At 63.9% G+C, this 57,199-nt stretch carries 50 protein-coding genes and 1 pseudogene (1 of these 51 cut by a window edge); 17 read left to right on the top strand and 34 right to left on the bottom strand.

The window, feature by feature from the left end:
* The 3 genes in view from ATC00_RS14215 to ATC00_RS14205 are tightly spaced (at most 22 nt apart) and all read left to right on the top strand, a layout consistent with a single transcriptional unit that may run on beyond the window.
* Positions 1–541, top strand: the 3' portion of a protein-coding gene (locus tag ATC00_RS14215) for a carbohydrate ABC transporter permease (protein WP_037383696.1). Its footprint begins 371 nt before the window's first position; only the last 541 of its 912 coding nucleotides appear in the window; the start codon falls outside the window, past its left edge; the stop codon is at positions 539–541.
* Positions 538–1,368: a carbohydrate ABC transporter permease gene (locus tag ATC00_RS14210; protein ID WP_037383694.1), complete on the top strand. Its 831-nt coding sequence runs from the start codon at positions 538–540 to the stop codon at positions 1,366–1,368. Before ATC00_RS14215 ends, ATC00_RS14210 begins: the two co-directional genes overlap by 4 nt.
* 22 nt (positions 1,369–1,390) lie before the next feature.
* Positions 1,391–2,656 carry an ABC transporter substrate-binding protein gene (locus ATC00_RS14205; RefSeq protein WP_064253274.1) on the top strand — a complete coding sequence of 422 codons (1,266 nt, stop codon included), beginning with the start codon at positions 1,391–1,393 and terminating at the stop codon, positions 2,654–2,656.
* A gap of 107 nt (positions 2,657–2,763) precedes the next feature.
* On the opposite strand, the gene ATC00_RS14200 is transcribed toward ATC00_RS14205, so the two are convergent.
* The 14 genes from ATC00_RS14200 to ATC00_RS14135 all read right to left on the bottom strand — a co-directional run bounded on the left by ATC00_RS14200 (position 2,764) and on the right by ATC00_RS14135 (position 17,209).
* On the bottom strand, positions 2,764–3,753 hold the full coding sequence (locus ATC00_RS14200) for a substrate-binding domain-containing protein (RefSeq protein WP_064253273.1): 990 nt from the start codon (positions 3,751–3,753) through the stop codon (positions 2,764–2,766).
* A gap of 86 nt (positions 3,754–3,839) precedes the next feature.
* On the bottom strand, positions 3,840–4,832 hold the full coding sequence (locus ATC00_RS14195; RefSeq protein WP_064253272.1) for an ABC transporter permease: 993 nt from the start codon (positions 4,830–4,832) through the stop codon (positions 3,840–3,842).
* Complete coding sequence (locus ATC00_RS14190) at positions 4,829–5,809, bottom strand: ABC transporter permease (protein ID WP_064253271.1); 981 nt, start codon at positions 5,807–5,809, stop codon at positions 4,829–4,831. Before ATC00_RS14190 ends, ATC00_RS14195 begins: the two co-directional genes overlap by 4 nt.
* Positions 5,806–7,350, bottom strand: a complete 1,545-nt coding sequence (locus ATC00_RS14185; protein WP_064253270.1) for a sugar ABC transporter ATP-binding protein — start codon at positions 7,348–7,350, stop codon at positions 5,806–5,808. Before ATC00_RS14185 ends, ATC00_RS14190 begins: the two co-directional genes overlap by 4 nt.
* A gap of 79 nt (positions 7,351–7,429) precedes the next feature.
* Positions 7,430–8,554 carry a sugar ABC transporter substrate-binding protein gene (locus ATC00_RS14180; RefSeq protein WP_064253269.1) on the bottom strand — a complete coding sequence of 375 codons (1,125 nt, stop codon included), beginning with the start codon at positions 8,552–8,554 and terminating at the stop codon, positions 7,430–7,432.
* A 355-nt stretch (positions 8,555–8,909) separates the two neighbouring features.
* Complete coding sequence (locus tag ATC00_RS14175) at positions 8,910–9,302, bottom strand: BRA0787 family protein (protein ID WP_037383675.1); 393 nt, start codon at positions 9,300–9,302, stop codon at positions 8,910–8,912.
* 491 nt (positions 9,303–9,793) lie between these two features.
* Complete coding sequence (urtE, locus tag ATC00_RS14170) at positions 9,794–10,489, bottom strand: urea ABC transporter ATP-binding subunit UrtE (RefSeq protein WP_064253268.1); 696 nt, start codon at positions 10,487–10,489, stop codon at positions 9,794–9,796.
* Positions 10,490–10,506: 17 nt separating this feature from the next.
* A complete protein-coding gene (gene urtD, locus ATC00_RS14165; protein WP_037383669.1) occupies positions 10,507–11,259 on the bottom strand; it encodes an urea ABC transporter ATP-binding protein UrtD in 753 nt (250 codons plus the stop codon).
* 5 nt (positions 11,260–11,264) lie between these two features.
* Positions 11,265–12,422, bottom strand: a complete 1,158-nt coding sequence (gene urtC / locus ATC00_RS14160) for an urea ABC transporter permease subunit UrtC (RefSeq protein ID WP_064253267.1) — start codon at positions 12,420–12,422, stop codon at positions 11,265–11,267.
* Positions 12,419–14,035, bottom strand: a complete 1,617-nt coding sequence (urtB, locus tag ATC00_RS14155) for an urea ABC transporter permease subunit UrtB (protein ID WP_161951909.1) — start codon at positions 14,033–14,035, stop codon at positions 12,419–12,421. Before urtB ends, urtC begins: the two co-directional genes overlap by 4 nt.
* A gap of 88 nt (positions 14,036–14,123) precedes the next feature.
* Positions 14,124–15,416 (bottom strand): urea ABC transporter substrate-binding protein, encoded by a 1,293-nt coding sequence (gene urtA, locus ATC00_RS14150; RefSeq protein WP_064253266.1) that lies wholly within the window; start codon positions 15,414–15,416, stop codon positions 14,124–14,126.
* Positions 15,417–15,636: 220 nt separating this feature from the next.
* A complete protein-coding gene (locus ATC00_RS14145) occupies positions 15,637–16,326 on the bottom strand; it encodes an MIP/aquaporin family protein (protein ID WP_064253265.1) in 690 nt (229 codons plus the stop codon).
* Positions 16,326–16,856 carry an arsenate reductase ArsC gene (locus tag ATC00_RS14140; protein ID WP_064253264.1) on the bottom strand — a complete coding sequence of 177 codons (531 nt, stop codon included), beginning with the start codon at positions 16,854–16,856 and terminating at the stop codon, positions 16,326–16,328. Before ATC00_RS14140 ends, ATC00_RS14145 begins: the two co-directional genes overlap by 1 nt.
* Positions 16,853–17,209 (bottom strand): ArsR/SmtB family transcription factor, encoded by a 357-nt coding sequence (locus ATC00_RS14135; protein WP_064253263.1) that lies wholly within the window; start codon positions 17,207–17,209, stop codon positions 16,853–16,855. The genes ATC00_RS14140 and ATC00_RS14135 overlap by 4 nt, the downstream gene beginning before the upstream one ends.
* Positions 17,210–17,251: 42 nt before the next feature.
* On the opposite strand from ATC00_RS14135, the gene ATC00_RS14130 reads away from it, so the two are divergent.
* Entirely contained in the window at positions 17,252–17,779 is a 528-nt protein-coding gene (locus tag ATC00_RS14130) for a DUF6428 family protein (RefSeq protein ID WP_064253262.1), read from the top strand.
* A 9-nt stretch (positions 17,780–17,788) separates the two neighbouring features.
* Here the strand turns inward: ATC00_RS14130 and ATC00_RS14125 are convergent.
* From ATC00_RS14125 to ATC00_RS14115, 3 genes and pseudogenes are all read right to left on the bottom strand, one after another.
* Positions 17,789–18,237 (bottom strand): annotated as a pseudogene (locus ATC00_RS14125) (GFA family protein).
* Positions 18,234–18,698: an SRPBCC family protein gene (locus ATC00_RS14120; RefSeq protein WP_064253261.1), complete on the bottom strand. Its 465-nt coding sequence runs from the start codon at positions 18,696–18,698 to the stop codon at positions 18,234–18,236. Before ATC00_RS14120 ends, ATC00_RS14125 begins: the two are co-directional and overlap by 4 nt.
* Before the next feature lie 29 nt (positions 18,699–18,727).
* A complete protein-coding gene (locus ATC00_RS14115; RefSeq protein ID WP_037383650.1) occupies positions 18,728–19,066 on the bottom strand; it encodes an ArsR/SmtB family transcription factor in 339 nt (112 codons plus the stop codon).
* A 215-nt stretch (positions 19,067–19,281) separates the two neighbouring features.
* Here ATC00_RS14115 and ATC00_RS14110 point away from each other — a divergent pair, with 215 nt between their 5' ends.
* Both ATC00_RS14110 and ATC00_RS14105 read left to right on the top strand, forming a co-directional pair.
* Complete coding sequence (locus ATC00_RS14110; protein WP_064253260.1) at positions 19,282–22,659, top strand: hybrid sensor histidine kinase/response regulator; 3,378 nt, start codon at positions 19,282–19,284, stop codon at positions 22,657–22,659.
* Positions 22,652–23,575 (top strand): response regulator, encoded by a 924-nt coding sequence (locus ATC00_RS14105; RefSeq protein ID WP_064253259.1) that lies wholly within the window; start codon positions 22,652–22,654, stop codon positions 23,573–23,575. Before ATC00_RS14110 ends, ATC00_RS14105 begins: the two co-directional genes overlap by 8 nt.
* Positions 23,576–23,926: 351 nt before the next feature.
* Here ATC00_RS14105 and ATC00_RS14100 read toward each other — a convergent pair whose 3' ends face one another.
* A complete protein-coding gene (locus tag ATC00_RS14100; RefSeq protein WP_064253258.1) occupies positions 23,927–25,255 on the bottom strand; it encodes a dicarboxylate/amino acid:cation symporter in 1,329 nt (442 codons plus the stop codon).
* Positions 25,256–25,492: 237 nt separating this feature from the next.
* Here ATC00_RS14100 and ATC00_RS14095 point away from each other — a divergent pair, with 237 nt between their 5' ends.
* The 3 genes from ATC00_RS14095 to ATC00_RS14085 all read left to right on the top strand — a co-directional run bounded on the left by ATC00_RS14095 (position 25,493) and on the right by ATC00_RS14085 (position 29,605).
* Positions 25,493–27,367: a sensor histidine kinase gene (locus ATC00_RS14095; RefSeq protein ID WP_064253257.1), complete on the top strand. Its 1,875-nt coding sequence runs from the start codon at positions 25,493–25,495 to the stop codon at positions 27,365–27,367.
* Positions 27,364–28,731, top strand: coding sequence for a sigma-54-dependent transcriptional regulator (locus tag ATC00_RS14090; RefSeq protein ID WP_064253256.1), 1,368 nt, complete (start codon positions 27,364–27,366; stop codon positions 28,729–28,731). The genes ATC00_RS14095 and ATC00_RS14090 overlap by 4 nt, the downstream gene beginning before the upstream one ends.
* Before the next feature lie 73 nt (positions 28,732–28,804).
* Complete coding sequence (locus ATC00_RS14085) at positions 28,805–29,605, top strand: potassium channel family protein (RefSeq protein WP_064253255.1); 801 nt, start codon at positions 28,805–28,807, stop codon at positions 29,603–29,605.
* Between the two features lie 4 nt (positions 29,606–29,609).
* On the opposite strand, the gene ATC00_RS14080 is transcribed toward ATC00_RS14085, so the two are convergent.
* The gene (locus ATC00_RS14080; RefSeq protein WP_064253254.1) at positions 29,610–30,341 is read right to left on the bottom strand and encodes a GntR family transcriptional regulator; all 732 of its coding nucleotides are present in this window, start codon (positions 30,339–30,341) and stop codon (positions 29,610–29,612) included.
* Positions 30,342–30,551: 210 nt separating this feature from the next.
* Between ATC00_RS14080 and ATC00_RS14075 the strand changes: the two genes are divergently transcribed.
* Together ATC00_RS14075 and ATC00_RS14070 are read left to right on the top strand one after the other, a co-directional pair.
* The gene (locus tag ATC00_RS14075; RefSeq protein WP_064253253.1) at positions 30,552–31,565 is read left to right on the top strand and encodes an SIS domain-containing protein; all 1,014 of its coding nucleotides are present in this window, start codon (positions 30,552–30,554) and stop codon (positions 31,563–31,565) included.
* A gap of 73 nt (positions 31,566–31,638) precedes the next feature.
* Entirely contained in the window at positions 31,639–32,451 is an 813-nt protein-coding gene (locus tag ATC00_RS14070; RefSeq protein ID WP_064253252.1) for a PfkB family carbohydrate kinase, read from the top strand.
* A gap of 44 nt (positions 32,452–32,495) precedes the next feature.
* Here the strand turns inward: ATC00_RS14070 and ATC00_RS14065 are convergent, their stop codons facing one another.
* The 5 genes from ATC00_RS14065 to oiaX all read right to left on the bottom strand — a co-directional run bounded on the left by ATC00_RS14065 (position 32,496) and on the right by oiaX (position 38,474).
* A complete protein-coding gene (locus tag ATC00_RS14065; protein WP_064253452.1) occupies positions 32,496–33,467 on the bottom strand; it encodes an amino acid ABC transporter permease in 972 nt (323 codons plus the stop codon).
* A 17-nt stretch (positions 33,468–33,484) separates the two neighbouring features.
* Positions 33,485–34,765: an NAD(P)/FAD-dependent oxidoreductase gene (locus tag ATC00_RS14060; protein ID WP_064253251.1), complete on the bottom strand. Its 1,281-nt coding sequence runs from the start codon at positions 34,763–34,765 to the stop codon at positions 33,485–33,487.
* Positions 34,766–34,828: 63 nt separating this feature from the next.
* Positions 34,829–35,656, bottom strand: a complete 828-nt coding sequence (locus ATC00_RS14055) for a transporter substrate-binding domain-containing protein (protein ID WP_064253250.1) — start codon at positions 35,654–35,656, stop codon at positions 34,829–34,831.
* A 195-nt stretch (positions 35,657–35,851) separates the two neighbouring features.
* Positions 35,852–37,189, bottom strand: coding sequence for a four-carbon acid sugar kinase family protein (locus ATC00_RS14050; RefSeq protein WP_064253249.1), 1,338 nt, complete (start codon positions 37,187–37,189; stop codon positions 35,852–35,854).
* Between the two features lie 28 nt (positions 37,190–37,217).
* Entirely contained in the window at positions 37,218–38,474 is a 1,257-nt protein-coding gene (oiaX, locus tag ATC00_RS14045) for a 3-oxo-isoapionate-4-phosphate decarboxylase OiaX (RefSeq protein ID WP_082912332.1), read from the bottom strand.
* A gap of 166 nt (positions 38,475–38,640) precedes the next feature.
* Here oiaX and ATC00_RS14040 point away from each other — a divergent pair, with 166 nt between their 5' ends.
* Positions 38,641–39,372 carry a transcriptional regulator NanR gene (locus ATC00_RS14040; RefSeq protein ID WP_064253247.1) on the top strand — a complete coding sequence of 244 codons (732 nt, stop codon included), beginning with the start codon at positions 38,641–38,643 and terminating at the stop codon, positions 39,370–39,372.
* Positions 39,373–39,984: 612 nt separating this feature from the next.
* On the opposite strand, the gene apnL is transcribed toward ATC00_RS14040, so the two are convergent.
* The 7 genes from apnL to ATC00_RS14000 all read right to left on the bottom strand — a co-directional run bounded on the left by apnL (position 39,985) and on the right by ATC00_RS14000 (position 48,319).
* Positions 39,985–41,901, bottom strand: coding sequence for a D-apionate lactonase (gene apnL, locus ATC00_RS14030; protein WP_064253246.1), 1,917 nt, complete (start codon positions 41,899–41,901; stop codon positions 39,985–39,987).
* Positions 41,898–42,932 (bottom strand): Gfo/Idh/MocA family protein, encoded by a 1,035-nt coding sequence (locus tag ATC00_RS14025; protein ID WP_064253245.1) that lies wholly within the window; start codon positions 42,930–42,932, stop codon positions 41,898–41,900. Before ATC00_RS14025 ends, apnL begins: the two co-directional genes overlap by 4 nt.
* Positions 42,933–43,168: 236 nt before the next feature.
* On the bottom strand, positions 43,169–44,233 hold the full coding sequence (locus tag ATC00_RS14020; RefSeq protein ID WP_064253244.1) for an ABC transporter permease: 1,065 nt from the start codon (positions 44,231–44,233) through the stop codon (positions 43,169–43,171).
* Complete coding sequence (locus tag ATC00_RS14015) at positions 44,233–45,783, bottom strand: sugar ABC transporter ATP-binding protein (protein ID WP_064253243.1); 1,551 nt, start codon at positions 45,781–45,783, stop codon at positions 44,233–44,235. Before ATC00_RS14015 ends, ATC00_RS14020 begins: the two co-directional genes overlap by 1 nt.
* Positions 45,780–46,424, bottom strand: a complete 645-nt coding sequence (locus ATC00_RS14010; protein WP_037388068.1) for a DUF2291 family protein — start codon at positions 46,422–46,424, stop codon at positions 45,780–45,782. The genes ATC00_RS14015 and ATC00_RS14010 overlap by 4 nt, the downstream gene beginning before the upstream one ends.
* 63 nt (positions 46,425–46,487) lie before the next feature.
* Entirely contained in the window at positions 46,488–47,429 is a 942-nt protein-coding gene (locus ATC00_RS14005; protein ID WP_037388070.1) for a D-ribose ABC transporter substrate-binding protein, read from the bottom strand.
* A gap of 62 nt (positions 47,430–47,491) precedes the next feature.
* The gene (locus ATC00_RS14000; RefSeq protein ID WP_064253242.1) at positions 47,492–48,319 is read right to left on the bottom strand and encodes a phosphogluconate dehydrogenase C-terminal domain-containing protein; all 828 of its coding nucleotides are present in this window, start codon (positions 48,317–48,319) and stop codon (positions 47,492–47,494) included.
* Positions 48,320–48,496: 177 nt separating this feature from the next.
* Between ATC00_RS14000 and ATC00_RS13995 the strand changes: the two genes are divergently transcribed.
* From ATC00_RS13995 to ATC00_RS13985, 3 genes are all read left to right on the top strand, one after another.
* The gene (locus ATC00_RS13995; RefSeq protein ID WP_064253241.1) at positions 48,497–49,456 is read left to right on the top strand and encodes an AraC family transcriptional regulator; all 960 of its coding nucleotides are present in this window, start codon (positions 48,497–48,499) and stop codon (positions 49,454–49,456) included.
* Between the two features lie 194 nt (positions 49,457–49,650).
* Positions 49,651–50,109, top strand: a complete 459-nt coding sequence (locus tag ATC00_RS13990) for a (2Fe-2S)-binding protein (RefSeq protein WP_037388073.1) — start codon at positions 49,651–49,653, stop codon at positions 50,107–50,109.
* Between the two features lie 3 nt (positions 50,110–50,112).
* On the top strand, positions 50,113–52,326 hold the full coding sequence (locus tag ATC00_RS13985) for a xanthine dehydrogenase family protein molybdopterin-binding subunit (protein WP_064253240.1): 2,214 nt from the start codon (positions 50,113–50,115) through the stop codon (positions 52,324–52,326).
* Between the two features lie 959 nt (positions 52,327–53,285).
* On the opposite strand, the gene ATC00_RS13975 is transcribed toward ATC00_RS13985, so the two are convergent.
* On the bottom strand, positions 53,286–55,331 hold the full coding sequence (locus tag ATC00_RS13975; protein ID WP_234782311.1) for a polysaccharide biosynthesis/export family protein: 2,046 nt from the start codon (positions 55,329–55,331) through the stop codon (positions 53,286–53,288).
* Positions 55,332–55,587: 256 nt separating this feature from the next.
* Positions 55,588–55,944: a helix-turn-helix domain-containing protein gene (locus ATC00_RS33945; protein ID WP_327290156.1), complete on the bottom strand. Its 357-nt coding sequence runs from the start codon at positions 55,942–55,944 to the stop codon at positions 55,588–55,590.
* 18 nt (positions 55,945–55,962) lie between these two features.
* Here ATC00_RS33945 and ATC00_RS33940 point away from each other — a divergent pair, with 18 nt between their 5' ends.
* Complete coding sequence (locus tag ATC00_RS33940) at positions 55,963–56,181, top strand: hypothetical protein (RefSeq protein ID WP_327290154.1); 219 nt, start codon at positions 55,963–55,965, stop codon at positions 56,179–56,181.
* A gap of 101 nt (positions 56,182–56,282) precedes the next feature.
* Here the strand turns inward: ATC00_RS33940 and ATC00_RS33935 are convergent, their stop codons facing one another.
* On the bottom strand, positions 56,283–56,669 hold the full coding sequence (locus ATC00_RS33935; RefSeq protein ID WP_327290152.1) for a hypothetical protein: 387 nt from the start codon (positions 56,667–56,669) through the stop codon (positions 56,283–56,285).
* A 142-nt stretch (positions 56,670–56,811) separates the two neighbouring features.
* Here ATC00_RS33935 and ATC00_RS13965 point away from each other — a divergent pair, with 142 nt between their 5' ends.
* The gene (locus tag ATC00_RS13965) at positions 56,812–57,138 is read left to right on the top strand and encodes a hypothetical protein (RefSeq protein WP_234782310.1); all 327 of its coding nucleotides are present in this window, start codon (positions 56,812–56,814) and stop codon (positions 57,136–57,138) included.
* Positions 57,139–57,199 lie beyond the last annotated feature (61 nt).

The following is a 57,199-nucleotide window of genomic DNA, read 5'->3' as shown; positions in this document are numbered from 1 at the left end:
GCTTCTGGTCGCCATGGCAACGGTCTGGCAGTTCCTGTTTCACCCGACTATCGGGCCGATCAACACCTTCCTCGCTTCCTTCGGCATTGCCGGCCCGAATTGGCTCGGCGCCTCCGGCACCGTACTCTACGGGCTTGCGATCATCGGCATCTGGCAGTCGGTCGGCTTCAACATGGTGCTGTTCCTCGCCGGACTCACGGCAATTCCGCGCGAGCTCTATGCGGCGGCCGAGGTGGATGGCGCCAGGTCCTGGCTGGACCGCTTCCGGCTCGTCACCTGGCCGATGCTCGGACCGACGACGCTCTTCGTCACGACGATCAGCATCATCAATTCCGTCAAGGTGTTCGAGACGGTGAAGACGCTCACCGAAGGCGGGCCGAACAAGGCCTCCGAAGTGCTGCTCTTCACGATCTACCAGGAGGGCTTCGTCTATCTCCGGGTCGGCTATGCCTCGGCGATGACCGTCGTCTTCCTCGCGATCCTCGTCGTCCTGATGTTCCTCCAGTACCGCATCGTCGATAGGAAGGTCCATTACGCATGACCCGCCTTTCTCTCGGCCGCGTCCTGCGGCTCAGCCTCCTGTCGCTCGGCGCACTGATCTTTCTCGCGCCCTACCTCTTCATGATCTCCACCGCGGGCAAGGCACAGAGCGAAATCTTTTCCTCCTCGCTCGCGCTGATCCCTGAGCAATGGTCCTATGTCGAGAACTTCACCAAGGCGCTGTCGCGCGTCTCGATGCCGACGCTGCTTTGGAACGGCGTCGTCGTCTGCGCACTGATCTTCATTGTCCAGGTCGTCGTCGCCATCCCCTGCGCCTATGCCATGGCGAAGCTCAAGTTCCGCGCCGCGCGGCTGATGATGGTGCTGGTGATGCTGGGGCTGCTGGTGCCGATCCACGCGACCGCGCTGCCGCTCTATGTCGCCTTCGACCGGCTTTCCGTGCTCAACAGCTACATGGCGCTCGTCGCACCCTTCTCGATCTCGGTCTTCGCGATCTTCCTGTTCCTGCAATTCTTCCGGGCGCTTCCCGACGACCTGATCCACGCGGCGCGCCTCGACGGCATGTCGGAGACGGGCATCGTCGCGCGCGTCGTCGTGCCGAATGCCTGGCCGGCGATCACCGCCTTCGCGATCTTTTCGGTGGTCGCCCACTGGAACGACCTGTTCTGGCCGCTGGTGGTCGTCACTAACCAGGAATACGCCACCCCGCCGCTCGGCCTTCTCTACTTCCGCGCCGCCGAAGCCGGCGACGACTACGGCGCACTGATGGCCGCCACGCTGATCATCACCCTTCCCCTCGTCGCCGCCTTCCTGATTGCACAGAAGCGCTTCGTCGAGGGCATCACCATGACCGGTCTCAAGGGCTGACCGGTTAAACCAGGAGAGCGTCATGAAACATTTCAGGCAACTTCTCGCCGCCGCGGCGGTGTCGATGACCTTTGCCGTTCCGGCCGAAGCCGAAACGGTGTTGACGGTGCATTATCCGATGCCCGGCTTCTTCAAGGACGTGATGGACACGATCTCGAAGAAGTTCATGGAGGAAAATCCGGAGATCAGGATCACCTTCGCCAATCCTTCCGCAACGTACGAGGAAGGCATCCAGACGATCATGCGCCAGGCGGGCACGGCCGAGATGCCCGACGTCACCTTCATCGGCCTCAACCGCCTGCGGATGGTCAACGAGCGCGACATCCCGGTCGACCTCGGCCCGTTCATCGCGAAGGACGGCAACATGGCCGAGCAGGGTTTCTCGGAGAACATCCTGAAGCTCGCCCAGGTTAACGGCAAGCAGGTCGGCCTCGCCTTCGCCACCTCCAACCCGATCATGTACTACAACGCCGATCTCGTCCGCAAAGCCGGCGGCGACCCGGAGAACCCGCCGAAGACCTGGGACGAGGTGATCGCGCTCGGCGGCAAGATCAAGGCGCTCGGCGACGGCGTCGAAGGCATCGATTTCCGCTGGCAGGGCGACGACTGGATGTTCTCCGCGCTGCTCTTCGGCGCCGGCGGACGGATGCTCGCCGAGGATGAGGCGACGGTCGCCTTCAACGGTCCGGAAGGGCAGAAGGCGATCGAGGTGCTCGACCGCATGGTCAAGGAAGGCGGCCTGCCGGTGCTCACCAAACAGGCTGGTGAACAAGCTTTCGTCGCCGGCAAGGTCGGCGTCGCCTTCCAGACGACCGGGGCACTCCGCAACACCATCAAGAATGTCGGCGGCAAGTTCGACCTGCGCACGGCGGCGATCCCGCTGATCGACCCGGTGAACGGCAAGCTGCCGACCGGCGGCAACGCCGTCGTCATTCTGACCCGCGACGCGGAGAAGCAGGAGGCCGCCTGGAAATTCGCCAAGTTCGCCGCCGGCCCCTATGGCGCCTCTGTCGTCGTTCCGGGCACCGGATACGTGCCGAACAACGAGCTCGCCGCGAAGTCGCCGGACTACCTTGCCAACTTCTACAAGGAAAACCCGCTGTTCCGCGCCGGCCTCGAACAGATGCCGCGGATGATCCCCTGGTATGCCTTCCCGGGCACGAACGGCGTCAAGGTTACCCAGACGATCGTCGAGAACCTGTCGCGCGTCGTCGAACAGTCGGCAACGCCTGAGGAAGCGCTGGACGATGCGGCGGCTGAAGTGGAGAGCCTGCTGCCGCGGAGCTGATGGGGCCGATAAGGGCAATTTGCCTCTCATTCGCCTGCCCTAACCTTCTCCCCGCGACGCGGGGAGAAGGTGAGCGGCAATCACCTCCTCCCGCACGCGCAAGTGCATCATCTCTCCTCACTCACCATCCGCACTGTTCCGCCCGGATAGAGCCTATGGTCGAGGCAGAGGTGCCGGCATTGCTGGGCGTTTTCGGCGATGTCGAGCAACAAGGCCGCGGCCGCGACGCCCATGTCACCATCCGGCATGGCCATGGTCGTCAGCGGCGGGTTCATCAGGCGACCGATGGCGATCCCGTCGAAGCCGGCGACCGAGACATCGGTCGGCACCGACAGCCCTTCGCGCCGCAGGGCCGCAATGACGCCCACGGCCAAGAGGTCGTTGGAGGCGATGATCGCCGTCGGCCGGTGCACTTCCGCGACGCCGGAAAGATCCAGATTTTCGTAGCCGTCGACGAAGGGAATCTCCATCGCGGGAAGCGGCGTATGGCCGGCCTCCTTCATTGCCGCACAATGGCCCTCGTAACGCAGGCGCGCGCGGTCCGAGGAGGCGAAATGGCCGGAAACGAATAGGATGCGGCGATGCCGGTGGGCGAGAATATGGCGGGTGATCTCGCAGCCGGCGCGGTAATTGTCGACGGTCACGGCGGCAGGGAAGCGGGGAACGGGGCGATTGTTGAGCAGAATCGTCGGCGGCAGCGCGGCCGAAAGCGCCTCGCTGGTCCCGGCATTGCAAAGCGTCAGGATCAGGCCTGTCGGCCGCTGCTCCAGCAGCGCCGCGACCGCCCGCGCTTCAGACGCGGGATCGTAGTTCGATTGAGCGATCAGGACACCGTGCCCGGCCGCCTGCAGGCGATGCTGGATCCCGGCAAGCGAGGCGGCGAAGACGGGATTGGTGACGCTCGGGACCAGCACGCCGACAACCGGCCTGTTGCGCGCGCCGCCGCCTCCTGGCGGCGGTCTGTAGCCGAGCTCGGCGGCGGCACGGCGGACGCGGCGCACCATTTCGTCGCTGACCGGCCCGTCACCCTTCAGGACGCGCGACACCGTCGCCAGCGAGCAGCCGGCGTGAAAGGCTATCTGTTGCAAGGTCACCATCGGCTCCGACTATCGCGCTTTCATGACAGCGGATTGAAGCACTGGGCGGGCGGCTCGGGGACAGGCAGGCCCAGGAAATCCGGGCCTCAGCGGCTCGGCGGCGCGCGACCGTAAAGCAGCAGCATCACGATGATGACGATGCCGTAGACGATCTGGCGACCGGCTTCCGGCATCTGCATGACCGAGAGGATGGACTGGAGCAGCGTAATCAGGATGACGCCGGCGACCGTGCCGACATACGAGCCGCGGCCACCGAGGATCGACGTGCCGCCGAGCACCACCGCGGCGATCGACGGCAGCAGGTAGGCGTCGCCCATCGCCTGCGCCGCCTTCGAGGCATAGCCGGCAAGCAGCACCCCGCCGAAGGCGCTCAAGCCGCCGGAGACGACGAAGGCGATCATGACGACGCGCCGCGTGCCGACGCCGGAGAGGAAGGCGGCCCGCTCGCTGTTGCCGATGCCGTAGACGGCGCGGCCGAAGGCCGTGCGGGTCAGCAGGAACACCATCGCCGCGCTGACGGCGATCCAGACCACGATGGCATTCGGGACGCCCGGCACGAGTGCGCCTGTCGCCAGCCAGCGGATGGCGTTCGACGCTGAATCCTGCGGCGAGAAGCCGCCGGTATAGACGACCATCAGCCCCTGAGCCACGACATTCGAGGCAAGCGTCACGATCATCGAAGGAATGCGTAGATAGGCGACGCCGATGCCGTTCAGGAGGCCGAAGGCCATGCCGGAGAGGACCCCCACCGGGATGGCGACGGAGGCGCCTGCATTTCCGAATCCGGCCGCGGCGCAAGCCATCATCGCGCCCGTCGTCATCACCCAGGGCACCGAAAGATCGATGTGGCCGAGCAGGATGACGATCATCATTCCGGCGGCCACCACCCCGAGGAACGACGCGACCTTGAGCTGCTGCAGCAGGTAATCGGGCGACAGGAAATTGCTTGAATAGAGGCTGCCGAGAAGAAGCAGCAGCAGAATGCAGCCGAAAGCGGTGAGGACGGCCGGGTCCACACGGCGAAGGAAGCCCGGCAGGCGCGCCTTGACGGACAAGCGGCTTTCGGACGTCTCGCTCATTGGAACCAGTCCAGACGGTTTCGCACACGCAGCAGCGCCAGCGAGCCGAGGCTGACGGCGACCATCAGGACAATACCCTGGAGAAGCGGCTGCCAGAGCGGATCGACATCGAAGGCAAACAGCATGTCGCCGGTGGTGCGCGCGGCAAATGCGCCGAAGATCGCCCCGACGGCGCTGCCGCGGCCTCCATAGAGCGACACGCCGCCGAGCACGACGGCGGCGATCGACCAGAGCGTATAGGCGCTGCCGCTCGCATAGGCTGCCTCGCCGGTATAGGTGAAAAAGGTCAGGAACAGGCCGCCCATTCCGGCGAGCAGTCCGCCGAGCAGATAGGCCGCGAACTTGCCGCGCCGGATCGGCACGCCCGACATGAAGGCGGCCGGCTCGGAAGAACCCGCCGCATAGGCGGCCCGCCCGGCGACCGACCGTCGGAACGGCAGCCAGACGAGCAGGACGACTGCCGCGAGCGCGACGAGACTAGACGGAACGACGCCGAAGAGCCGGCCGGTGAGCGCGTCGGCGAGATCCTCGTTGACGGAGCCGCCGGGGAAGGGCCGGAGCAGCAGTGCCAGGCCGAAATAGACGGCACCCGTCGCGATCGTCGCAACGATCGGCTGCAGGCGGCCGTAAATGACCAGTAGGCCGTTGATCGTCCCGCAGAGCATTCCGGTCGCCAGCACGGCCGCCACGCCAAGGCTCGTCGGCATGGCGCCGCCGACGACGATCCAGGAGGCGAGGCAGTTGGTGAGCACCAGGACCATGCCGACCGACAGGTCGATCCCGGCGGTGATCACCACCAGCGCCTGCGCCATGGCGACGAAGGCGAGTAGCACGCCCTTGTTGGCGGCCGTGTGCACGACATTGGCGGTGAAGCCGGCCGGGTGGTTGGCGACATAGACGGCGAACATCACCAGAAAGATGGCGAGCCCCGTCAGTGTGCCGCGCTGCTCGTTCAGCCAGTAGCGCCATTCTCTCATGCGGCCGTTCCCTTCTGCCCCGCCTCGACGTTGAGGGCGCTGGCGATCAAGGCCCGTTCGCTGATCGCGTCGCCTTCGAGCTCGCGGACGACGCGGCCGTCATAGAGAACCAGGACCCGGTCGCAGCAGCCGATCAACTCGTCATAGTCGGTCGAATAGAAGACGATCGCCGCACCGGCTTCTGCCAGCCGCCGCAGCAATTGGTAAAGCTCCTGTTTGGTGCCGACGTCGATGCCGCGCGTCGGATCGTTGAGCAATATGATCCGGGGTTGACGCATCAGCCATTTGGCGATCACAACCTTTTGCTGGTTACCGCCCGAAAGCGTTCCGACGGGCACGTCAAGGCCGGCGGTCTTGATTTCCAGCAGCCGCACCATGTCGTCGATCGACTGCTCCTCCTTCGTCCGATCGATAACTCCGCCGCGGGCAATGCGGTCGAGGGCCGCGAAGGACAGGTTCTCGCGGACCGTCATCGGCAGCATCAAGCCTTCCGTCTTGCGATCCTCCGGGATAAGCGCCATGGAGAGCGGCGGTTTTCGCGCCGCCGCCGGTCCGCTGATTGCCACCGGCGATCCGTCGACGAGCACCGAGCCGGTCGTGCCGCGCAGTACCCCGAAGAGCGCCAGGAGAAGCAGCCGTTGGCCCTGGCCCTCGAGCCCCCCGAGGCCGACGACCTCTCCCTCGCCCACCGAAAAGGAGATTTCGCGCAGCCGATCGCTCCAGCCAAGGTCACGGCATTCGAGCACGGGCGCACTTGCCAGCCTCGCCGACGCCTGGCGCGGCGGAAAGACGTTGCTGTATTCGCGCCCGATCATCATCTCGACGATCTCGCTATTGCTGCGGCTGCCCGCTGCAAAGCTCGCGACATTGCGGCCATTGCGGAAAACTGTGCAGGTATCGGCGAGTTCGGCGATCTCGTGCATGCGGTGCGAGATGTAGAGCAGCGCCAGACCTTCGTCCCGCAGCCGTTTCAGCACCGCAAAGACCTTGGCGACGTCGCCGGCGGTCAGCGCCGAGGTCGCCTCGTCGAGGATCAGCGCGCGCGGCCCGGAGGCGAGCGCCTTGGCGATCTCGACCATCTGCCGGCGCGACAACGGCAAATCCTTCACCGCCGCACGCGGGTGGATGTCCTCGGCTCCGGCCCGGGCGAGCGCTTCCTCCGCGAGCTTCCGTTGCGCACGCCGGTCGATCATACCGAAACGGCGGGGAGGATTGGCAAGGGCGATATTGTCGGCGACGCTCAAGTCCGGGATCAGCGACAGTTCCTGGAAGACACAGGCAATGCCGGCCGCCGCGGCTTCGGCGGGCGATCGAAAGGCCACCTCCCGGCCGTCGAGCAAGAGACGTCCTTCGTCCTGTGCGACCACGCCGGCCATGATCTTGATGAGCGTCGACTTGCCGGCGCCGTTCTCGCCGAGGATCGCATGGATTCGGCCTGGCACCACCTCGAGCCGGGCCTTCTCCAATGCGCGGACACCGCCGTAGCGCTTCGATACACCTTCCATTTGGAAGAGCGGCGGCGGAGTCTCGGCTGCGGTCATCAGGCGCCTCGGATTAGGGTTCGTTACGGGCATGCCGCGCACGCGAGGCGCGCGGCATTTTCGGTGCTGGAGGAAGAGCCTACTGGTTCTCCTTGGTCTGCCCCATGATCTCCTGAGCCGTGAAGTTGATGCCGCAGGTCGGGAAGGCGTTGCCGACGAAGAAATTGTCGGACTGATCAGGATAGAAGTCCTGGCCTTCCTTGAAGTTCGGATCCTCGACGATCGCCAGCGGCAGCTTGATCGATTGCGGCACCACTTGGCCCTCGAGCGCCGCGATCGCGGTCTTGATGGCGACAGCGACCTGGGCCGGACCGGTGCCCGCCGACGAGCACTTCAGACCCTCGCCGGCATGCTTGGCGCAGAACTTGCGGAAGCCGTTCTCCGTCTCGCCGCCGAAGGGCACGAAGGGATGTCCGGCATCGATCATCGCCTGCACCACGCCGGTATCGCCGCCCTGCGCGGTGATGCCGTCGAACTTCTTGTGCACGGCGATCGCGTCCGCCGTCGCCTTCTGGGCGGTCGGGTCGTCCCACTTGCCGATCACCTCGACGACGTCCCATTTCTTGCCGGTCGCCGCAAAGGTTTCATGAATGCCGTTGTGGCGGTCGGTGTCGACGGACGTGCCGGCGACGCCACGCACCTCGAGGATCTTGCCGCCTTCCGGAAGATGCTTGGCGAGCCAATTTGCCCAGAGCACGCCAAGACCCTTCTGGTCGACATTGACGTTGATCGCATCCTCGGTATCGAGAATGTTGTCGAAGGCGACGAGGACGATGCCGGCTTCCTTGGCACGCTTGATGACCGGGCCGAAGGCAGTCGGGTTCTGGGCATTGACGATGATCGCGTCATAGCCGGAATCGATGAAGTTGTTGATCGCCGAAATCTGCGCCGGCACGTCCTCGCCGGTCGAGACGACCTTGAATTCCTTGAGCTTGGCGGCAACGTCGGCCTGCGCGGCATAGGCCTTGGCCGTCTGGATCATCTGGATGCGCCAGGTATTGGCGATGAAGCCGTTGGCAAGCGCGATCCGATAGGGACCGTCCTTCTTCGGGAACTTGAAGAATTTAGTTTCGGCCGCCCATGGCGCGAAACAATCCGGTTCGGCCGCGGGGCCGCTGACGATTTCGGGTTCTGCGGCGGCGGTGGTCGATAGAAGTGAGAATGCAGCGGCCATGAGAATGCCGCTGACGTATGATGTGGTCATCGAATTCCCTCCCGTTAACATGCGGGACAGGGCATCGATCGGGCGCCGCCATCGATTTTGCCGCAGACATGTCTGCGGGCTGGAGCAGTGACCGTTGAACGAAGGCAGTCGAATTGCTCCAGAACACTGCGAAGCTTTTCGGTTTCGGTCGCCCGTTACCAAGTGCTTCAGAGGCCGATCCGGCACGACTTGTCGATACGCGAGTCCAGTGACGCCAGACAGGCTCCTCCCGGGGGCGTCCGGTGGAAATGGTAGCGCTACCAATATCTTGTGTAAAGCGGCGGCCTCGACAAGACGGGAGGGGCTGCCTTCGAAGCAGCGCCGCCCGTCGGCAACGCTGCTTCGAAGGTACGGTTCAACCCTGCTGGCCGGGGCGCAGGGGCTGGTTGAAACGGTCGGCAAAGGCCTCGATCGAACCACGGCCGAAACGTCTGACGCGTCGCTTGACGAGGACGGACATGACGCGAGCAGCGGTCGAGATGGTCATCTCGTCGAGCGGGCCGGAACCGCTCCAGGGCTTCGTCAGCCGGTCGGTGACGATGCCGAGCATGTTGGCGGGCATGATGTCAGTGCAGGGTCTCATCCAATCGAAAACGGCGCTGATCGGCACCACCTTGCCTTCAAAGGCAACGATCGGTTCGGGCATGTCTTCGTCCCAATCGTCATAGGCTTCGAGCGCATCCCGGAAGAGGGTCTGCAGCGTGATTGGGGCATGCCCTTCATAAAGGGCGGGCAGGAAATTCGTCATTAGGGTCTCCTCCGAGTGGTTAGGCCGGAAACGCGAAATGGCCAATTCTGTCAGCGGTAACGGTTTGTAATGCTCCTTCATAAAACGTGCAGCGGGAGTATGGTTCAAAGCACAGGAGCGCGCAAACACAATCGATTAAAACGGTGGATTTTTATTCGCGCCTCCGAGGCAAGAATTACTTAGCCTGAGCACAAGACGCTGATTTATTGGAATAGTTTGCCTGTGGAAAACCGCTCCAGCAGTCGCGTTAAATGGGAGTAGGCTAAGGTTTGGCGGACGCTTTTTTTACCTCATCCCTGTGCTTGTCACAGGGATCCAGTATCGCCGTGTCTGCGGCGCGGAAGAGTCTTTCAGCCCAAGGACTTGGGCTGGCTGGATTCCTGTGACAAGCACAGGAATGAGGATTCGAGGAGAAGCCCTGCAACGCGCTTCAGGTCTGTGCCTTTATGCATATATCCCGAACCCGCTGCACAAGTTTCAGGCGACATGCGCTAAACCGTCAGATGCCGACGTGCTTCCGGCGTGTCCAGCGTCTCCGCCGGGCCCCCATGGACGAATGCGCCGCGGTCCATGATGTAGACCCGGTCGGCAAGCTCGCGGCAGAAATCGAGATATTGCTCGACGAGTAGGATCGCCATGCCGGTCGAATCCCGCAAATATTTGATCGCCCGGCCGATGTCCTTGATGATCGACGGTTGGATGCCCTCGGTCGGCTCGTCGAGCACGAGGATCTTCGGACGGGTGACCAGCGCACGGGCGATGGCGAGCTGCTGCTGCTGGCCGCCGGAGAGGTCGCCGCCGCGCCGGCCGAGCATGGTCTGAAGCACCGGGAACAGGCTGAAGATGTCGTCCGGGATCGAGCGCTCCGCCCGCTGCAGCGGCGCATAGCCGGTCTCCAGATTTTCCTTCACCGTCAGCAGCGGAAAGATCTCGCGCCCCTGCGGCACGTAGCCGATCCCCTGCTTCGCCCGCCGGAAGGGCGCCAGTCCATCGAGCGGCGCGCCGTTGAAGGAGATCGCTCCCGAACTCACCGGATGCTGCCCGGTGATGGCCCGCAAGAGGCTCGACTTGCCGACGCCGTTGCGGCCGAGCACGCAGGTGATCTTGCCCATCTCGGCCTTGAACGAGACATTGCGAAGCGCCTGGGCAGCACCGTAATGCAGATTGACGTTTTCGACGCTCAACATGGTGTGCCTCTCACGCGTTACCGGCCGAGATAGTTCTCGATCACCTTCGGATCGTTGCTGACGAAATCGATCGAGCCTTCAGCCAGCACCGAGCCCTCGGCGAGGCAGGTGACCTTGACGCCGAGATCGCGGATGAAGCCCATGTCGTGCTCGACGACGACAACCGAACGGGTCTTGGCGATCTCCTTCAGGAGGATCGCCGTTTCCGCCGTCTCCGCATCGGTCATGCCGGCGACCGGCTCGTCGACGAGCAGCAGTTCCGGCTCCTGGGCGAGCAGCATGCCGATCTCAAGCCATTGCTTCTGGCCGTGCGACAGGCTGGCGGCGAGATCGTCGCGGCGGGCCGCTAGCCGGACCGTCGAAAGGATTTCCTCGATGCGCGTCTTGTCCTCGCCCGTCAGCCGGTAGAACAGCGTCGCGAAGACGCCGCGGCTGCGGTTCAGCGCCAGTTCCAAATTGTCCCAGACGGTGTGGCTCTCGAAGACGGTCGGCTTCTGGAATTTTCGCCCGATGCCGAGCTGGGCGATCTCCGCCTCGTCCCTCTTGGTGAGATCGATATCGCCCCTGAAGAAGACCTCGCCAACGTCCGGGCGGGTCTTGCCGGTGATAATGTCCATCATCGTCGTCTTGCCGGCGCCGTTCGGTCCGATTATGGCGCGCAGTTCCCCCGGCTCGACGATGAAAGAGAGCGAGTTCAGCGCCTTGAAGCCGTCGAAGGAGACGGAGACGCCGTCGAGATAGAGCAGGCTTTTCGGTTTCTTCTCGGTCATGGCGATCACTCCGCGGCCATCGGTTCGGCGAGGCCGGACTCGTTCTGAGTTCCGCTGGCGGCACGATGAGCGCGGCGCCGGGCAAGATAGTGCTGGGCCGTGCCGACCACGCCCTTCGGCAGGAACAGCGTGACGAGGACGAAGAGCCCGCCGAGCGCGAAGAGCCAGAATTCCGGGAAGGCGGCGGTGAAGATGCTCTTCCCGCCATTAACGAGGATGGCGCCGATGATCGGGCCGATCAGCGTGCCGCGGCCGCCGACCGCGGTCCAGATGACCACCTCGATCGAATTGCCGGGCTCGAACTCGCCCGGGTTGATGATGCCGACCTGCGGCACGTAGAGCGCGCCGGCGACACCAGCCATCATCGCCGAGACAGTGAACGCGAAGAGCTTCATGTGCTCGACCCGGTAGCCCAAGAAGCGGGTGCGGCTTTCCGCATCGCGCAGCGCCACCAGCACCTTGCCGAATTTCGAGCGTACGATGCCCGACGTCACAACCAGCGAGAGGGCGAGCGCCAGTGCCGAAGCAGCAAAGAGCGACGCGCGCGTGCCGTCCGCCTGGATGTTGAAGCCGAGAATGTCCTTGAAATCGGTGAGACCGTTGTTGCCGCCGAAGCCCATGTCGTTGCGGAAGAAGGCGAGCAGCAGCGCATAGGTCATCGCCTGGGTGATGATCGACAGATAGACGCCGTTGACGCGCGAGCGGAAGGCGAACCAGCCGAAGACGAAGGCCAGCAGCCCTGGCACGAGGACGACCATCAGCGCCGCGAACCAGAACATGTCGAAGCCGTGCCAGAACCAGGGCAGTTCCTTCCAGTTGAGGAACACCATGAAATCCGGCAGCAGCGGGTTGCCGTAGGAGCCGCGCGCGCCGATCTGGCGCATCAGATACATGCCCATGGCATAACCGCCGAGCGCGAAGAAGGCAGCGTGGCCGAGCGAGAGAATGCCGCAGAAGCCCCAGACGAGATCGAGCGCCAAGGCGAGCAGCGCATAGGTCAGGTATTTGCCGAGAAGCGAGACCAGATAGGTCGGCACGTGCAGCGGGTGGTCCGGCGCGGTCATGAGATTGAGCGCCGGGATGAGGAGGGCGAGCGCCAGCAGGATCGCCACGACGACGAGGATCGTGCGATCCAGCGATTTGATAAGAAACGAGGTGATCATGCTTCCACCGCCCGGCCCTTGAGTGCGAACAGCCCGCGCGGCCGTTTCTGGATGAAGAGGATGATCAGCACGAGCACGAGGATCTTGCCGAGCACGGCGCCGGCATAGGGCTCCAGGAACTTGTTGAGGATGCCGAGCGAGAAGGCGCCGACGAGCGTGCCCCAGAGATTGCCGACGCCGCCGAACACCACGACCATGAAGCTGTCGATGATGTAGCCTTGGCCGAGATTCGGCGAGACGTTGTCGATCTGCGAGAGCGCCACGCCCGCCATGCCGGCGATGCCGGAGCCGAGCGCGAAGGTCAGCGCATCGACCCATGGCGTGCGGATGCCCATGGAGGATGCCATGCGGCGGTTCTGCGTCACCGCCCGCATCTGCAGCCCCATCGGCGTCTTCTTCAGGAGGAAGAGCAGCGCAGCGAAAACGGCGAGCGCGAAGAGAATGATCCAGAGGCGGTTCCAGGTGATCGTCAGCCCGCCGAGCTCGAAGGCGCCGGACATCCAGGACGGGTTGCCGACCTCGCGATTGGTCGGGCCGAAGATCGTGCGTACCGACTGCTGCAGGATCAGCGAAATGCCCCAGGTGGCAAGCATCGTCTCGAGCGGCCGTCCATAGAGGAAGCGGATGACGCCACGTTCCATAGCAAGGCCGACGGCACCGGTGACGAGGAAGGCAAGCGGCAGGGCGATGGCCAGCGACCAGTCGAAGAGACCCGGATAGGAATTGCGCAAGACCTCCTGCACCAGGAAGGTCGTATAGGCGCCGAGCATCACCATCTCGCCATGCGCCATGTTGATGATGCCCATGACGCCGAAGGTGATCGCTAGGCCGATTGCCGCCAAAAGCAGCACCGAGCCGAGCGACAGCCCGTACCAGACGTTCTGGCCGGCCGCCCACAAGGCCTGGGTCTGCTCGATGCTGGCGAGCGCCGCTTCGATTTCAGGCTTCAGGGTCTCGTCTGCCGAGCCGAGCGCCGATGAAAGGATCGGAAGCGCCTCGCGGCCGCCCTTTTCCCTGAGCAGCCGCACCGCCTCCTTCTTCTCCTCGGCGGGTCGGTCGGAAATCAACAGCGTCGTGGCGCGCGCCTGTTCGAGCAGGGCGCGAACCTCGCCGTCCTTCTCGGCGGCGAGCGCGCTCTCGACGGCGCCGAGCGCCTCCGCGTTCGGAGACTGCAACACGGATTGCGCGGCCTTGAGGCGTGCCCCGCGGTCGGGGCTCAACAGCGTCAGGCTGCCGAGGGCGGTGCGCACCGCACGTCGCACGCCGTTGTTGACCTTGACCTTGGAAAGCGCCGTCTTCGGCGCCTCGCCGGCGCTTTCGCCGGTGACCGGGTCGGTGAGCGTCAGCGTCGAACCGCTCTCCTTCGTCAGGAACACCTGGCCGTCCGCCTTGCGGGCATAGAGATTGCCTTCGCCGAGCGCTTCGAGGATGGGAACGACCTTAGGATCGCCAGTCTTGGTGAGAGCAGCAATGTGCTCGTCCATGTCGGACAGCTTCGCCTGGCCGAGCGCGTTCACCAGAACGCGCAGTCCCTCTTCCGCCCGAAGCCCCAAATTCGGGACCGCGGTGAAGAGAACCAGGGCAAACAGCACGGTTTGCAGGATTCGGTACATTCGCCTCTCGCTTGGCATTTGCGGCAAGGGCCCCGTCCGACTGCACGCCATCGGACGGAGGAATTCGCGCTATCGGGTCGTCACGAAATCACGAACCCTTGCCGCCGCACTTGCCCGTGGCGACGTTGAAGTTGCCGCAGGACATCGGCGCCCGCCAATCGGAGATCAGGTCCTTCGAGTCCGGCAGGTAGTCCGACCACTCGTCGCCGACGACCAGGCCGGGCGTTTCCCAGACGGTCTCGAACTGGCCGTCCGACTGGATCTCGCCGATCAGCACCGGCTTGGTGATGTGGTGGTTCGGCATCATCGTCGAATAGCCGCCCGAGAGGTTCGGCACCGAGACGCCGATCATCGCGTCGAGCACGGCGTCGGTGTCGGTGGTGCCGGCCTTCTCAACCGCTTTCAACCACATGTTGAAGCCGATATAGTGGGCTTCCATCGGGTCGTTGGTGACCCGCTTGTCGTTCTTTGTATAGGCCTTCCAGGTCTCGATGAACTTGGCATTGGCCGGATTATCGACCGACTGGAAATAGTTCCAGGCGGCGAGATGGCCGACGAGCGGCCCGGTGTCGAGGCCGGCAAGCTCTTCCTCGCCGACCGAGAATGCGACGACCGGGATGTCCTCGGCCTTGATCCCCTGGTTGCCGAGTTCCTTGTAGAAGGGCACGTTGGCGTCGCCGTTGATCGTTGAAACGACGGCGGTCTTCTTGCCGGCCGAGCCGAACTTCTTGATGTCGGAGACGATCGTCTGCCAATCGGAATGGCCGAAGGGCGTGTAGTTGATCATGATGTCCTCGGGCTTGACGCCCTTGGAGATCAGGTAAGCCTCGAGGATCTTGTTGGTCGTGCGCGGATAGACATAGTCGGTGCCGGCAAGTACCCAGCGCTCGACCTCTTCGTTTTCCATCAGATAGTCGACGGCCGGGATCGCCTGCTGGTTCGGAGCGGCGCCCGTGTAGAAGACGTTGCGCTGGCTCTCCTCACCCTCGTACTGGACGGGATAGAAGAGGATCGAATTCAGCTCCTCAAAGACGGGCAGCACGGACTTGCGCGACACGGATGTCCAACAGCCGAAGACGGCCGAGACCTTGTCGACGGAGACGAGCTCGCGCGCCTTTTCGGCAAACAGCGGCCAGTCGGAAGCCGGGTCGACGACGACCGCCTCGAGCTTTTTGCCGAGCAGCCCGCCCTTCTTGTTCTGCTCGTCGATGAGCATCAGCATGGCGTCTTTCAGCGTCGTCTCTGAGATCGCCATGGTTCCGGAAAGCGAATGAAGAATGCCGACCTTGATCGTGTCCTCGGCGGCAAAGGCGCCGTTGAATGCGGTCGTCGAAAGGACGGCAGCGAGGAATGCGCCGGTGACGCGTGCCCTGTTAGTCATCTGTTTTTGAACCCCTCTAGCTCTGGTCGCCGCAACGGAGTGTTGGTTCTCCTTGGCCGTTGCTTGAGGGATATTCCGCCAGGCCCGCTGCACTGCACATACGTCATTCTACGTAGGTGGCGGGGGGAAGGAGGAAGTGGCGGGCGTGCACCGGCAGGCAGCTTGGGTGATCCCTGCCGATCGCGCAGCAACGCCGGCGACATGACCCAAGTCGGGCAGGTCAGATCATGCGCTTGCTTTTCAAGGATTTGCTTGGCTGCAGCAGCCAGCTTATCAGCAAGAGCGCGGAAACCGCACCGATCAGCTCAGCGCAAATGAAGCCGGGAAGATCGGCCGGGCGAATGCCGGAGAACGTGTTGGTCAGCGATCGGGCGACTGCAACGGCCGGGTTGGCAAACGAAGTGGAGGCCGTGAACCAGTAGGCAGCCGTGATATAGAGGCCGACCAGCCAGGGTACGGATTTCTGCTCGAAGCGGATGCCGGCGAGGATGGTCGCGACGAGGCCGAACGTCGCCACCCATTCGGCGAACCATTGCGCTTGCCCGGTGCGGATCTTCGTCGACCATTCGAGGACCGGATGATCGAACATCAGATGCGCAACGATCGTGCCCAGCATGCCGCCGGCGAGCTGGGCAAGAACGTAACCGACGAGATCGCGTCGCGGCAGGGAACCCGACAGCGCGAAGATCAGCGACACGGCGGGATTGAAATGTGCCCCGGAGATCGGTCCGAGGATGGTGATCAGCACCACCAGGATCGCGCCGGTTGCGAGCGTGTTTCCGAGCAAGGCGAGTGCCGTATCCGCGGTCAGCGACGCGGCCATGATGCCTGAGCCGACGACGGTTGCGACAAGCAGCGCCGTACCTAGCCCCTCGGCGACGAGACGGCGGGAGAGATCGAACGACGACATCAGGGCGCCTCGGGCGGCTGGGATGTGGCGCCTTCGAGCCGCCCGATCTCATGGAGCTTCGTCTCGAGGGCAAGCTTGTCGATCGAGGCGATCGGCAGGGCTGCGAAGACCGATATGCGGTTCTTCAGGTATTTCGCCGCAAGCGCAAAGGCGCGGCCCTTCTCGACGTCCGAGCCCTCGACGGCGGCGGGGTCCTGGATGCCCCAGTGGGCGGTTGCCGGATGGCCGATCCAGACCGGACAGGCCTCGCCGGCGGCATCGTCGCAGACGGTGAAGATGAAGTCCATTTGCGGCGCGCCCGGCTCGCCAAAGGCGTCCCAGCTCTTCGACGAAAATCCGGTCGTTCGATAGCCGAGCGCCTCGAGCGTCTTCAGCGCCCAAGGGTTGACTTCACCCTTCGGCTGGCTTCCGGCCGAAAAGGCGCGGAAGCGCCCTTTCCCCTCTGCCTCGAGTATGGCTTCCGCCATGATCGAGCGCGCAGAATTGCCGGTACAAAGAAAGAGGACGTTGTAGATCCGATCGTCATTCATTGGCATTTCCCCTCCGCAAGTGGCGCGCAACAGGCCGCGACCGCGGCGGCCGGTGCGCAGATTTCAGGATGGCCGCCACAGCAATCTTCCATCAGGAAGCGAACGAGGCTGCCGAGCGCCTCGTAATCTGCCGAGTAGATGATCGACCGCGACTCGCGCTGCTGGGTGATCAAACCGGCCCTCTCCAGTTCCTTCAGATGGAACGAAACATTGGAAGGCGACACTTCAAGACTCTCAGCAATCACACCTGCCGGCATGCCGGTCGGCCCTGCGATGACCAGCATTCGGACGATCTGTAAGCGCGTCTGCTGCGAGAGCGCGCCGAATGAAACGAGCGCTTGACGTTCATTCATATTTCAACAATCCTTGAATTATTGAAACGATGGATAACGCAGATGAATGCGCTCGACAACGCCAAAATTCAAAATGTCGATATTTCGCTCGGGCGTCTGCTTGAGACACTGGCAGGCGCCGGAGAGCTCCCCCTCGTCTTTCACTACGATGGGCGGCCGATCAAAGCCGGCTACCATGTGACGGAGGTCAAGGCGGGGCAGTTCGCGGCGCTCGACTGCGGCGCCAATCCGGAAGCCTGGACCGAAATCTTCGTGCAGCTCTGGGACGTCGATGGAGAAGGCAGCGCACATATGCCGGCCGGTAAATTCACCGCAATCATCCGCAAGGTGTCGGATCATGTGCAGCTCGATGGATCGGCAAAGCTCACCTTCGAGGTTAGTGACGGCGTGCGTCCGATGCAGCTCTATTGCGCGTCGCTGCCAAGGCTCGGCAATCACACGGTGCATGTGGATCTCGCTCCGAGGCCGGCGAGCTGCAAGCCGCGTGATCGCTGGCTTGCCGAGGAAGCACGAAAGGCCGCTACCTGCTGTGGTGGGCCCGCCTATCCGAAGAGCGCCTGTTGCGCTTGATCGGCGGGGTTACAAATGGCCGGTCACCGCCGGTGCCCGCTCCCAGGCATCGTGCCGGCCATCCTCGTAGACGATCGGGGCATTCGCCAACTCCTCGTCGGCCGCATCGTCAAGGCAGGCGATGTTCACCGCATGAAACGGTCCGCCTAGCATCTCGAAATCGGCGCTGGCGAAGGGATGGACGCCGCAATGCTTGCAAAAGACATGGCGAATCAAGCGCTCACCGAAGCGGTATTCGACGAGCGCCTCCTCACCGGAAAGCAGGGAGAAATCCTCAGGCGTCACGAAGATTTTCCAGAAACGCGTCTTGAGGCAAGAGGAGCAGTTGCAGCGGAAGGTCGTCGCCCACCACACGCCCGGCCGCGCCGGCTCGGATCGCTCGCCTTCCGGCGCAAGGTCGAGATTTGCGGAAAGCGAACCGCTCGGCAATGACAGCTGCCGTGATAGGTCTTCTTCATTGGATGTCCTCCTTCAGCGCAACGACATAGGCATCGAGGCGATCCATGCATTCGCCCCATCCTTCCGCGTGCGAATCGCGGCTCTCGACGGTTGCGAAGGGCGCTTGGCGGAAAGTGAGCCTTGTGCCGCCCGCCACCTGCTCGAAGGTGACGGTGATCAGCGTGTCCAACGCGCCCTCCTCTTCCCAGGCGAAAGTGAAGACGATGCGGCTCGGCGGCACGATCTCGCGATAGATGCCGCGGGCCCAGTAGTCCTGCCCTTCCGGCGAGCGGATGCAACTGCGCCAGGCACCGCCTTCATGAAAATCCGCCGCGATGCTGGGCGCTGTGAAGTCTTTCGGTCCCCACCAGCGCGCGAGGTGCTCCGGCGTGGTCCAGACTTTGAAGACCATCTCGCGAGGCGCGGCAAGGACGCGCGTGATGGTCAGGGCGATCTCCTCCTTGAGAGATGGAGCATTCATTGTCTTCTCCCTTCTCAGACAGGCTCGGTTCAGTCCTGATTCGATTTATCGTTGCGCTGCAATTCATCGAGATAGCTGTCGAGGCGGTCGAAGCTGCCCTCCCAGAACTGACGGTAGCGCCCGATCCAATCGGCAATCTCCTTCAATGGCTCCGCCTGCAGCCGGCAAGGCCGCCACTGCGCGTTGCGGCCGCGCGCTATGAGGCCGGCGCGCTCCAGCACCTTCAGATGCTTGGAGACGGCTGGCAGGCTCATGTCGAACGGAGCCGCCAATTCGTTCACCGTCGCCTCGCCCGCGGCAAGACGGGCGATAATGGCCCGACGGGTCGGATCGGCCAAGGCCGACAGCGTGCTGCTCAACTGATCCATGCCCTGCATTTAACCTGTAAGATAATTAACTTTCTGGTTTATTACAGGAAGGCACATTTCTGTCAAGCCGATTGCCCACGCCCTGTCGTGAGTTCCCAGCGACTGGCCGTTTCAGCTTGCTTTCGCGCTTTCTGCACTGCATAAATTTGGTGCGTCGCCTTCGCTTGCTGGGAAATTAGGCAGAGACCGGCGGATACAGCAAACGACGAGGCAACATGGCGGCACGCCAGCGCATCATTCCCGTTCGACGAGAATATAATCGCTGGGTCGCCAACCAGACGCTCGAAGACTATGCGCTGCGTTTCACCGCCAAGAGCGCGCGGCGCTTTTCCTCGGAACGCATCTCGCAGACGGCGATCGGCGCGATCTCCTTCCTGGCGCTGGAAGCGATCGGCGGCGCCATCACCATGTCCTACGGCACCACCAATGCGATCGTCGCGATCCTTATCGCAAGCGCGATGATCCTTGTCGTCGGGCTGCCGATCAGCCGCTATGCGATCCGCCACGGCGTCGACATCGACCTTCTGACGCGCGGCGCGAGCTTCGGCTATATCGGCTCGACGATCACCTCGCTAATCTATGCGAGCTTCACCTTCATTCTCTTCGCGATCGAAGCATCGATCATGTCCGGGGCGCTCGAGCTGGCGCTCGGCATACCGCTGTGGATCGGCTACATCGTCAGCGCCGTCATGGTCATTCCGCTGGTGACCTACGGCGTCCGGCTGATCAGCAAGTTCCAGCTCGTCACCCAGCCCTTCTGGATCGTCCTGAACATCCTGCCCTTCGCCTTCATCGCGCTTGCCGACTGGGAGACGGTGGGGCTGTGGCTCGCCTATGCCGGCATTCACCACGCTTCCGGCCCGGCCGGCACTGTCGCGCCCTTCGGTCTCGTCGAATTCGGTGCGGCTTCTGCGGTGATCTTCGCGCTGATGGCGCAGATCGGCGAACAGGTCGACTTCCTGCGGTTCCTGCCGCCGGACGGCCAGAAGAAGCTGCATCACCGAATCGCCGTCTTCCTCGCCGGCTCCGGCTGGGTCATCGTCGGCGCGCCGAAGCTGCTTGCCGGCTCGTTCCTGGTCGTCCTGGCGCTGAGTGCCGGCGTGCCCTCGACCCGGGCCGCCGATCCGGCGCAGATGTACTACACCGCCTTCGGCTACATCGTACCTTCTGAAACAGCTGCCCTGCTGCTGATGGTCGCCTTCGTCGTCGTTTCGCAGCTGAAAATCAACGTGATGAACGCCTATGCTGGATCGCTCGCCTGGTCGAACTTCTTCTCGCGATTGACCCACAGCCATCCGGGCCGGGTCATCTGGCTGGTCTTCAACGTGGCGATCGCGCTCTTGCTGATGGAGCTCGGCATCTACCGACTGCTCGAGGAGACGCTCGGCATCTTCTCGATCATCGCGATGGCCTGGCTCTCGACCATCTCCGCCGATCTCTTCCTCAACAAGCCGCTCGGCCTCTCTCCGCCCGGCATCGAGTTCAAGCGCGCCCATCTCTACGACGTTAATCCCGTCGGCCTCGGCACGATGGGCGTCTCGGCGCTGCTGGCGCTCGCCGCGCATTTCGGCGTCATGGGCGTGATCGCCGCCTCGCTCGCGCCCTATATCGCGCTCGTCACCGCCTTCGTCGTCTCGCCGCTCCTTGCCTGGTGGACGCAGGGCAAGTTCTATCTCGCCCGCAAACCGCGCAAGAGCTGGCTCAGCGAAAGCGAGATCACCTGCTCGATCTGCGAGCATCCGTTCGAACCGGAAGACATGGCCTGGTGCCCGGCCTATGCCGCGCCGATCTGTTCGCTCTGCTGCTCGCTTGACAGCCGCTGCCACGACATGTGCAAGCCGAAGGCGCGGCTTAACACGCAGATCGCCACGGTCGCCAAGACGGTGCTGCCGGAGACGGTCGTCGCCAAGCTCGCTACCAGGCTGGGGCGCTACGCGGTTTCGGCAGTGATCTCGGTCACCGGCATCGGCGCCATCCTGGCGATGATCGCCCACCAGACGACGGCCGCCTCGCCGGAGACTGCAGCCGTCATTGAGCGGACGATCGCCGTCGTCTTCTTCGTCTTCGCCATTCTCGCCGGCGTCGTCTCCTGGTTCTACGTGCTCGCCCATGACAGCCGGGTCGTGGCGGAGGAGGAATCCTCCCGCCAGAACACGCTGCTGCTGAAAGAGATCGCCGCCCACAAGAAGACCGACGCCGCGCTGCAGAAGGCCAAGGAAGCGGCTGAATCTGCAAACCGGGCGAAGAGCCGCTACGTCGTGGGCCTGAGCCACGAGCTGCGCACGCCGCTCAACGCCGTGCTCGGCTACGCCCAGATCCTCGAACGTGACGAGACGATCCCGCAATCGCGGCAGGGCGCGATCAAGGTAATCAAGCGTAGCGCCGACCATCTTTCCGGCCTGATCGACGGGTTGCTCGACATTTCCAAGATCGAGGCCGGCAAGCTGCAAGTCTATTCGAACGAGATCAACATTCACGATTTCCTCGACCAAATCGTCGACATGTTCCGCCCGCAGGCGCAGGCCAAGGGCATCGCCTTCGAGCACGACCGCGGCCCAACGCTGCCGCAATATGTGAAGACCGACGAAAAGCGGCTCAGGCAGATCCTCGTCAACCTCTTGTCGAACGCGCTGAAATTCACCGATCAGGGCCAGATCCGCTTCGACATCGCCTATCGCAGCCAAGTGGCGACCTTCACCATCGAGGACAGCGGCCGCGGCATCAGCGACAAGGACCTGCCGAAGATCTTCGATCCCTTCCAACGCGGTGACGCCGAGTATCGCATGCCGGGCCTCGGCCTGGGCCTGACGATCACCCGGCTGCTGACTCAGACGCTCGGCGGCGAAATCTCCGTCGCCAGCGAGAAGGACAAGGGCACCGCCTTCAAGGTGCGGCTGATGCTCTCTGCCGTCGACAGGCCGGCGGCGCTCATCAACCCGGTGCGCAAGATCAGGTCCTACAAGGGGCCGCACCGCACCATTCTTGTCGTCGACGACAATGCGGACCACCGCGACTTGATGCGCGAGGTGCTCGCTCCGCTCGACTTCACCGTTCTTTCGGCGGCGAGCGGCGCCGACTGCCTGGCGCTCCTCGAGGGGACGAAGCCGGACCTCTTCCTGATCGACATCTCGATGCCCGGCATGAACGGCTGGGAACTGGTGACCAAACTCAGGGAAGGCGGCCAGACGGCGCCGGCGATCATGCTGTCGGCCAATATCGGAGACGGCGCGGCGGCCGGCGCGATCGGCCACAGCGATACGCTCGCCAAGCCGTTCGGCGTCCGCCAGCTCACCGACAAGCTGGCGATCCATCTCAAGCTCGAATGGATCCACGAGGGCGACGTCAAAGACGCGCCCGCCAACGGCAAGCCCACCGTGATCAGTCCCGGCGACCAGCATGTGAGGGAATTGATCGAGCTCGGCGAAATCGGCTACGTGAGGGGCATCGAGGCGAAACTGACGGAGATTGCCCTGAGTCCGGAGAACCAGCCCTTTGCCGAGGCGGCCGGCGCCTATGTCCGAGCCTTCGATCTTGCCGGCTACGATGCCTTTCTGAAACGGCTGCTTCCCGAGGAGGCGAACGCCCGTGCCTGAAGCCGCCAATCCGCGCGACATCGTTCTGCTTGTCGATGACTCTCCGGAGGCGCTCGGTTTCCTGACCGAGGCGCTGGAACAGTCCGGCTTTTCCGTGCTGATCGCCACATCCGGCCATGCGGCGCTCAACATCGCCGATCGCATCACCCCCGACCTCATCCTGCTCGACGCGGTGATGCCGGGCATGGACGGTTTCGACACCTGCGCCCGGCTGAAGGCGAATGCCTCGGTCGCCCAGGTGCCGGTTGTCTTCATGACCGGGCTGACCGAGACGGAACATGTGGTGCGGGCGCTGGAGGCCGGCGGCGTCGACTATCTGACCAAACCGATCAACATCGACGAGTTGCGCGCCCGTATCCGCGTCCATCTTTCCAATGCGCGCTCGGCCCAGAGTGCCCGCGTCGCGCTCGATGCCGCCGGCCGGCACCTGCTGGCCATGCGCGGCGACGGCACCGTGCGCTGGTCGACGCCGCAGGCGACCCGCCTCGTCAACGCCGCCACCGGCAGCGACGACGGACTTGCGGTGGTGGCCGCCCGCGTCGCCGCCTGGATGCGGGAGCGAGAGAAACATGGCGGCGACAAGCAGGGCAGCCTGACGCTCCATCAGGCCGGCCAGACGGGCCTGCAGATTTCCTATCTCGGCGCGATCGGCGCCAACGAGTATCTCTTCCGCCTGACCGCCGAGAACGGCATTAGTGACGATGAGATGCTGCGCCAGCATTTTCAGCTCACGCAACGCGAATCCGAGGTGCTGCTCTGGATCGCCAAGGGAAAATCCAACCGCGACATCGGCGAGATCCTTGGCCTCAGCGCCCGCACCGTCACCAAGCATCTCGAACAGATCTATGTGAAACTCGGCGTCGAGAACCGCGCTTCGGCGGCGGTCAAGGCGACGCAGGTGCTGCACGGGATTTAGTTTTCGCAGCCAATGGCTCAGATAGGCTCAGGGCGTATGCAGACGCCGGTACCCCCCTCTGGCCTGCCGACCATCTCCCCCACAAGGCCCACAAGGGGGAGATCGGATGTGGCATGCCCCGTGCGCCTGTCAAAAGCGGTTCCGCATCTGCAAGCGTCTATCTTCAAGCGATTGGCTCGCCGCGGGTCGATCGCCACCCTTGTGGGGGAGATGGCCGGCAGGCCAGAGGGGGCTGTCGCCATCCGTTGACATTGCAACTGCCGCCATAACCCCTCGCATCAGAAAAAGACGCGGCCCGGAAAGCCGGACCGCGCCAAGCCGCACTCATCGTGCATTGCCCTGGGAGGCAAGTTATTCGGCGGGCTGAACCGCTGCCCCCGGAATGGTTTCGATCGGCTGATGGCCGCCAAGTGCCACCGCAAGCTGCGCCTGATCGAGCTCGCCTTCCCACTTCGCCACCACCAGCGTCGCCACCGCATTGCCGACGAAGTTGGTGAGCGCCCGGCACTCCGACATGAAGCGATCGATGCCGAGGATAAGCGCCATACCGGCGACCGGCACGGAGGGGACGACGGAGAGCGTCGCGGCCAGCGTGATGAAGCCAGCGCCGGTGATGCCGGCCGCGCCCTTCGAGCTCAGCATAGCGACGAGCAGGAGCAGGATCTGGTCGCCATAGGAGAGCGGCGTGTCGGTCGCCTGGGCGATGAAGAGCGCCGCCAGCGTCATGTAGATATTCGTGCCGTCGAGATTGAAGGAATAGCCGGTCGGAATGACGAGGCCGACGACCGAGCGCTTGCAGCCGGCCTTCTCCATCTTGTTCATGAGGCCCGGCAGGGCCGCTTCCGAGGAGGACGTGCCGAGCACCAGCAGGAGTTCCTCCTTGATGTAGCGGATCAGCGCCACGATCGAGAAGCCGTTATAGCGGGCCACCGCGCCGAGCACGACGAAGACGAACAGGAACGAGGTGAGATAGAAGGTGCCGATCAGCATGGCGAGGTTGGCGATCGAGGCGACGCCGTATTTGCCGATGGTGAACGCCATGGCGCCGAAGGCGCCGATCGGGGCGGCCTTCATCAGGATCGCCACCAGCCGGAAGATCGGCAGCGTCAGCGCCTGCAGGAAATCGACGACCGGCTCGGCCTTTTTGCCGACGATCGCCAGCGAGATGCCGAAGAGCACCGAGATGAACAGCACCTGCAGGATGTCGCCCTCGGCAAAGGCGCCGACGAGCGTCGTCGGGATGATGTTCATCAGGAAGCCGGTGATCGACTGCTCATGCGCCTTTGCGGCATAGGAGGCGACCGCCTTCGCATCAAGTGAGGCCGGGTCGATATGCATGCCCGCACCCGGCTGCACCACATTGGCCACGATCAGGCCAATGACGAGCGCAAGGGTGGAGAAGGTCAGGAAGTAGATCATCGCCTTGCCGGCGACGCGGCCGACCTTGGCGAGATCGGTCATTCCGGCAATGCCGGTCGCGACCGTCAGGAAGATCACCGGCGCGATGATCATCTTGACGAGCTTGATGAAGGCGTCGCCAAGCGGCTTCAGCTGCGTGCCGAGCTCGGGATAGAAATGCCCGAGCAGGATGCCGGCGGCGATTGCCACCAGAACCTGGACATAGAGATGGCGGTAAAAGGGTGTCTTGCCGCGGACCTCCGCGGAATGCTCGATGATCATGTGATATCCTCCACTTGGGGCGCATGCCCAGTCCGGCAACGTGCCGGGCCTCCCGGGCTACTTTCCGAAGATCGACAGCCGCGGCTGCCTTGTGGAGCTTGTTTGCAACGGGCGTGCCAATTTGCGGTCGATGCCACATGTCTTTGAAATCGCTGGTCTTTCGATGACCGACTGCCAGACCGGCTTATCGACATGTGCGGAAATCCGCACAGGCTGGCTGGTGCGCCGGGCGAAAACATGCACAATGCCGCCATGACCAAATACCCGGAAGGCACGGACGATCTGGGCACGCTGCGCCGCCGGGCGTACAGATCGTGGCTCCTGTTCGCGGCCGTAGCGCTCGCGCTTCTCGTCGCCGGGTTCCTCATTGCCGGAGCATATGGCCGGTCACAGGCTTTGGACGACCTTGCTGAGCAAAGCCGCATTGACGCCAGCCTTAAAGCATCGCTGCTCAGGGCTGTCGTCGAACGGCAGCGGGCCCTGCCCCTGGTCCTTTCCGACGACACTGCCATTCGCCAAGCGCTGGCTTCACCGAATCCTCAGTCGCTTGAGCCGATCAATCGTAAGCTCGAAAGCCTGGCGACAAGTGCCGAAGCGGCCGTCGTCTATCTGATCGGCCGCGACGGCGTCGCCGTCGCCGCCAGCAACTGGCGGGAGCCGACGAGCTTTGTCGGCAACGACTATGCCTTCCGCGACTATTTCCGCCTGGCGATGCGCGACGGCAAGGGCGAGCATTTCGCCATGGGAACGGTGAGCCGGCGGCCTGGCCTCTACATCTCGCACCGCGTCGACGGGCCGGGCGGTCCGCTCGGTGTCATCGTCGCCAAGCTCGAATTCGACGGCGTCGAGGCCGACTGGCGGCTCACGGACAAGCCGACCTATGTCACCGACCGGCGCGGCATCGTGCTGATCACCAGTCTGCCCTCTTGGCGCTTCATGACGACGGGGCCGATCCCCGACGATCGGCTTGCCGGGATTCGCGAGAGCCTGCAGTTCGGCGACGCGCCGCTGCTGCCGCTGCCTTTTGACCGGATCGAGGCCCGGCCGGACGGCTCTTCGGCGATGGAGGCGCTGCTGCCCGGCGACGGCACGGAGGCCTTCCTGCGTGTCGAGACGTCGGTGCCATCCACTAACTGGCGACTTGAGCAACTGTCACCGCTGAAGGCGGCGCTTGCGGCGGGCGCGCGGGAGATGCGGCTCCTCATGCTGGCCGCGTTGGTGCCGCTTCTCTCGCTTACCGCATTTCTGCTGCGCCGGCGGCAGGTCGTCGCCATGCGATCGGCGAGGGAGCGGTTGGCGCGCGCCGAACTGGAACACAAGGTCACGGAGCGCACGCGTGACCTCAGCATGGCCCGCGATCGCCTTGAAACCGAGATCGCCGACCATCGGCAGACGGCCGAGAAGCTGCAATCCGTCCAGCAGGATCTCGTCCAGGCGAACCGGCTCGCAATCCTCGGCCAGGTCGCGGCCGGCGTAGCCCATGAGATCAACCAGCCAGTGGCGACCATCCGCGCCTATGCCGACAATGCCCGCACCTTTCTCGACCGCGGCCAGAGCGCGATCGCCGCCGAGAACATGGAGAGCATCGCCGAGCTTACCGAACGCGTCGGTGCGATCACCGACGAGTTGCGGCGCTTTGCCCGCAAGGGCCACTTCGCCGCCGAGCCGACGGCGATGAAGGATGTCGTCGAGGGGGCGCTTCTACTCTTACGCAGTCGCTTCGCCGGTCGCATGGACGCGATCCGCATCGAGCTGCCGCCGGATGGCCTCAAGGCGCATGGCAATCGCATCCGGCTGGAACAGGTGCTGATCAACCTGCTGCAGAACGCGCTGGAAGCGATCGGCGATCGCGACGACGCGCTGATCCGGGTGCGTTGCGAGGAGACGGCGGGCGGCATCGCGCTCACCGTCGCCGACAATGGACCGGGGATACCGACCGCCATTCTGGACGAGCTGTTCACCCCCTTCAATACTTCGAAGGAGGAGGGCCTCGGCCTCGGTCTTGCGATCTCCAAGGAGATCGTGAACGACTATGGCGGCACGATCGAGGTCGAGAGCGGCCCGTCCGGAACGACATTCACCGTGCATCTGAAGAAGGCTGACGCGCAATGAACCGCGCCCCCTCAGTATTCCTGGTCGATGACGACCCCGACCTGCGCAAGGCGATGCAGCAGACCCTGGAACTTGCCGGCTTTACTGTGTCGCCCTTCGCCAGTGCGGCCGAGGCGCTCGCGAAACTCGATCCCGGGTTCGAGGGCGTCGTCATCAGCGATATCCGCATGCCGGGCATGGACGGGCTCGCATTCTTCCGCCGGATCGCCGCGCTCGACGCCGACCTTCCGGTGATCCTGGTGACCGGCCACGGCGACATACCGATGGCGGTCCAGGCCATCCAGGACGGCGTCTATGACTTCATCGCCAAGCCCTTTGCCGCCGACCGTCTCGTCCAGAGCGCGCGGCGGGCTGAGGAAAAACGCCGCCTAGTGACGGAGAATCGCGCGCTTCGGCAGGCGGCCGAGGCCGCCTCGGAAAGCCTGCCGCTGATCGGCCAGACGCAGGTGATGGAACGGCTGCGGCAGACACTCAGGCACATTGCGGACACCGACGTCGATGTGCTGGTCGCAGGAGAGACCGGCAGCGGCAAGGAGGTCGTCGCGACGCTTCTGCACCAGTGGAGCCGGCGCCGGAGCGGCAATTTCGTCGCGCTGAATTGCGGCGCGCTGCCGGAAACGGTGATCGAGAGCGAGCTTTTCGGCCACGAGCCCGGCGCCTTCACCGGCGCGGTCAAGAAGCGCATCGGCCGGATCGAGCATGCGAGCGGCGGCACGCTGTTCCTCGACGAGATCGAGGCGATGCCACCGGCAACGCAGGTGAAGATGCTGCGCGTGCTCGAAGCCCGCGAGATCACGCCGCTCGGCACCAATATTGTCCGCCCGGTCGACATCCGCGTCGTCGCGGCGGCCAAGATCGACCTCGGCGACCCGGCCGAGCGCGGCGATTTCCGCGAGGATCTCTATTACCGCCTCAACGTCGTCACGCTGTCCATTCCGCCGCTCCGCGAACGCCGCGACGACATTCCGCTGCTCTTCTCGCATTTCCTGAAACGCGCCTCGGAGCGTTTCGGGCGGGAGGTGCCGGAGATCTCCGCCGCCACCCGCGACCACCTGATGTCGCATGCCTGGCCGGGCAATGTGCGCGAACTCTCCCATTTTGCCGAGCGGGTTGCACTCGGCGTCGAGGCCGATCCGGGCAAACCCGCCGCCCCGCCGGCGACGCCGAACCGCGGCACTCTGCCGGAACGGCTGGAGCGCTACGAGGCCGATATTTTGAAGGAGGCGCTGACCGCCCATCGCGGCGACGTCAAGGAAACCTTGCTGGCGCTCGGCATCCCCCGCAAGACCTTTTACGACAAGTTGCAGCGCCACGGGATCAACCGGGCGGATTATGTCGGGCGCGCGACGGCCGGGGAGTCCTGACGTCGCCCGGTCTTTAGGGTGCTCGGCCGCCGCAAGTGCTTGACGGCTACCGTCCTGAACCTATCTCCAGCCCATGGATATGACCGAGCGCAGGCGATCCGCCTCCACGAATGTCCGATCGTTACGGATCGCACTGCAGCGCATTGAACGCGGCCGCGATCCTTCAGCGCTGCGTTGGCAAGCGCTGCTCGCTTTCATCGACCTCAGCATCCTGGCCTTCTTCATATTGGGTCCCTATCTCCGGGAAGGCCCCACCTATCTCATCATAGACTACACGATCGCCGCCTGGATCGGCGGCGAACTGCTCGCGCGCGCCCTTTCGGCTCCCTCGCTGCGCGTCTTCCTCAGAAGGCCGATGACATGGATCGATTTGATCATACTCGGGACCCTTCTGTTCCCGGACCTCCTGTTCAATTTCGCATTCCTGAGAGCCATGCGGATCTGGGCGATCGGAAGAAGCCCGCTGCTTCGCGACGGTTTGCGCCGCATCGGAGGCGCGCATCTTCAGGACGTGGTGCGCGCCTGCCTCAACTTTCTCGTGTTCCTGTTCATGATGACAGGCTTCGTCTACACGACCTTCTTCTATGCGCAGGAAGGCGGCGAAGGCTTCGTCGACGCGCTTTATTTTACGGTGGCGACGGTCACCACGACCGGCTTCGGCGACATCACGCTGCCTGGCACCTTGGGCAAGCTCACCTCCGTCGTAACGATGATCATCGGCATCTCGCTCTTCGTCAGGCTGGCCCAGGCGGTGGTGCGTCCGCACAAGGTGAACTTCCCCTGCCCCCAATGCGGGCTGCAGCGACACGACCTCGATGCCGTCCACTGCAAGGCTTGCGGCCACCTGCTCAATATCCCCGACGAGGGCGATTGAGAGGCTACTTGCGCGCGAAGCTGAAGGTGAAATGGCTGCCGCGGTGATAGTCGATGGCGTGGATGACGGGCGCGCCGGCCGTGCTGAAGCAGGTCTCGCGAATGAGCAACGCCGGTCCGAAGTCCCTGAGGTCGTGCCGTTCGATCACGTCTGCAGGCAGCATCACCGCGGAGACGGTCGCCGACGACATGCGCGGCCGGTGCCGGTAGCGGTCGAGCAGGTCGAGCAGTGAGCCGGTCCAGTCGATGTCGTAGAGGCGGTTCGGGATGATGCTGCGCGGGATGTAATCGACGCAATAGAGGATCGGTTCGTCCTTCTGCAGCCGCAGCCTTTCGAGGCGGACGACGCGCTCGCCCTCATGAAGCTTCAGTTGTTCCGCGATCAACGCGGCGGGGATTTCCTCTGCGATCGAAAGCACCTTGTTGACAGCCTGATAGCCGTAGTGCCGCGTCATGTCGGTGACGCTCTCGAACACCGTGATCGGCCTGTCCACCTGGACGGCCGACATGGCGGAGACGAACCGGCCGCGCCCATGCTCGACATAGATGACGCCGTCCTGTTCAAGCAGTTTCAGGGCCTCCCGCAGCGCCGGCCGCGAAATCTTGAAACGCTGCGTCAGTTGCGCCTCGGTCGGCAATTTATCGCCGGGCTTCAGCGCCTCCTCGCGGATCAGATCGGCGATGCGATCGCGAAGCTGGATCACCAATGTGCGCGTATCGCGAAGCGGCTCGTCCAATTCTCTCTCCAAGCGCCATAAGACGATACCTTCTTGTCTGACAAATCAGCTGTGGTCAAGGCCAAGCGATCCCAGCCAGAAAGTATAGCGCCAGCCAGGACGATGAGCTTGCTCAGTCAAGCCAGCCCCTTGACATAAGCCCCTGATGTTGTCAGTTGTCTTACAACAACACGCGCTGACTGCCCATTCTTGTCATATCGAGAGAGAACCATGCTGAATTTCGACGAACAGAGATTTCTTCGCATCCAGTCCGGCGCCGTCGCCATCGGGCCGAGCCTCGACGCGGTCATCGGCGCCTGCCTCAACAAGGGCGCCGAGAATATCTTTTTCCTCGGAACCGGCGGGGCCGCCATCCTGATGCAGCCGGCGGTGCAACTCCTCCAGCGCAAATCGCGTTTTCCCGTCTTTACCGACCTTGCCGCAGAGTTGGTAGTAACCGGCTCGGCCAACCTGACGGAAAAGTCGATCGTCGTCATACCCTCCCTCTCCGGCACGACCAAGGAAAGCGTGGCGCTGCTCGCCAAGGTGAAGGAGACCGGTGCGAGCGTGCTGACGCTCGTCGGTCACGAGAATACCCCGCTCGGCAAAGGCGGCGACCATGCCTTCGTCAACTTCGCCGAGGACGACACATCCTGCGAATCCTTCTATCTGCAATCGCTCCTCATCGCGCTTTCGATCCTGCGGCACCGCGGCGAAATCGACAACTGCGATCAGATCGTCCGCGAGCTGGAACAGCTGCCTCAGCTGCTCCTCGAGGTGAAGCGCAGCTACGAGGACAAGGCCGAGGGCTTTGCCAGAATCCTGGCCGGCTCGGACTATCACATCGTCACCGGCGCGGGGAATGTCTGGCCCGAAGCCTTCTATTACGGCATGTGCATCCTCGAAGAGATGCAATGGATCCGCACCCGGCCGGTGCATGCCTCGGACTTCTTCCATGGCACGCTGGAGCTTGTCGAGAAGGGCGTCAGCGTCATTCTCTTCAAGGGCGAGGACAGCCTGCGGCCGCTCGCCGATCGTGTCGAGAATTTCGCGCCTGCCTACACGGACAAGCTGACGGTACTCGACACCGCGCAATTCGACCTGCCGGGCATTTCAGCGGAGGTGCGCGGCCTCGTCTCGCCGATCGTGCTTGCCACGGTGCTCGAGCGGATCAGCGCTCATCTCGAAGTCCTGCGTAACCATCCGCTGACGACGCGGCGCTACTACAAACGCGTTGCCTATTGAGCGGGCAAGCGGCACGAAGGGTCGCGCATGCAACAGCATGCGCGCGCCTGCTGCGTGAATTTCAGAGACAGCCATGACCTCCTTCCGCCTTGCCGCCGTCGGCGACAACTGCATCGACCGCTTTCGTCCGCCGCTGTCCCGGTCCTATGTCGGCGGCAATGCGGTCAATGTTGCCGTGCAGCTCGCGCGCCTCGGTCACCAGTCCTTCTATTTCGGTGCAATCGGCCGTGATATCGACGGCGGAAACGTGCGCCGAGTACTTGGGGAACATGGGGTGAGGCTGGACCACCTGCAGGAACGCGACGGCAATACCGCCTATACGGATATCGACGTCACGCCGGCCGGCGACCGGATCTTCGTTCACGAGGACTTCGGGGTCTGCGCCGGCTATCGGCCGGACCCGGCAGAGATCGAGATCCTGAAGACCATGGATCATGTGCATATCGGTTGGCTCGATGACGGTGGCGCGCTGCGTCACGCGCTTTCGGCAGCCGGTGTCAGCGTCTCGCAGGACGTCTCCGTCAACGCCTCGGCTGCCGATCTCGAGGTGGAGGGGCTGTCGATCGCCTTCGGCTCGGCCGGCGAGGACGACGCCGAGGCCGAGCGCATCGCCGCCGATTTCCTGGCTCGCGGCGCCCGTCTTGCCGTGGTGACCCGCGGCGGCCGCGGCTCGCTTGCGAGCGACGGCAGGGAGCATGCCTCGGCCGGCATCCGTCCCGTCGAGGTCGTCGATACGACGGGCGCTGGCGACAGTTTCATCGCCGGCTTCATCGCCGCCCGGATGGAAGGCCGGTCCCTTGCGGAATGCCTGCAGGCCGGACGCGACCTCGCCTCCCTCACCTGCACCCACATTGGCGGCTTTCCGCAGGCGCCGCAGCCGCTCTGAGCCAAGCCTTATCTATTCCCGCCCGCCTCGAGCCCCCAGCGGCATCAGCGGACATCGAAGCGGCCGAACCGGGCTTCGATGCGGGATTGGAGATATTCCAGGCAGACCGAGAGAAGCCAATAGATCATCGAGGCGGTGATCAGCATCTCGATATGACGGAATTCCGTCTGTCCCTGGGTGCGGGCAAGATACATCAGCTCCCAGACCCCGACGACCGATACGAGCGATGAATCCTTCAGCATGGCGATGAACTGGTTGCCGGTCGGCGGGATGATGACGCGCATCGCCTGCGGCAGGATCACCAGCCCCATGGTCTGGGCGGGGCTTAGCCCCAGCGCCGTCGCGCCCTCCGTTTGGCCGCGCGGGATGCTCTCGATGCCGGCCCGGAAGATCTCGGTCATGTAGGCGCCATAGCAGAGCGAAAGCGCGAGGATACCGGCAGGCACGGCGCTGATGACATAGCCGACCTGGGGCAGGCCGAGATAGATGATATAGATCTGCATCAACAGCGGCAGGCCGCGAAACAGCGAGGTGTAGAAGGTCGCAAAGCCGTAAATGACGCCGTTCTTCGACAGTTTCGCGATCGCCCCGGCCAGCGCGATGATGGTGGCGACGGCGATCGAGATCACCGATATGTAGAGCGTCGTGACGACGCCCTGGGAGACCAGGAAGCCAATCTTCTTGGCGATGAAGGCGAAGGACAGGTCGAAGGAATAGAAGAACAGCATCAGCAGCGCGAAGAGCTCCAGCCAGACGCCGACCACCTGCAGGTGGCGCGGCAGCTGGCGCAGCGCCTTCCAGTTCAACGCAGCCGTCAGCGCCATCATCGATGCGCCGAGGAATTGCCCGAGTGCGGGATGGGCGGCGATCCAGTCGGAAGCGGCCGGCAACAGGTGGCCGATCCAGGCGGGACTGATGCCGAGACCGTAGATGGCAAGCGTGACGAGTGCCAGCATCAGCAAAAGGCCGGTGCGTCGCGCCGCATCCGGGTAAGTCAGTACCAAGCGACCAATCATCCAAATTTCTCCGGCGTTCAGGCAGCGCGCTCGCGCCACCAGTCCTGGGCCTGCAATTTCCAGTAGGTGAGCTGCGCCACGGCAAGCCCGGCATAGCCGCCGGCCCAGACGAGCCCGAAGGGCTTGAAGAGCTTGTAGCGGTTGGAGTGGCCGAGGATCGCCTCGGCAACGAGCTTGCCGCCGATCGCCGTCGTGTTGAGTCCGTGCCCGCCGAAGGCGGTGCAGTGCCATACCCCGGGCTGCATCTCGCCGATCTGTGGCATCAGGTGGCGAGCATAGGACATGAGGCCGGACCAGGCGAGCTCGGTCTTCAGTTCCTTGAGCTGCGGATAGGTCCCGACCATCTCGCGGCGCAATTCCCGTGCGAGCGCCGCGGGCGAAGCCGCCCTCGTGGTGATCCGTCCGCCCCACAGGAGCCGTTTTCCATTGTCGACGAGCCGGTAGTAGTCACCGGCACGGCGATTGTCGCCGACTGCGTCGTCGGTGGCGACGGCAGTGCGGATGAGCTCCGGCGCTTCCTCGCTCAGCATCACATAGGTGGCGATCGGCAGGAAGGCGCGATTCAATTGGCCATTCAGCCGGCCGGTATAGCCGCCGGTGGTGAAGACGACACGACGAGCCTTGACCTTCCCGCGGATCGTCTGGACGGTTTTTTCGGCCCCGCTTAGAGCCGTTGCAATTGCCGCCGACCGCTCGTAGATCCGCCCACCGAGACGCTCGACCTCGTCCGCCACGCCGCGGAGGTAGTTCAACGGGTGCATATGGAAGGCGCGGCCATCCCTGAGGCCGTGGAAGTATCGCTTCGACTTCAGGACCGAACGTACCTGGTCCGTGTCCAGATAGTCGAGCGCGTAGCCATAGGCGCGCTTCATCTCGTCCGCATGCGCTTTCAGGCTGCTGCCGTCGTCATAGCGCAGCACGCTGATCAGTCCGGGCTGCGGGCGGGCGCCGTCGATCCTCAACTGCTCGATCGTTTCCCGAATGAAATCGACCCCCTCGATCGAGAGGAGATGCAACTGCCGGGCCGCGTCGCTGCCGGCTCTCTTGGCGATCTCGCCACTGCCGGTGGCAAAACCGGGGCTGACGAAGCCGCCATTCCGGCCCGAAGCTCCGAAGCCGACACTTTCGGCCTCGAGCACAACCACGGACTGGCCTGACCGGGCGAGCTGCAGCGCCGTTGTCAGACCAGCAAGCCCGCCGCCGATGATGACGGTGTCGCATTCGACCGTCTCGGACAGCACTGGTCTGACCTTCGCATCGGCCATGGTCTGTTTGTAGTAGGTATCGGGATAGGACATGGTGATCCGCGGATCGATCGCATGGACAAGTTGCGGGCGGCTTGGCCGCCCGCGGGGAACGGATCAGTCGGCGCTGTAATCCTTGCCGTACCATTTGGTGGTGAGCGACGCGAGCGTACCGTCCTTCTTCATCTCGGCGAGGATCTCGCCGATCTTCCTGGTCCAGTCCGGATCGACCTTCTCGGCAATCACCACGAGCGGCTCCCTGAAGGCGTATTCGCCTTCGAGAACGCGGAGCGGGTAGCCGTTCTTGATGGCGTTCATGGCGGTCTGTTCCGGCGCGATGACGGCGTCGAGCCGCACGCCGTCGCCGAGACGCAGATCGTCGAAGGGCAGCATCGAATCGGCGAAGGTGCGGATCTCGCCGGGCTCGATCTTGTACTCGACCGGCGGCAGGCCGGGCGCGTCGATCTCAAGCTGGCGGCGAATGAAATCCTCGGATGTCGTCGCCGTCTCGACGCCGATGATCTTGCCGTTCAGATCGGTGACGGACTTCGCCTGGCTGTCCTTGTGAAGCACGTAGACATAGGGGCTGTAATAATAGATGCCGGCAAAGTCGATCACCTGGGCGCGCGCCTTGGTCGGGGTCACGGAGCCGACGCCGAGATCGTAGCGACCCTGCCAGCGGCCGCCGGTCAGCGTTGCCCAGTCGGGCGTCTCGAAGCTGATTTCGACGCCGAGCCGCTTGGCGATCTCCTTCGAAACGTCGATGTCGAAGCCGACCATCTCGTTATTGTCGTCGAGATAGCTCTGGGGTGGCCAGCCGCTGTTGGTGGCAACCACCATGGCCTTCTTGTCCATGACCCGGTCGAGCGTTTCGCCCGCCTCGGCGGCGGTCACGAAGGCCCATGCGGCAGCGCCGATGGCGAGCTTGGCAAACAGTTTTCTCACGCAATCCTCCTGTTCAAATTCGATTAGCCGAAAGTTCCCGTTATGTAAGATGTCTGACAACTGAATTTGCAGGAGCCACCGAGCGGCTGTCAAGTCCGAATGGCTGCTCCGTCCATGAAACGAAGTGATGGGGCCATGCGTATTGGTGATGGGAGGGAGCGGCACGCAAGGGCGCTCCCTGTGCGGGTATCCCCGCTACGAAGCAGCCCGACCGTCGCGGATCATCGCGAAATAGTCGTCCAGGCCGACCTGTCCGCCCTTCAGCGCCACCTCGATGCCGTCGATCGACGGGTCGGCGCTGTGGGCGGTGCAGAGCGGCGAACCGGGCGATTGCGGCAGCGGCAGGCGCAAGGTCAGCGCGTCGACCGAGAGCTGGCTCAGCGCGTGGCTCGACGTGTCGCCGCCGGCGATGACGGCGCGGCGGAGCCCCGCCCGCGTCACCAGCTCCTTGAGAAGCAGGCCGAGCCGCTCGCCCATCCGATGGCGCGAGCCGTCCTCCAGGCCGATGGCACTGCCGCGATCGCTCGCCGGCCCGAGCGCCGTATAGAGAATGACGCTCCGCCCCCCTTTTAGAACCGCCAGCCCGCGCGCCATCGCATCCTCGAGCGTGGCCCCGCTGCCGGCCGCAGAAAGCGCGATCGGATCGACACCGATCCCCTCAAAACCGTTCTGAATTGCATTGCGGATCTGCCGCTCGGTCGTCGGCGAGACGCTGCCGGAGACGACGGCGAGCCGGTCGACCGGACCGGGAGCCGTGAAGACGGGCGCTTCCCCGAGCACGCCCAGCCTGTGCCACTCGCGCACGAGCGCATATTCGAGGCCGGAAGAGCCGCAGGCGAACTGGACGCCGGAACAACGCTTGCGCCAGAGCTGCCGCCCAACGGCGGCCTGGCTTTCGGCGCCCGCGACATCGAGGAGGACGATGTCGTTCCCCTCGGAGAAGGCGAAATCGGTGACCGCGTCGGCGTCTGCCGATGCGAGCTGGGCGATGTCCACCAGCCCCGTCCTCAGCGACGTCTGCCGCGACAGATGCAGGCGAATGTCTGCCTCATCCATGGGCGTTACCGGATGCCGGCTCATCACCGGATGACGGTCGATGCGGTAGGTCTCGCCGCGAAAGGCGGCGAAGAGATTGCCGAAGCTCGTGTAGCGACGGATCTCAGGAGCGCCAAGCACAAGCGGCACCGGCGCCTTGCCGAACACCTCGCGGCCGATCTCGATCGCCTTGCCGATATTGCCGACCGCCGGGCTGGAATCGAAGGTCGAGCAGACCTTGTAATGGGCGATCAGCGCCTGAAGCGACTTCAGCCAGGCGAACGCCGAAGGGAGATGCTCTGCCATCCAATCCGGTGTCTGGCTGCGGCTAGTGCCGGCGAGGCCGAAAGCACGGCAATGGGCGAAACGTTCGAGCAGCGCCGCCTCCGGGATCTTGAGGAACAGGGCCGTTTCGACGCCATGCGAGGAGAGCGCCTCCATGACGTCGGTGGAGCCGGTCAGGTCGTCGCCGTAGTAGCTCAGCAATGGTGTCTGCATGCGCGCCCTCCGTGGATCATCGATGTGTTCAGGCGCCCTTGCCGCCGGAAAATTTTTCGAGGGACTGCGCGAGTTCCGGATGGTCTTTGGCATAGTCGGCTAGCGGGATACCGGCGACCGCCGCCTCCCAGGCCTGGCGCACCGCCCTGACGCCGGCGCCGGCGCCGCCCGGATGGCTGACGATGCCGCCGCCGCAGAGATAAAGCAGATCGGTCGAGCCGTCGGTGCGCGCATAGGTCTGGGGCGCCTGGCCGCCCCACTGGCCGGAGCCGACGACCGGCAGCGGGCAGTCGCGTTCGGAAAAGAGCGGCGTGCTGACCGCCTTGAACGATTTGACGAAGCTCTCGTCCGGCTCCCAATATTTGACGCGGATGCCGTTGATCTGGAACTGGTCGACGCCGATCAGCCGCCAGAACTGCTGCCAGACGGAGAACTCCATCCCAAGGCCGCCGTGGCGGGTGAGGATATCCCAGCCGTTCCGATGCGCATGGAGCACGATTCCGGAGCGTTTGCGCAGAAACGCCACGCCCCCCATGCCGATCGAATTGATGTTGACGACTCCGGCATTGCCGCCGGCTTTGACGACGAGGTCATGGTTTCGCAGCATCTCGTCGGGATCGGTGTGCGAAATGCCGAAGGCGTACATCACCTTCTTGCCGGTCTTCTGCTCGTGGTCGAGAATCCGCGGCATAATCGCGGCAATCCGCTCCTTCAGCGGCGAATAGGCCGGGCTCATCAGTTTCTCGTCGTCCTTGATGAAATCGACGCCGGAGGAGATGAGGTCACCCACCAGTTCAGCCGTCTCCTCCGGCCTCAGGCCCAATGCGGGCTTGACGATGGTGCCGATGATCGGGCGCTTCTCGACGCCGGTCAGCCGGCGGCTTCCCGCGACGCCGAACTGCGGGCCGGGATGGGCGGCGGCAAATTCCGGTGGCAGTCGCATGCCGATCACGCGAATGCCGGTCATCCCCTTGATCGAATAGACGCCGCCGATGGCGATCGTCATCAACGCCGAGAGATCCGTGCCGACCGCATCGAGCGGGAAGTCTATGTCCGCCTCGGCCCGATTGAAGCGCTTCGCCTCGCCCGCCTCCTCCGGCCATGAGGGACAGTCGCTTGACCCCAGATGCCTGATCGCAACCACCCTGGCCGCGACCCGTGCCTTCAGCTCTTCAGTTTCGCCCGGGACCGGCACGAAGGTTCCGGTCGACTGATCGCTGGCGATCTTGGCCGCCATCGCCTCGACGTCGCCGGGTGTCTCGATGCGGTAGGTCATGCGGATCACGGCACTTCGCTCTTCATCAAATGAGTGACCTCGTTCAGCTCAACTGGTATAATGAGTATCTGAGTTGCGCAAGAGAAATCGCCTGAGTCGGCCGGCAAGGCCGAGATTTCCTCTCTCGGGAAAACGTGGATATAGAGGGACAGGCGACAATAGCGGTGGAGTTCACATGGCGATTCAATCCGAACCGATCGTTCGCAGGAAACTTTCCGACGAGGTCTTCGCCCGGTTGAAGGCGCTGATCGAGACAGGCGAGTTGCAGCCCGGCGACGAGATGCCGTCGGAACGGATGCTGATGGAGCGTTTCGAGGTCGGCCGACCAGCCATCCGCGAAGCCATGCAGGCGCTTGCCAATATGGGACTGATCGAGATTTCGCACGGCGAGCGCGCCAAGGTTCTGCAGCCGACGGCGCAATCGCTGCTTAAACAGGTGGACGTCGCCGCCAAGATCATGCTTTCGGCATCTTCGGACTCGCTCGAGCACCTAAAAAACGCCCGCATTTTCTTCGAGCGCGGCATGGTGCGCGAGGCTGCGAGCCGTGCCACGGATGCGGATGTCGCCGCGCTTGAAGAGACCTTGAAACGCCAGCGCGCCGCGCTCGGAGATTCCGACGACTTCATCGCAGCAGACATGGCCTTTCACGGCCGCATCGCTGAGATATCCGGCAATCCGATCTTTAGTGCCGTCAGCGAGGCGATGCTCGGCTGGCTCAAGGAATATCACACGGAATTGCTGATCTGGACGGGTAAGGAAAACGTGACCCTCTCCGAACACGCAGAAATCATCGACTGCATCCGCCGGGGAGATCCTGACGCCGCCGAGCAAGCAATGATAAAGCATCTCGAGCGTTCGCGGGCCCTTTATGCGCCCAAGGGCAAGGTCGAGAGCCAGGCGGGATAACCAGCCCTTCTTTCGACTGGGAAGGGCGGCGCCGTTCTTAGTGCGCCATGGCCAGGGGTGCTATTCTCCACTTTGATAGATTTGTAGCATTTAGCTGCTTAACTCCGAGAAGGCCCACTCGTTCGCAAAAGATTCGAAGGTTTCCTCGCGAAGATAGAACAGGTAGTGCCTTTCTCCATCACTGGGGCAAGGAGCTACTTGCCAATCATCAGGCGCGTTCCTTAGAGGGTCATCCCCTTTCAACTCATAGAATTCGCCCCATCCCGGGGCCTGCTTGCTGTAGCGGCATTGGCCGAGAAACCAGCCCTCGTCGTTCGTTGGACCAAGCCGCCACTTTCGACATCCCTTGAACGTGAGAAATCCAAAATTCCGGTGGCTGTCTCCCGGTTTCCAACTGTTCAATCGGAACCGCAATTTAATCGTGGAGCCGGACGTGCAAACCTCAGGATCAGGCGCATTGGGCTCGGCATTCCAATTGAGGTTCAGGTGCACAAACGTGGGCGAGGCCATAAAGTCTACCATGCATATTCAACAAATCCACCTATACTCGCGCCAATGGCGAATCCCAGTGGGGCATTTCAACCTTGTGGTATTTGTTACCGAATTCCGCATTTAAAGATGGTCAACGCGGGCGACCGCATATGCGGGAAGCGTGATCGCCGTTTCCTGGTGCAAGCGCGCCTCAGGTTTCTTGACGCCGTCGTGAAGCCAGCTTTCGTCCAGTAGGACGAGTCTCCTCGTGCCGGGCTCGGCGAGCACCGTCTGCATATCGGGGGTGAGATTGGCAAACAACACGGTTGTGGTCCCACCGAGATCCGCGCCAAGCCCGAGAACCTTATCCGGCGCGGATGTCTCGACGGCGATGCGCTTGCCCTCCGAAAGCTCGGCCAGCCACCGCAAGACGTGGAACAATGGCCGCGGATGACCCTCCTTGACCGGCTCGCCTGGCCCGGCCACCAGGCCGAATGGACCGGCAAGCGTCGAAAGGGTCAGCACCTCGGGTTCCGCATCCGCCACCGTCGCCGCATAGGCGAGCGTCCAGGCGGCGCCGAACAGCGCGTTGTGGCGCGGATCGCGGTTCGCCATAGCGATGCGCTTGCCCGACGGATTGTCCTTGGTTTGGCTGCCATAAGGGTTCTGGCGCATGGCGATGGTGGACGGGCCGACGCGGTAGGGCTTGTTGCCATAGATCGCCCGCACGGAGCGGGTGACGTCACGCAGCGCCTCGAAGGTCTGCATGACGCTCCGATCGTCGGCCGCGTGGACGATCGGATTGGTGCAATGGGTGACATAGGCGAGCCGATCGGCCGGCACGCGCTTGCGGTTGAGCTCAGTGAAATAGCTGAACATGCCGCCGCCGATCGGAACGGCGGGAAACGCTGCTTGCGCGGCGACATAGACGTCTTCGAGCGGCGGGCAGTCCGGCCAGGTGCTGCCCGGCGGCGTCGACTGACGATCGACCGACGGCGAGACGGCGAGGCTTGCGAGCCGCAGCCCGCTGTCGCGGACCATCCGGGCAATCGCGCCCAGTTCCTCATCCAGCGGCCGCCGGCACGGCACGAAGCATTCGAGCGTCACCGCGCCGCCAGAAGTATCGGCCATTTGTTTGAAATGCCTCAGCGCCGCTGCGCCATGACCGGCGTCCGGATCGAAGTGGCAGATCAGATGGCAGGCCCCGAGTTCGCGGATGAGGCTCGCGTCGAGAAGCTCGTCGCTCACCTCGTCGGGCCTGAGGCCGACGCCGATTGCCGGTAATTTGCCTTGATCGCGCCTCAACGAAATCCGGATCGGACCAAGCTCCTGGTCGCTCTCGGGGGTGGCGGCGCCCACCTGTCGGATCGACAGCCGGATCGCTTGATGCACTGTCTCCCCGGCCCTCAACACATAGGGCCAGGGAAGCGCCAGCGGCCGCACATAGGTTTTGTAGGAGCCGTCGGTCCAGTTCCTCTGGTCCTCCATCTCGAAGACGTCGCCGGCCATGCGGCACTCGGCCTTGATCCCGGGCATCACCTCATGGGTGAGCGCGGCGATATCCTTGAACGGCTGCCAGGGCTCAATCCGATCGGGGAAGACCGATTGCTCCACCGAACCGCCGCCGTTCTCGACCGTGACTGCCTGGCCAGCCAGCCCGACGATCGGATGAAGGATCGCAAAGCCGGCGCGCGCCGTTTCGAAATCGCGATCCGGCGTGAAGTGGGTATCGAAGATGAGCGCATCGGGGAAGACCTCAATGGTCGACCGGCAGTCAAGCACGGCCCCGTCGGGAGCCTGAAAGCGGGCGTCATATCGCACGATCGTCGCCGCCCCTTCCTCTTCGACGATCAGACCGGTGATTTCCGCCTCGCATGTCCCCCAATCCCGGTCGCGCACCAGAAAGGAAATCGCCCGCAGCACCTCCGTGCCGGAAAAGCGGATCATGCGCAGGTTGCCGCCGACAAGTTCAGCGCTGAGCCGGCCTGCTTCGAGCCGCCGCGGCACCGGCTCCGGCTCCTCTGTCCCGAAGAGCAAAAAGGCGCGGGAAGCCGTCATCCGAGGAATTCCTCGACCGGCACGGTCTTGCCCTTGGCGGCGCTGCGATAGGACGCCTCGACAAGCGCAAAGGTCTTGAGATTGTCCCTGCCTGACGTGTCCGGCTCGCGGCCGGCACGCAGACAGTCGACCCAATGCTGCTGGATCAGGCTGACGCTCTCCTGGATATTGTGCCAGGGCGGTGAGGCCCAAGGCAGAAGGCGGGGCTCGACGTCCGTCACCTCGGTTCCGTCGCGCGAGTGAACGTGGAGACGGTAGCCCTGCGAGAGCCGCAGCGTGCCCTTGCTGCCATCGACCTCCAGCAAGGTCTCAGGGAAAGGCTCGACGGGCAGTCTGGTGGCATAGCTGCAATCGACGACGGAGGTGATCCCGCGCCGATGGTCGAGCATCATGGTCGCGACGTCCTCGCCGACGATCCTCGAATTGACCCGGCGGGTGCGGGCGGTCACCGACGCCACGTCGCCGAAGAGATACCGAGCGATGTCGAGCGCGTGGATGCCGAGGTCCTCGATAATGAAGCGCTTGCCGGTCGCGAGATATGGCTGACCGGAATAGACGTCATAGGCCGATCGGAAGCTTACCCGCCCCCAGAACACTTCGCCGATCGCGCCGCTATCGATCGCAGCCTTTGCCGCCCGGATCGGCGACTGCCAGCGGAAATTCTCGTGCACCATCAGCGGCACGCCCGCCTCGGCGCAGGCGGCGACCATCGCTTTGGCATCCTCCATGGTCGGCGCGATCGGCTTCTGACAGATCGTCGGAATGCCATAGCGCGCGGCCAACTCGACAAGCGGGCGGTGGCTCCTGACGGTCGTCGCAATGTCGACGAAATCAAAACCGCCATCGGCAAACAGATCCTCGGCCGACGTGTAACGGCGCGTGATGCCGAACTCGTCGCCGACCGCCCTGAGCCGCGCAGGATCGCGGTCGCAGATGGCGACGATGCGCGCCCCCTCGGTGTCGCGCCAGCCATGCATCTGATTGACCGCGAAGAAGCCGCAGCCGATCAGCGCGCCCTTTTGAATTGCCATATTGTCTTTCCTTCCAACTCAAGGGCCTCCCAACCCCGCCAACTTAAAAACCCCTCAGCTCTTGCAACTCCAAGACCCCTCCCCAACGCCTCCCCACAAGGGGGAGGGGCTACAGTGCCGCACCCTCCTCTCGAGCCTGGAGCATTGCCACTTGTGGAAACGCCGGCATTGCGCAAGACGGTGCCGCCGCGAAGCCCCTCCCCCCTTGTGGAGAGGGGTTGGGGAGGGGAATAATGCTACCCGTTCTTTGCCAGCTGCATCAGCGTCACCTGCTGCTGCAGCCGGCGTTGCGCCTGGTCCACCACGACCGCGACGATGATGACGATGCCCTTGATAACCATCTGCCAGAAGGACGAAATACCCATCATGACGAGGCCGTCGGACAGAATGCCGATGACGAAGGCGCCGATGATGGTGCCGCCGATCGTGCCGCGGCCGCCGGACATCGACGTGCCGCCGAGGACCGCGGCGGCGATGGCGTTGAGCTCGAAGGAGTTGCCCGTCGCCGGGTGCGAGGCCATCAGTTCCGAGGAAATCACCAGGCCGACAATCGCCGCGCAGAAGCCGGAGAACATGTAGACGAACATCTTCACGCGATCGACGCGGATGCCGGAGATGCGGGCGGCCCGCTCGTTGCCGCCGACCGCGAAGATGTGGCGGCCAATCGGCGTGTATTTGGCCACATAGGCGGCGGCGAGCGCCACGACGATGAGGATCCAGATCGACACCGGCAGGCCGAGGAGCCGGCCGGAGCCCAAGAAGGCGAAGCCGGTCGTCGCCAGTTCCGGCTTGCCGACGAGGTTGGGGAAAGTCTGGCCATCCGAGGACAAGAGCGCAAAACCGCGCGCCACATAAAGCGTGCCGAGCGTGGCGATGAACGGCGCCACATTCAGCTTGGTGATCAACAGGCCATTGATCGCGCCGATCACGATGCCGACGGCGAGCGTGATGAGGCACACCTCGAAGACGTTGAAATAGATCGTGTAGCCGAACTGCAGGTCGATGCCGTTCAGGATCAGGCCGCCGGCCACCATGCCGCAGAGCCCGACAATCGAACCGACGGAGAGGTCGATGCCGCCGGTGATGATCACGAAGGTCATGCCCATGGCGAGGAAGGCGTTCAGCGCCACGTGTTTCGACATCAGGATGAGGTTGGCGGTCGACAGGAAGTTCGGTGCGAAGACCGAAAAGAAGGCGATCACCGCGAAGAGCGCGATGAACGTCCTGAGCTTCATCAGCGTCAGCAGCAGGGAGCCGTTCGAAGCTTCCGACGCGTTGGTGGTGGTGCTTGCCACTGTCATCAGGCGTGTTCCCTTGTCGTCTTGTGGCCTTCGGCCGAAGCCGTCACGATCATCTCTTCCGTCGCCTCGGCGCGATCGATGACGGTGACGAGCCGTCCATTGCTCATGACGGCGATGCGGTCGGAGAGCGCCATCACCTCTTCGAGGTCGGAGGTGGAAAACAGGATCGCCAGACCCTCGCCTGCCAGCCGCCGCATGGTGCGGAAGACGTCGGCCTTGGCGCCGACATCGATGCCGCGGCTCGGCTCGTCCATCATGAGCACCTTCGGCCGGGTCATCAGCGCCTTGCCGATGACGACCTTCTGCTGGTTGCCGCCCGACATCGAGGTGACCTCGAAATCCGGATTGGGCGCCTTGATGGAAAGGTCGCCGATTGCCGCCTTGATCGCCGCCCGCTCTTTTTCGCCGACGATATGGAAGCCGAAGCGCAAGAAGCGCTCGAGGCTTGCCAGCGTCAAATTGCTGGCGATCGACAGCGCCTGCACCAGCCCCTCGCGCTGGCGGTCCTCCGGAATCATCGCGAGGCCCCGCCGGATCCGGTCGGAAGTATCGCAGTCGGAAATGTCGACGCCGCCGACATGGACGCGTCCGGTCGAATGCCGATGCTGGCCGATGACGCATTCGAAGAACTCGCTTCGACCGGCCCCCATCAGGCCGTAGATGCCGAGCACCTCGCCGGCGCGCACCGAGATCGACACATGGTCGACGGCGAGGCCGCCGGTGCGGCGCGGCAGGCAGATGTCCTCGGCGCGGAAGACTTCTTCACCGAGGCGATGATCGACCGACTTGGCGAAATCCTTCGCATCCGAACCGATCATTGAGCGGACGATCCACTTCGTATCGATGTCCCTGACCATCGCATGGCCGGTGATCTGGCCGTCGCGCAGCACCGTGATGTAGTCGCCAATCCGCATCAGCTCTTCCAGGCGGTGGGAGATGTAGACGATCGCCACCCCTTGTGCCTTCAATTCGCGGATGACCTTGAAGAGCACATCGACTTCCGCCGCCGAAAGCGCCGAGGTCGGCTCGTCGAGAATGAGAATGCGGGTGTCGAGCGAGATAGCTTTGGCGATCTCCACCAGTTGCTGCTGACCGATCGGCAGGTCCTCGACGAGGGTCTCGGCGTCGATGCCGGCATCGAGCCTGTCGAGGAAATTGTTGGCCTTGTCGACCTGGGCGCGGTGGTCGATGCCGCGCAGGCCGCGGGTCACCTCACGGGTGGCAAAGATGTTTTCGGCGACGGAGAGATTGCCGAAGAGGTTGAGCTCCTGGAAGACCATGCCGATGCCATGGCGCTGGGCATCGGCCGGCGAATGGAACTCGACTTCATTGCCATCGAGCAGAATGCGGCCGAGCGACGGTTTTTCGACGCCGGCGATGATGCGCATCAGCGTCGATTTGCCGGCGCCATTTTCGCCGACAAGCACATTCACGGCACCACGCCTGAGCGCCAGATTGGCGTGGCGCACGGCGACGATGCCGGAATAGACCTTGGTGACGTCCTCTAGGCGCAGCACGCAATCGTCGTCTTGAGCCGGCTGCATGGTCATCCAGCCACCGTCAGCTGCACCGGCACGAACAGCGGCAGCTGCCCCTTGGCCGGTGCGGGATAGGCGCCGACCGCATCGAGCTTCTTGCCGACGAGCTGGTCGCGCGGCAGCTTTTCCAGCACCAGGCCGTTGACAAGGGTGTTGAAGGCCTTGCCGTATTGCGCCCACTCGATCTGGTTCTTGAATTCGTTGAAGTTGACGAAGTCGAGGCTGTCGCGGATCGCCGTGCCGCGGATCGCCGGTCCGATCTGGACGCGCGCATCCGCCTTGCCGTCGCCATCGGCATCGACCTCGACATAGGCCGAGCGCGACTTCGTCTCCGCCTTGACGATGGTGCCGGAGAGGCGCGCGGCGAAGGTCCAGGGCGCGTTGCCCTGCTTTTCCTTGTGCCCGTATTTGGCGCCGGCCGCTTCCAGATTGCTGGCCGCAAGCGCAGCGACCTCGGAGAACGGCCCCGCCTTCCTGTCGAGATAGGGCACGACCTTGCTGTCCCAGATCTCGCCGACCATGCGATCCGGATCGAAACCGCCGACGGCGGACTGCGCCGTCTCCTCCGCCGTCGGCGTCTTGATGATCTTGCAGCCCGCGAGCGCCATCATCACCGCAACGATAATAGCGGACGCGCCCCTCGTACTTGACATCGAAAGTCACTCCATTGGAGCGCGCGATGTGGCCGAGGCCGCTATCGCGCGCAATTCCGACGGTCAGTTGGTGAGCGCGAAGGTCTCGAGCTGGTCGGCGTTTTCGCTGTTGATCAGCACGCAGTCCATGAGCTGCTTCTCTTCGGCCGGCTTCTTGCCGGTGGTGATGAAGTCATGCGCCTGCTGGACCGCCATCTGTGCCTGAGCATAGGCAGGCTGGAGCACGGTCGCCTTGATGCCGCCGGACTTGATCGAGTCGCGCACGTCGTTCGAACCGTCGAAGCCGACGACGATGACGTCCTTGCGGCCGGCGGCCTGCAGGGCGGCGATCGCGCCCATGGCCATCGTGTCGTTGCCGGAGATGACGCCCTTGATGTCCGGGTTGGCCTGCAGGATGGTCTCCATCTTGCTGTAGGCCTCGGTCTGGCTCCAGTTCGCCGACTGCTGCGCCACCATCTTCAGCTCGGTATATTCGTCGATGACGTCGTGATAGCCCTTCGAGCGGATGCCGGCATTGAGATCGGATTCACGGCCGAGCAGTTCGACATAGTTGCCGGATTCGCCCATCAGCTTGACGAATTCCTCGGCGCCGAGCTGCGCACCCTGGTAGTTGTTGGAAACGATCTGCGACACGGCAACGCCGGTGGCGTTGATTTCGCGGTCGATCAGGAAGGACGGCACGCCCGCATCCTTGGCCTTCTGCACGGCCGCAATCGAGGCTTCCGAGCCGGCATTGTCGAGGATGATCGCCTTGGCGCCGCGGCCGATTGCGGTATCGATCAGCTGCGACTGCTTGTTGGCGTCGTCGTCATGCACGAGGACGAGCGTCTCATAACCGAGTTCCTTGGCCTTGGCCTCGGCACCGACCGCCTCGGCCTTGAAGAACGGGTTGTCATGCGACGGCGTGATGATCGCGATGAGATCGGCCGCGTAAGCGGGCAAGGCGGAGCCCGCCGCCAGGAAGGCCGCGAAGGCGGCCATGGTCATTCTGCGTGTCAGTTTCATCTCTTCTCTCCTCCCAGGTTGAAAACGACCGGAGCTAGCCCAAGCGCTCCGGTTTTCGTGAATCAGGTGATGCGGCGGATGCTGTCGGCGATTTCCTGCGGCTCGAAGACGCGCTTCCAGTCGTCGCGCATCAGCATCGGCTTGCCGAACTCGATCGCCTTGTTGCAGGCATCCGAGAAGACGCCCTCCACCTCTTCGAAGATCACGGCGCCGAGCACGTTCATGTGGCCGAGGAGGAAATCGCGCGCCGCCTCCTTCGGCACGCCGCGGGCGACGCATTCGTCCATCGCCTCGCGCATGACGACGAGCAGCGAGGCGCAGACTGTCTCCGAAAGGCCGGGCTCGAGCAGCGCCATCTGCTCGACGGTGACGCGATGCGAGCGCATGACCGGCGCCCAGATGATCCTGGCGATTTCCTCGCCCTTCGCGTAGTCCGCCTCCGGCCCCTGCATCAGCGCCGATACGATGTGCTGCTTGGCGGCGATACCGCCGAAATGATCCTTGCGCGCGGCAAGCTCGGTCTCGTCATTGAAGATCGGCGGATGGCAGGGATGGGTGACGAAATAGGTGAGGTCGTCGCGCTTCGGCAGATGGCCGGCAAAGGGTGCAGCCGCGTCGAGCACGATGATGATTGTGCCGGGCTTCAATCTGTCAACGATGCCGGCCGCCACCTTGCCGATCGCCGTATCCGGCACCGCGAGAATGACGACGTCGGCGCCGTCGAGAGCGGTGTCGAGGGAGACCGCCTCGAGCGCCAGCTCTTTTGCCAGCCGCGCTTTGCCGATCTCGCTCACCTCGACGTGGCGAACGTCGAAGCGCGATCCCTTCAGGTTCTTAGCCAGCCGGCAGCCCATCTTCCCGCCGGCCCCCAATAAGGCAATCGAAGTCATCTGCATCTCCCGCATGTCGATCAGCGAAGCTATAGCCGAACTGGTATGATGAGTCAATGAGTATATCACTGGCCTTTTCTGTGCAAGGTCCAATTTCTTGCCTAATCCTGCACAGTTCAAAAGAATGTGATAGTCAGTGACTTGACAACGGCCGGGGAAGCGGTGACAGCCATGCCCATGAGCGACGCCATCGATGAGCGACAGCGCCTACGCGAGGAAACGGCACCGCTTCGTCGGCGGATCCTCGATGAACTGACGCAACTGCCATGGGACGGTCTGCGCTACAGCCACACGGTTCCCGGGCTTTCGCTCTACCGCGTCGTTGAACCGGCCGGGCCCTTTTCCGCCGTTTATGAGCCAAGCCTTTCGCTCATCGTCCAGGGAAGCAAGCGCGTCCATGTCGGCGACCAGACCCTCGTCTACGATGAATCCTGCTTTTTCCTGACGGCCCTCGGCCTGCCGGCGACCGGGCAGATCTGCGAGGCGAGCCTCGACGAGCCCTATGTGGCGGCGTCGCTCCGCCTCGATCTCGAGAAACTGCGGCGGATCATCACCGATCACGACCTGCACCCGACGGAGCCGCCCGAGCGCGACCTGGTCGGCGTCGTCGTCGGCGACGCAACGCCGGCGCTGTTTGACGCCTTTCTGAGGCTGATTTCGCTTGCGAAGGCTCCGGCCGACATACCGTTTCTGTCCAATCACATCCACAACGAAATCCTCTACCGGCTGCTGACCGGCGAGCAAGGCGCGCGGCTCAGGCGTTTTGCGCTTGCCGGCACCAACAGCAACCGCGTCGCCAAGGCAATCGCCTGGCTCAAGCAGAATTACGCCCGGCCGCTGCGCGTCGAAGAACTGGCGGAAATCGCCAATATGGGGGTCTCGACGCTGCACCACCATTTTCGCGCGATGACCGCCATGAGCCCGCTGCAGTTCCAGAAGCATCTGCGGCTGCACCACGCTCGAGAATTGATGCTGGCGGAATCCCTCGACGCAACAACCGCCGCCCTCAGGGTCGGATATGAGAGCCCGACCCAGTTCAGCCGCGAATATAGGCGCGCATTCGGCCATCCGCCGCTGCGCGACATCAAGGCAATCCTGAACTCCAACGACGCCGCCAAACGTGATTCAATCGGCTAGCGCAAGAGAGGCGCAGATGGCCGATGATCACAATCCCGCCCACGAGACAGAAATAGGCAATAATCCGAGAGGATCGAATCTACCGGACGGGAGGCCAGTCTTCTAAGCTGCGGCCGCAGTCTGGCGAATGGCTGCGGCGCGAGAGGCATGGCTGCACCTGCTTGCCCTTCCCGTCTCAACGCGAGGAGAACACCATGGCAATTGTGACGATCAACGGCGTCGAGCATTCGGTCGACGCCGCGGCGGATATGCCGCTTCTTTGGGTGATCCGCGATCTTGTAGGGCTGACGGGTACGAAATTCGGCTGCGGCATGGCGCAATGCGGCGCCTGCACCGTCTATGTCGACGGTTCGCCGGTCCGCTCCTGTCAGACCTTCATAGGCGACATCGAAGGCGCTCAGGTAACCACCATCGAGGGCTTGAAGGGCAAGGTCGCGGAAGCGGTGCAGGCCGTCTGGGCCGACCTCGACGTTCCGCAATGCGGCTACTGTCAGTCGGGGCAGATCATGTCGGCGACGGACCTTTTGGCCAACAACCCGAAGCCGACCGACGAGGACATCGACGCCGCCATGTCGGGCAATCTCTGTCGTTGCGCCACCTACCATCGAATCCGTGCCGGCATTCACGAAGCCGCAAAGCGTCTGGAGGGCTGAGCCATGCTACCGAAACTGATGCAATCGATCACACTGCCCGCCGCCCGGGTCGAGGCTTCACGTCGGCAATTTCTGATCGGCGCGCTGGCGACCGGTACAGGCCTCGCCATCGGCTTTCGGCTCCTCTCAGCGTCGCCGGCGGCAGCGAGCGAGACGCCTGCGGCGGGTGCACATGCCTTTTCCCCCTATGTCATGATCGACGGGGATGGGAAGGTGACCGTGCTTTCCTCGCAGTTCGAGATGGGGCAAGGCTCCTATAACGGCATCGCCACGCTGGTGGCCGAGGAACTCGATGCCGACTGGTCGACGATCGACGTCAAGGGCGCTGCCGGCAATTTACCGGCCTATGGCAATATCGCCTTTGGCGGCGCCATGCAGGGAACCGGCGGTTCGACCTCCATGGTGACCTCGTGGGAACGCTACCGCAAGGCGGGCGCTGCAGCCCGCGCCATGTTGGTCGCCGCGGCAGCCTCCGATTGGGGCGTCGACGCAGCGGAGATTACCGTCAACAAGGGCGTGCTCTCCCATCCCTCCGGCAAGAGCGGCGGCTTCGGCACCTTTGCCGCCAAGGCGGCGACGCTGCCGGTGCCGGCCGACGTTAAGTTGAAGCAGCCGAGCGACTGGAAGCTGATCGGCAATTCGGAACTCAAGCGTTTCGACAGCGCCCGCAAGGCGAACGGCACGGAGCAGTACACGATCGACGTCAAGCTTCCCGACATGCTGACTGCGGTGATGATCCACCCGACGCTGTTCGGCGCCAAGGTAAAGTCCTTCGATGCCTCGGCCGCGCGTGCCATCAAGGGGGTGGTCGACGTCGTCGAGACGCCGCGCGGCATCGCGGTGGTCGGCGAGCACATGTGGGCAGCGATCAAGGGACGCGAAGCGGTCACCGTCGAATGGGACGAGGCAGGAGCCGAAAAGCGTGGTACGCAGCAGCTCATGTCCATGTACCGCGACCTTGTAAAGAAGCCGCCGGCGGCGGTCGCGCGCAAGGATGGCGACGCCGAAGCTGAATTCGCCAAGGCCGCCAAGGTCATCGAGGCGAGCTTCGAGTTCCCCTATCTGGCACATGCGGCGATGGAGCCGCTGAACGCGGTCGCGCGTATGAATGAAGATGGCACGCTGGAGATTTGGGGCGGACACCAGTTCACGGAGGTCTACCAGAAGCTCGCCGGAGATGTGGCCGGGGTCGCTGCGGAGAAGGTGCGCCTCCACGTTATGAAGACCGGCGGCAGCTTTGGCCGGCGGGCCGTGTTCGACGGCGATGTTGTCGTCGAGGCAGTGCATGTGGCCAAGGCCATCGGTTTCCGTGCGCCGGTAAAGCTGCAATGGACGCGCGAGAACGACATGCATGCCGGCCGCTATCGACCCGCCTATGTGCACAGCCTCAAGGCCGGCATCGACGACAGCGGAAAACTCGTGGCCTGGAACGATCACATCGTCGGCCAGTCCATCATGGCTAAGACGGCATTCGAGGGGATGGTCAAGAACGGCATCGACCCGACCTCGGTCGAGGGCGCGAACAACCTGCCCTACGCCATTCCGAACCAGACGGTCGGCCTGACGACCACGGATGTCGGTGTTCCGGTCCTGTGGTGGCGCTCGGTCGGCTCGACCCACACGGCCTTCGCCGCAGAAACCTTCCTGGATGAAGTCGCCGAGGCGGCGGGCCGCGACCCGGTCGAATTCCGTCTCTCCATGCTCGAGCCGGGCTCGCGCCACGCGACCGTGCTGAAGCTTGCGGCAGAAAAGGCGGAGTGGGAGAAGCCATTGCCGCAAGGCCGCTTCCGCGGCGTCGCCATCGCCGAAAGCTTCGGCTCCGTGGTTGCCGAGATTGCCGAAGTTTCGACCGACGGCAATGGCCAGATCAAGGTGGAACGGGTCGTCGCCGCCGTCGATTGCGGCCTGGCGGTCAATCCGGACCAAGTCCGCGCCCAGGTCGAGGGCGGCATCGGCTTCGGACTGAGCGCCATACTGGGCGAGGAAATCTCGCTGACCGACGGCGCAGTCGACCAGGGCAATTTCGACCTCTATACGCCGCTCAGGATCGATGCGATGCCGGCCGTCGAAGTCCACATCGTCGCCTCTGCCAACCCGCCCTCAGGGATCGGTGAACCCGGCGTGCCGCCGATCGGCCCCGCCGTCGCCAACGCCGCCTACAAGGCGCTCGGCAAGCGATTGCGCGTCATGCCGTTCTCGAAATCGCTGGACGCGTGATCTTGCCCTGCCCGGCTGGCCATCGCCGGCCGGGCAGGCGCCGACAAATGGCAATGGAATACCGCCGGAACGCGCGCTGTCGTCAGTTCACTGCAACGACCCTGCCGGACGAATCGAGGCGGCACCGGATCCGCGCCTGGCGGACCTGGATGCCGTCACGACCTGCATAATCTATGCGGACCACAAGCGGGGCCGTGAGCGCCCCGCCGCGATGCCGGAGCAGGGAACCGGCGCTGGCCGCGCGCACACGCACGCCGCCAAGAGGCGACGCAGCCGACGCTATCGCCTTTTGGCAGGCGCGAACGACGGCGCTGGGGGTCCCAGGCACCGCTGCAATCGTCAACGGCAGGCGTATGGGATAGCCCCATTCGCCTCGCTCATGGGTTCGCTTCTTCTTCAGCGGCCAAAGAATGTGTGGCAGAACAATGGATGCTCGCGCGCTCTTTGTCGGAGCAATGGAGATGATCCTACCGGCACCGCTGCTCCCTTGTGCGCTTGCGCCTGCGGTCGAGCCTCCGGAAGCACCGCTGGACGACCGCGTCCCAGATCCAGAACCAGAACCAGCGGCCGAACCGCCTGAAACAGCGCCGGAAGCCGGAGCCGTGCCCGCACCGTTCGATGATCCTGCATTCGGACCGGAGCCCACCGACAGGCCGCCACTCGTATTGCCGAGATTGCCGCCGACACCAAGGCTGGAGCCTCCGCTTCTGTTGAGCGAAGTTCCGCCTTTTACTCCCCCTACTCCTTTGACGCCCGCGCCAATTCCCGCCGAGGTGCCGTTCTTGCTGACCCCCACCTCGGCCCCGACGCTGACCGGGCCGACTTTGGCGTTAAGGCTTAAGGCGTGAGCGGGGCCGATCGCGACTGCGATCAAGACTGTGGCAGCTAAGTACTTGCGCATAATCTGGTTCCTCATCTTTGGGCCGAGAAGCCCTCGAAAAAGCTCGGCACTTTTCCGATCAGCGGCCACGGACCGGCGACCGCGTCGGGAGCAGTTCCTCGGGGAGCGCGAGCGTCACCGATTGAACCGATCGGGTTGGCTTGCCGAGCTCCACCTTGCGGACTTCCACCGACCCGCCACGCTTCCGCGCAACGGGCGTGCCACGTGCACTGGCGCGATCGCCGACGCCTGCCTTTCGTCTCTGCTCGATGCTTGCCATGGGGCGCTGAGCTTCCCGCTTCGGAAGCTTGACTTCCTTGCCTTCCACCGCAAGCTCGCGACTATTCGAACGGTCGGGCTCGTCTCCCAAGGCTTTGCCCAAGGCCGCCACGCTCAATGCCAATTGTTTTCTTGCCACATCGCGTTCTTCGCGCGCGGACTCGAGATCGCGCGCCAGCGACCGTCCCCTCTCGCGTTCCAGGTCGAGCGCCTCGCCAGCCCGGCTTGCCGTAGCCTCCGCAAGCCTTCCAGCCTGCAGGGCGGCCTGCTTTGCGGCTTGCAGCTCGGCGCGAGTCTGGAGCACCGACTGGCGAAGCAGGGCTAGGTCCCGTTCCTGTGCGGCAAGCTTGCGCCGCCCGTCCTCAAGAGCTCGCCTGGCATTGCTCAGCAATGCCCCCGCGGCATTGCGCCCCCTCAGCGCGGCGGCCTTCGATCGGACTTCTCCGGCCGTCAGGACGGCAAGCTTGCGCGCCTGCGCGCCGGCCTCATCGGCGGCACGCCGCATCGCTTCGAGGTCGCTTCTGGCCTCCGCCAAGTCATGGCGGAGACTGGCCTCGCGCTGACGACTAGCCAGGAGCGCGCCGTTCTTGATCGCCTCTATCTCCTTGCGCGCCGCGAGGAGCTTCTCCTCCAGGGCCGTGCGCTCGGCGCGTTCGCGCGCCGCCGCTTCAGCGGCCTGCTTTGCGGCTTGCAGCTCGGCACGGACCTGCAGCGCCGATTGGCGTAGGAAGGCGAGTTCCCGTTCCTGGGCGGCAAGCTTGCGCCGTTCGTCGTCGAGGACCCGCCTGGAATTAATCAGCGATGCCTCCGCGGCATCGCGCGCCCTGAGCGCCGCAGCCTTTGATCGGATTGCTCCGGCCGTCTTCGACTGCAGCCGCTCGATTTCGCGCAGCATCATCGCCCGGTCGCGGGCGAGCCCTTCGGCCCTCCGGCGCTCGTTCTCGAGAGCTCGCTCCTGATCGGCCGCCATGGCGGCAACCTTGCGCGCCTGCGCGCCCGCCTCGTCGGCGGCACGCCGCATTGCTTCGAGGTCGCTTCTGGTCGCCGCCAGATCGTCGCGGAGAGTGGCGTCACGCTGACGGCTGAGCGCACCGTTCTTGGTCGCGTCGATCTCCTTGCGCGCCGCGAGGAGTTTCTCCTCCAGGGCGGCGCGTTTGGTGCGTTCACGCGCCGCCAATTCACGAGCCTCGTTGGCCTCTGTTACCGCGGATTCCCTGTCTCGCGCCGCTTTCGCTTGTTGTTGCAGTTGAACCTTCATCGCTTCGATATGGGCGCGCGCGGCATGAAGTTCCTGCGCCAGGGTGACAGCGCGTCGACGCTCTTCAACGAGGCGGCGATGGTGCCGTATCGTGGCGTCACGCGCGGCCTGACGCGCAGCGAGCGCTTCTCTGCGAGCCTCTTGCAGCTCTTCACCCCTGGACCGTTCTGATCCCAAGGTTTGCGGCTGCGCCGTCGGCTCCGTTACGCGCGGCCGCGCTGCAGCCGGGGCCCCCGTGACACGGGCGGTTGCCCGCAATGGCGGCACGTCGGTCGCCCGCGTCCGTCGTTGGACGGTCGTCACCGGACGTTGGTGGCTGCCGCTTCTGACCTGCAGGCGGTCGGCTATCAGCTTGGCCAGCTCACTCTCGGAAAGACCTGCCGCGGGCAGGCGTCCGATGCCCGGAAGCTCAAGCGTTCCGCCTCTCCCGATCGTGAACGTGTCGTTCAGCAGCGTCGCCTCGGCCACCCCGCCAAGCAAGGTATGCCACCCGGAAACGCCTATCTCGACCGTGTCTTGCGGAGCGAGCCTGTCGTCGGTCGCCGACTCGCCGCTTGCGGGAGATCCAAGCAGCATGAAAAGGCACAACGGAACTATCCTGAGCGTGGCCCTGAATGATGCCTGGCGAGGAGCAGGACTGTCACACGACGCCTCGGACCTGTTTACACGATCCATGACTGATCCTCCCGGACATGCGCGCATGGCAGGCAAGTCATGCGCGCACAGCGCTGATGATCTGCAAACATAACATTCAAGGTAGCAAAGCTGCTTCGCCGCGGTGAGGTTCAAATAGGGTTAGCGGCATCCGCCAATATTCTTAACCCGTCCTCCCAACCTGACGGAGCTACTCCGTTTGGATGAGCCGGCTCTTGCTTTCGCCATGGGTATGAGGCGGGTGCGTGCCAGTCGGCTCGGTAGACGGTCGGTTTTGCTCGCGCCAGGAAGCCGGGCTGAGAGAGGTCACGCGCCGGAACTCACGGTTGAAGTTCGATTTCGTCTGAAAACCGGATTCGAGCATCGCGGCGGTTACCGACATGTCGCTCTCCCGCAGGAGCCGGCAGGCTTCGGCGATGCGGAAATCGTTGATGTATTGCGAAACGTTTTTGCGCGCCAGGCGATTGACTGCCCCGGATATCTGCCGGGCCGGCACACCAGCGCGCCGCGCCAGCCGCGATAAGGTCAGGTTTTCGTCCCGCGACAATCGCTGTTCGATAAGCAGATGATCGATGCGATCCAGGACCTCGCGATCCTTGGCCAGCGATGCAGCGTCATCACTATTTGCTGGCCCGGCCGGGAGCGGCCGCGCACGGGCTGCGACATCTGCGGTAAAGCCGAGGAAAAGCAGTTCGACAAGATTTCCGTTGCTGACGATCAGAGCGGCATTGGCTCCCCTCGCCCACTGGAAATCGAGAAAAATCGCCAGGTCGAAGAGGGCTGAGACACAGAGCGCTGCGGCAGCAACCAGAAGGGCGCGGTGTGCCGCGTGAGCGCGGTCAAGACGCGCCTCGTCCAAGCCGTCGGGACCTGCGCGCCCGAGGCTCAAGAGAGCCAGTCGTATCCGACGAACAGCAATATCAAGGCACCGTCGACCAGAACCGGCGACAGCGCCAACAGTGCGACGATGCCGAGCGGCGGCGTGGCGTGAAGCCAACGGAGACCGCTTGCCGCGGCCCCCTCTCCGTGGATCAGGCAGCGGAAACTCGCCAGTACCAGCGGCGGCAGGCAACTCGCCAGCACGGGCAGCACGTAGCGCAGAACCGCGATGTCATAACCCCACCGCAAGCCGACGATGATCGATTGCCCGACGCACAGGCAGAGCAGCGCCAGAAATGGCCGAAGCCCCTCGTGCGGCTCGTTGCGCAGCATCGCCACGAGGAGGATCAGGAGCAGCAGGGCGACCACGAACGGCAGCGGGAGGAAAATCAAGCTCAGTCCTTTGGGGGTGGCGATCGACGGTCGAATGTTGACCCATATCGCGATTCGGGACGACCTGAATCATGATCGAGGACGCGGAGAAGCCGGGCACGCCCAATCATATGCCGGTTCCTTCAACCCTGTGAGATTACCGATGATTTTTCCCCGTCTTCTAGCCGCCCTTTCCCTCTCCGCGCTTTTTGCGGCACCCTGCCTAGCGATAGAAACCGGCGTGCGCGACTTCAGCCTTGCCGCTCCCGAGGGCGGGCGGCGTCTTCAGGTCACCGTCTGGTATCCTGCCGAACCTGGCGGCAAAGCCGTTCTGGTGGGTGACAACCAGGTCTTCAGGGGTGCGCCGGCGCTGTCAGAGGCACCGTTCCTCGAAGGCCGCTATCCGCTGGTCGTGATGTCGCACGGCTCGGGAGGGCGCATCCAGGGCATGAGCTGGCTCGCCGCGGAACTAGCTAGTGCCCGTCCATAAACGGTAAACTGCTGAAATTATTGGGTGAATCGCGATATCTGCGCGGGCAAAGCCCGGCGGC

Source organism: Sinorhizobium americanum (assembly GCF_001651855.1).
Classification (GTDB): Bacteria; Pseudomonadota; Alphaproteobacteria; order Rhizobiales; family Rhizobiaceae; genus Sinorhizobium; species Sinorhizobium americanum.
The sequence above is the reverse complement of the archived record's forward strand: the minus strand, read 5'-3'. Positions and strand labels throughout refer to the sequence as shown.

Coding starts and splice junctions, on each gene's coding strand:
- ATC00_RS14195 (WP_064253272.1), bottom strand. CDS start 4,832: ATGAGCGAGACGTCCGAAAGCCGCTTGTCCGTCAAGGCGCGCCTGCCG.
- ATC00_RS14090 (WP_064253256.1), top strand. CDS start 27,364: ATGAACCGCGCCCCCTCAGTATTCCTGGTCGATGACGACCCCGACCTG.
- ATC00_RS14060 (WP_064253251.1), bottom strand. CDS start 34,765: ATGTCCTATCCCGATACCTACTACAAACAGACCATGGCCGATGCGAAG.
- ATC00_RS14025 (WP_064253245.1), bottom strand. CDS start 42,932: ATGGCAATTCAAAAGGGCGCGCTGATCGGCTGCGGCTTCTTCGCGGTC.
- ATC00_RS14095 (WP_064253257.1), top strand. CDS start 25,493: ATGCACAATGCCGCCATGACCAAATACCCGGAAGGCACGGACGATCTG.
- ATC00_RS13990 (WP_037388073.1), top strand. CDS start 49,651: ATGGCAATTGTGACGATCAACGGCGTCGAGCATTCGGTCGACGCCGCG.
- ATC00_RS14135 (WP_064253263.1), bottom strand. CDS start 17,209: ATGAATGAACGTCAAGCGCTCGTTTCATTCGGCGCGCTCTCGCAGCAG.
- ATC00_RS14205 (WP_064253274.1), top strand. CDS start 1,391: ATGAAACATTTCAGGCAACTTCTCGCCGCCGCGGCGGTGTCGATGACC.
- ATC00_RS14020 (WP_064253244.1), bottom strand. CDS start 44,233: ATGACAGTGGCAAGCACCACCACCAACGCGTCGGAAGCTTCGAACGGC.
- apnL (WP_064253246.1), bottom strand. CDS start 41,901: ATGACGGCTTCCCGCGCCTTTTTGCTCTTCGGGACAGAGGAGCCGGAG.
- ATC00_RS14070 (WP_064253252.1), top strand. CDS start 31,639: ATGACCTCCTTCCGCCTTGCCGCCGTCGGCGACAACTGCATCGACCGC.
- ATC00_RS14050 (WP_064253249.1), bottom strand. CDS start 37,189: ATGCAGACACCATTGCTGAGCTACTACGGCGACGACCTGACCGGCTCC.
- ATC00_RS14115 (WP_037383650.1), bottom strand. CDS start 19,066: ATGGATCAGTTGAGCAGCACGCTGTCGGCCTTGGCCGATCCGACCCGT.
- ATC00_RS14100 (WP_064253258.1), bottom strand. CDS start 25,255: ATGATCATCGAGCATTCCGCGGAGGTCCGCGGCAAGACACCCTTTTAC.
- ATC00_RS14065 (WP_064253452.1), bottom strand. CDS start 33,467: ATGATTGGTCGCTTGGTACTGACTTACCCGGATGCGGCGCGACGCACC.
- ATC00_RS14120 (WP_064253261.1), bottom strand. CDS start 18,698: ATGAATGCTCCATCTCTCAAGGAGGAGATCGCCCTGACCATCACGCGC.
- ATC00_RS14075 (WP_064253253.1), top strand. CDS start 30,552: ATGCTGAATTTCGACGAACAGAGATTTCTTCGCATCCAGTCCGGCGCC.
- urtE (WP_064253268.1), bottom strand. CDS start 10,489: ATGTTGAGCGTCGAAAACGTCAATCTGCATTACGGTGCTGCCCAGGCG.
- ATC00_RS14200 (WP_064253273.1), bottom strand. CDS start 3,753: ATGGTGACCTTGCAACAGATAGCCTTTCACGCCGGCTGCTCGCTGGCG.
- ATC00_RS14145 (WP_064253265.1), bottom strand. CDS start 16,326: ATGTCGTCGTTCGATCTCTCCCGCCGTCTCGTCGCCGAGGGGCTAGGT.
- ATC00_RS14110 (WP_064253260.1), top strand. CDS start 19,282: ATGGCGGCACGCCAGCGCATCATTCCCGTTCGACGAGAATATAATCGC.
- urtA (WP_064253266.1), bottom strand. CDS start 15,416: ATGACTAACAGGGCACGCGTCACCGGCGCATTCCTCGCTGCCGTCCTT.
- ATC00_RS33940 (WP_327290154.1), top strand. CDS start 55,963: ATGATCGATGCGATCCAGGACCTCGCGATCCTTGGCCAGCGATGCAGC.
- ATC00_RS13965 (WP_234782310.1), top strand. CDS start 56,812: ATGATTTTTCCCCGTCTTCTAGCCGCCCTTTCCCTCTCCGCGCTTTTT.
- ATC00_RS14185 (WP_064253270.1), bottom strand. CDS start 7,350: ATGACCGCAGCCGAGACTCCGCCGCCGCTCTTCCAAATGGAAGGTGTA.
- ATC00_RS14085 (WP_064253255.1), top strand. CDS start 28,805: ATGGATATGACCGAGCGCAGGCGATCCGCCTCCACGAATGTCCGATCG.
- ATC00_RS14040 (WP_064253247.1), top strand. CDS start 38,641: ATGGCGATTCAATCCGAACCGATCGTTCGCAGGAAACTTTCCGACGAG.
- ATC00_RS14015 (WP_064253243.1), bottom strand. CDS start 45,783: ATGACCATGCAGCCGGCTCAAGACGACGATTGCGTGCTGCGCCTAGAG.
- ATC00_RS14140 (WP_064253264.1), bottom strand. CDS start 16,856: ATGAATGACGATCGGATCTACAACGTCCTCTTTCTTTGTACCGGCAAT.
- ATC00_RS14000 (WP_064253242.1), bottom strand. CDS start 48,319: ATGACTTCGATTGCCTTATTGGGGGCCGGCGGGAAGATGGGCTGCCGG.
- ATC00_RS13985 (WP_064253240.1), top strand. CDS start 50,113: ATGCTACCGAAACTGATGCAATCGATCACACTGCCCGCCGCCCGGGTC.
- ATC00_RS14180 (WP_064253269.1), bottom strand. CDS start 8,554: ATGACCACATCATACGTCAGCGGCATTCTCATGGCCGCTGCATTCTCA.
- urtD (WP_037383669.1), bottom strand. CDS start 11,259: ATGACCGAGAAGAAACCGAAAAGCCTGCTCTATCTCGACGGCGTCTCC.
- ATC00_RS14005 (WP_037388070.1), bottom strand. CDS start 47,429: ATGAAACTGACACGCAGAATGACCATGGCCGCCTTCGCGGCCTTCCTG.
- urtB (WP_161951909.1), bottom strand. CDS start 14,035: ATGTACCGAATCCTGCAAACCGTGCTGTTTGCCCTGGTTCTCTTCACC.
- ATC00_RS13995 (WP_064253241.1), top strand. CDS start 48,497: ATGAGCGACGCCATCGATGAGCGACAGCGCCTACGCGAGGAAACGGCA.
- ATC00_RS14175 (WP_037383675.1), bottom strand. CDS start 9,302: ATGACGAATTTCCTGCCCGCCCTTTATGAAGGGCATGCCCCAATCACG.
- urtC (WP_064253267.1), bottom strand. CDS start 12,422: ATGATCACCTCGTTTCTTATCAAATCGCTGGATCGCACGATCCTCGTC.
- ATC00_RS14010 (WP_037388068.1), bottom strand. CDS start 46,424: ATGTCAAGTACGAGGGGCGCGTCCGCTATTATCGTTGCGGTGATGATG.
- ATC00_RS14190 (WP_064253271.1), bottom strand. CDS start 5,809: ATGAGAGAATGGCGCTACTGGCTGAACGAGCAGCGCGGCACACTGACG.
- ATC00_RS14210 (WP_037383694.1), top strand. CDS start 538: ATGACCCGCCTTTCTCTCGGCCGCGTCCTGCGGCTCAGCCTCCTGTCG.
- ATC00_RS14130 (WP_064253262.1), top strand. CDS start 17,252: ATGAATGCGCTCGACAACGCCAAAATTCAAAATGTCGATATTTCGCTC.